This is a genomic window from Streptomyces sp. NPDC005706 (assembly GCF_040631045.1).
Classification (GTDB): domain Bacteria; phylum Actinomycetota; class Actinomycetes; order Streptomycetales; family Streptomycetaceae; genus Streptomyces.
On the sequence record NZ_JBEXYS010000015.1, the window covers coordinates 58652 to 114480 of the forward strand.

Annotated in this window: 53 protein-coding genes, 4 tRNA genes and 1 riboswitch (1 of these 58 cut by a window edge); of the genes, 17 read left to right on the plus strand and 40 right to left on the minus strand. The window is 71.7% G+C overall.

Features of this window, described 5'->3' with window-relative positions:
• Positions 1-178: 178 nt before the first annotated feature.
• From ABZ478_RS23430 to ABZ478_RS23465, 8 genes are all read right to left on the minus strand, one after another.
• Positions 179-272: transfer RNA gene (locus tag ABZ478_RS23430), tRNA-OTHER, on the minus strand.
• A gap of 144 nt (positions 273-416) precedes the next feature.
• Positions 417-1859 (minus strand): DHA2 family efflux MFS transporter permease subunit, encoded by a 1443-nt coding sequence (locus ABZ478_RS23435; RefSeq protein WP_359552420.1) that lies wholly within the window; start codon positions 1857-1859, stop codon positions 417-419.
• Positions 1860-1951: 92 nt separating this feature from the next.
• Positions 1952-2521, minus strand: coding sequence for a helix-turn-helix domain-containing protein (locus ABZ478_RS23440; RefSeq protein ID WP_359552422.1), 570 nt, complete (start codon positions 2519-2521; stop codon positions 1952-1954).
• Positions 2522-2631: 110 nt separating this feature from the next.
• Positions 2632-3060, minus strand: a complete 429-nt coding sequence (locus ABZ478_RS23445; protein ID WP_358928195.1) for a MaoC family dehydratase — start codon at positions 3058-3060, stop codon at positions 2632-2634.
• Between the two features lie 8 nt (positions 3061-3068).
• Positions 3069-3521 carry a MaoC family dehydratase N-terminal domain-containing protein gene (locus tag ABZ478_RS23450; protein ID WP_359552423.1) on the minus strand — a complete coding sequence of 151 codons (453 nt, stop codon included), beginning with the start codon at positions 3519-3521 and terminating at the stop codon, positions 3069-3071.
• A 108-nt stretch (positions 3522-3629) separates the two neighbouring features.
• Positions 3630-3794 (minus strand): 50S ribosomal protein L33, encoded by a 165-nt coding sequence (gene rpmG, locus ABZ478_RS23455; RefSeq protein WP_003948671.1) that lies wholly within the window; start codon positions 3792-3794, stop codon positions 3630-3632.
• A gap of 90 nt (positions 3795-3884) precedes the next feature.
• Positions 3885-3957, minus strand: a tRNA-Met gene (locus tag ABZ478_RS23460).
• 46 nt (positions 3958-4003) lie between these two features.
• Positions 4004-4076: transfer RNA gene (locus tag ABZ478_RS23465), tRNA-Thr, on the minus strand.
• A 337-nt stretch (positions 4077-4413) separates the two neighbouring features.
• On the opposite strand from ABZ478_RS23465, the gene ABZ478_RS23470 reads away from it, so the two are divergent.
• Both ABZ478_RS23470 and ABZ478_RS23475 read left to right on the plus strand, forming a co-directional pair.
• Complete coding sequence (locus tag ABZ478_RS23470; protein ID WP_359552425.1) at positions 4414-5682, plus strand: amidohydrolase family protein; 1269 nt, start codon at positions 4414-4416, stop codon at positions 5680-5682.
• 105 nt (positions 5683-5787) lie between these two features.
• Positions 5788-6444, plus strand: a complete 657-nt coding sequence (locus ABZ478_RS23475) for an NAD(P)H-binding protein (protein ID WP_359552426.1) — start codon at positions 5788-5790, stop codon at positions 6442-6444.
• Between the two features lie 79 nt (positions 6445-6523).
• On the opposite strand, the gene ABZ478_RS23480 is transcribed toward ABZ478_RS23475, so the two are convergent.
• Complete coding sequence (locus ABZ478_RS23480; protein WP_358928202.1) at positions 6524-6736, minus strand: hypothetical protein; 213 nt, start codon at positions 6734-6736, stop codon at positions 6524-6526.
• Between the two features lie 226 nt (positions 6737-6962).
• On the opposite strand from ABZ478_RS23480, the gene ABZ478_RS23485 reads away from it, so the two are divergent.
• Positions 6963-7211, plus strand: coding sequence for a hypothetical protein (locus ABZ478_RS23485; protein WP_359552428.1), 249 nt, complete (start codon positions 6963-6965; stop codon positions 7209-7211).
• 276 nt (positions 7212-7487) lie between these two features.
• On the opposite strand, the gene ABZ478_RS23490 is transcribed toward ABZ478_RS23485, so the two are convergent.
• Positions 7488-7569 (minus strand) — tRNA-Tyr (locus tag ABZ478_RS23490).
• Between the two features lie 212 nt (positions 7570-7781).
• Between ABZ478_RS23490 and ABZ478_RS23495 the strand changes: the two genes are divergently transcribed.
• The gene (locus ABZ478_RS23495; protein ID WP_358928204.1) at positions 7782-8270 is read left to right on the plus strand and encodes a YajQ family cyclic di-GMP-binding protein; all 489 of its coding nucleotides are present in this window, start codon (positions 7782-7784) and stop codon (positions 8268-8270) included.
• Between the two features lie 145 nt (positions 8271-8415).
• On the opposite strand, the gene ABZ478_RS23500 is transcribed toward ABZ478_RS23495, so the two are convergent.
• Positions 8416-8682 (minus strand): GlsB/YeaQ/YmgE family stress response membrane protein, encoded by a 267-nt coding sequence (locus ABZ478_RS23500; protein WP_358928206.1) that lies wholly within the window; start codon positions 8680-8682, stop codon positions 8416-8418.
• 155 nt (positions 8683-8837) lie between these two features.
• On the opposite strand from ABZ478_RS23500, the gene ABZ478_RS23505 reads away from it, so the two are divergent.
• A complete protein-coding gene (locus ABZ478_RS23505) occupies positions 8838-10121 on the plus strand; it encodes an amino acid permease (protein ID WP_359552430.1) in 1284 nt (427 codons plus the stop codon).
• A 64-nt stretch (positions 10122-10185) separates the two neighbouring features.
• Here the strand turns inward: ABZ478_RS23505 and ABZ478_RS23510 are convergent, their stop codons facing one another.
• The 12 genes from ABZ478_RS23510 to ABZ478_RS23565 all read right to left on the minus strand — a co-directional run bounded on the left by ABZ478_RS23510 (position 10186) and on the right by ABZ478_RS23565 (position 21998).
• Positions 10186-10578: a YccF domain-containing protein gene (locus tag ABZ478_RS23510; protein WP_359552432.1), complete on the minus strand. Its 393-nt coding sequence runs from the start codon at positions 10576-10578 to the stop codon at positions 10186-10188.
• Positions 10575-11438 (minus strand): zinc metalloprotease HtpX, encoded by an 864-nt coding sequence (gene htpX / locus ABZ478_RS23515; protein WP_359552433.1) that lies wholly within the window; start codon positions 11436-11438, stop codon positions 10575-10577. Before htpX ends, ABZ478_RS23510 begins: the two co-directional genes overlap by 4 nt.
• Positions 11439-11629: 191 nt before the next feature.
• Positions 11630-13153 (minus strand): NADH-quinone oxidoreductase subunit N, encoded by a 1524-nt coding sequence (locus ABZ478_RS23520; RefSeq protein ID WP_359552434.1) that lies wholly within the window; start codon positions 13151-13153, stop codon positions 11630-11632.
• On the minus strand, positions 13150-14727 hold the full coding sequence (locus ABZ478_RS23525) for an NADH-quinone oxidoreductase subunit M (RefSeq protein ID WP_359552436.1): 1578 nt from the start codon (positions 14725-14727) through the stop codon (positions 13150-13152). Before ABZ478_RS23525 ends, ABZ478_RS23520 begins: the two co-directional genes overlap by 4 nt.
• 6 nt (positions 14728-14733) lie before the next feature.
• Positions 14734-16728: an NADH-quinone oxidoreductase subunit L gene (locus tag ABZ478_RS23530; protein ID WP_359552438.1), complete on the minus strand. Its 1995-nt coding sequence runs from the start codon at positions 16726-16728 to the stop codon at positions 14734-14736.
• Entirely contained in the window at positions 16725-17111 is a 387-nt protein-coding gene (gene nuoK, locus ABZ478_RS23535) for an NADH-quinone oxidoreductase subunit NuoK (RefSeq protein WP_359552440.1), read from the minus strand. Before nuoK (ABZ478_RS23535) ends, ABZ478_RS23530 begins: the two co-directional genes overlap by 4 nt.
• On the minus strand, positions 17111-17713 hold the full coding sequence (locus ABZ478_RS23540; protein WP_359552441.1) for an NADH-quinone oxidoreductase subunit J: 603 nt from the start codon (positions 17711-17713) through the stop codon (positions 17111-17113). Before ABZ478_RS23540 ends, nuoK (ABZ478_RS23535) begins: the two co-directional genes overlap by 1 nt.
• Complete coding sequence (locus tag ABZ478_RS23545) at positions 17710-18264, minus strand: NADH-quinone oxidoreductase subunit I (protein WP_359552443.1); 555 nt, start codon at positions 18262-18264, stop codon at positions 17710-17712. Before ABZ478_RS23545 ends, ABZ478_RS23540 begins: the two co-directional genes overlap by 4 nt.
• 2 nt (positions 18265-18266) lie before the next feature.
• Positions 18267-19235, minus strand: a complete 969-nt coding sequence (locus tag ABZ478_RS23550) for a complex I subunit 1 family protein (protein ID WP_359552445.1) — start codon at positions 19233-19235, stop codon at positions 18267-18269.
• A complete protein-coding gene (locus ABZ478_RS23555) occupies positions 19232-20953 on the minus strand; it encodes an NADH-quinone oxidoreductase subunit C (protein WP_359552446.1) in 1722 nt (573 codons plus the stop codon). The genes ABZ478_RS23550 and ABZ478_RS23555 overlap by 4 nt, the downstream gene beginning before the upstream one ends.
• A complete protein-coding gene (locus tag ABZ478_RS23560; RefSeq protein WP_359552448.1) occupies positions 20953-21591 on the minus strand; it encodes an NADH-quinone oxidoreductase subunit B family protein in 639 nt (212 codons plus the stop codon). The genes ABZ478_RS23555 and ABZ478_RS23560 overlap by 1 nt, the downstream gene beginning before the upstream one ends.
• Positions 21582-21998 carry an NADH-quinone oxidoreductase subunit A gene (locus ABZ478_RS23565; protein WP_359552449.1) on the minus strand — a complete coding sequence of 139 codons (417 nt, stop codon included), beginning with the start codon at positions 21996-21998 and terminating at the stop codon, positions 21582-21584. The genes ABZ478_RS23560 and ABZ478_RS23565 overlap by 10 nt, the downstream gene beginning before the upstream one ends.
• Positions 21999-22233: 235 nt before the next feature.
• Between ABZ478_RS23565 and ABZ478_RS23570 the strand changes: the two genes are divergently transcribed.
• The 5 genes from ABZ478_RS23570 (at position 22234) to ABZ478_RS23590 (ending at position 29172) form a co-directional block, all read left to right on the plus strand.
• Positions 22234-23445, plus strand: coding sequence for a sensor domain-containing protein (locus tag ABZ478_RS23570; protein WP_359552450.1), 1212 nt, complete (start codon positions 22234-22236; stop codon positions 23443-23445).
• Between the two features lie 240 nt (positions 23446-23685).
• The gene (locus tag ABZ478_RS23575; protein ID WP_359552452.1) at positions 23686-25050 is read left to right on the plus strand and encodes a sensor domain-containing protein; all 1365 of its coding nucleotides are present in this window, start codon (positions 23686-23688) and stop codon (positions 25048-25050) included.
• Positions 25051-25234: 184 nt separating this feature from the next.
• Positions 25235-25894, plus strand: coding sequence for a response regulator transcription factor (locus ABZ478_RS23580; RefSeq protein WP_351667852.1), 660 nt, complete (start codon positions 25235-25237; stop codon positions 25892-25894).
• Positions 25895-26189: 295 nt separating this feature from the next.
• The gene (locus ABZ478_RS23585) at positions 26190-28118 is read left to right on the plus strand and encodes a 2-oxoacid:acceptor oxidoreductase subunit alpha (RefSeq protein WP_359552454.1); all 1929 of its coding nucleotides are present in this window, start codon (positions 26190-26192) and stop codon (positions 28116-28118) included.
• The gene (locus ABZ478_RS23590; RefSeq protein WP_359552456.1) at positions 28111-29172 is read left to right on the plus strand and encodes a 2-oxoacid:ferredoxin oxidoreductase subunit beta; all 1062 of its coding nucleotides are present in this window, start codon (positions 28111-28113) and stop codon (positions 29170-29172) included. The genes ABZ478_RS23585 and ABZ478_RS23590 overlap by 8 nt, the downstream gene beginning before the upstream one ends.
• A 35-nt stretch (positions 29173-29207) precedes the next feature.
• On the opposite strand, the gene ABZ478_RS23595 is transcribed toward ABZ478_RS23590, so the two are convergent.
• The gene (locus ABZ478_RS23595; RefSeq protein WP_359552458.1) at positions 29208-29618 is read right to left on the minus strand and encodes a helix-turn-helix domain-containing protein; all 411 of its coding nucleotides are present in this window, start codon (positions 29616-29618) and stop codon (positions 29208-29210) included.
• Between the two features lie 111 nt (positions 29619-29729).
• Here ABZ478_RS23595 and ABZ478_RS23600 point away from each other — a divergent pair, with 111 nt between their 5' ends.
• The 3 genes from ABZ478_RS23600 to ABZ478_RS23610 all read left to right on the plus strand — a co-directional run bounded on the left by ABZ478_RS23600 (position 29730) and on the right by ABZ478_RS23610 (position 32216).
• A complete protein-coding gene (locus tag ABZ478_RS23600; protein ID WP_359552460.1) occupies positions 29730-30584 on the plus strand; it encodes an SDR family oxidoreductase in 855 nt (284 codons plus the stop codon).
• Positions 30585-30720: 136 nt separating this feature from the next.
• Positions 30721-31683 (plus strand): EamA family transporter RarD, encoded by a 963-nt coding sequence (gene rarD, locus ABZ478_RS23605; RefSeq protein WP_359552461.1) that lies wholly within the window; start codon positions 30721-30723, stop codon positions 31681-31683.
• A gap of 47 nt (positions 31684-31730) precedes the next feature.
• Positions 31731-32216 carry a VOC family protein gene (locus tag ABZ478_RS23610; RefSeq protein ID WP_359552463.1) on the plus strand — a complete coding sequence of 162 codons (486 nt, stop codon included), beginning with the start codon at positions 31731-31733 and terminating at the stop codon, positions 32214-32216.
• A 30-nt stretch (positions 32217-32246) separates the two neighbouring features.
• Here ABZ478_RS23610 and ABZ478_RS23615 read toward each other — a convergent pair whose 3' ends face one another.
• Positions 32247-33476: a tetratricopeptide repeat protein gene (locus ABZ478_RS23615; RefSeq protein WP_359552465.1), complete on the minus strand. Its 1230-nt coding sequence runs from the start codon at positions 33474-33476 to the stop codon at positions 32247-32249.
• Between the two features lie 218 nt (positions 33477-33694).
• Between ABZ478_RS23615 and ABZ478_RS23620 the strand changes: the two genes are divergently transcribed.
• Complete coding sequence (locus ABZ478_RS23620) at positions 33695-34282, plus strand: NAD(P)H-dependent oxidoreductase (protein WP_359552467.1); 588 nt, start codon at positions 33695-33697, stop codon at positions 34280-34282.
• A 6-nt stretch (positions 34283-34288) separates the two neighbouring features.
• On the opposite strand, the gene ABZ478_RS23625 is transcribed toward ABZ478_RS23620, so the two are convergent.
• The 4 genes from ABZ478_RS23625 to ABZ478_RS23640 form a co-directional block, all read right to left on the minus strand.
• A complete protein-coding gene (locus ABZ478_RS23625; protein ID WP_359552469.1) occupies positions 34289-35173 on the minus strand; it encodes an ABC transporter permease in 885 nt (294 codons plus the stop codon).
• Complete coding sequence (locus tag ABZ478_RS23630) at positions 35160-36134, minus strand: ABC transporter ATP-binding protein (protein ID WP_359552471.1); 975 nt, start codon at positions 36132-36134, stop codon at positions 35160-35162. The genes ABZ478_RS23625 and ABZ478_RS23630 overlap by 14 nt, the downstream gene beginning before the upstream one ends.
• Positions 36135-36210: 76 nt before the next feature.
• On the minus strand, positions 36211-37419 hold the full coding sequence (locus tag ABZ478_RS23635; RefSeq protein WP_359552473.1) for a DUF2092 domain-containing protein: 1209 nt from the start codon (positions 37417-37419) through the stop codon (positions 36211-36213).
• A gap of 245 nt (positions 37420-37664) precedes the next feature.
• Positions 37665-38675, minus strand: a complete 1011-nt coding sequence (locus ABZ478_RS23640; protein WP_358928259.1) for a polyprenyl synthetase family protein — start codon at positions 38673-38675, stop codon at positions 37665-37667.
• Between the two features lie 532 nt (positions 38676-39207).
• Positions 39208-39394, plus strand: a riboswitch (cyclic di-AMP (ydaO/yuaA leader).
• Positions 39395-39397: 3 nt separating this feature from the next.
• On the opposite strand from ABZ478_RS23640, the gene ABZ478_RS23645 reads away from it, so the two are divergent.
• The gene (locus tag ABZ478_RS23645; protein WP_358928261.1) at positions 39398-39883 is read left to right on the plus strand and encodes a transglycosylase SLT domain-containing protein; all 486 of its coding nucleotides are present in this window, start codon (positions 39398-39400) and stop codon (positions 39881-39883) included.
• A 62-nt stretch (positions 39884-39945) separates the two neighbouring features.
• On the opposite strand, the gene ABZ478_RS23650 is transcribed toward ABZ478_RS23645, so the two are convergent.
• On the minus strand, positions 39946-40758 hold the full coding sequence (locus tag ABZ478_RS23650; protein ID WP_359552475.1) for a Cof-type HAD-IIB family hydrolase: 813 nt from the start codon (positions 40756-40758) through the stop codon (positions 39946-39948).
• A gap of 84 nt (positions 40759-40842) precedes the next feature.
• Entirely contained in the window at positions 40843-42144 is a 1302-nt protein-coding gene (locus tag ABZ478_RS23655) for a hypothetical protein (protein ID WP_359552601.1), read from the minus strand.
• Between the two features lie 258 nt (positions 42145-42402).
• Between ABZ478_RS23655 and fahA the strand changes: the two genes are divergently transcribed.
• Both fahA and ABZ478_RS23665 read left to right on the plus strand, forming a co-directional pair.
• Entirely contained in the window at positions 42403-43620 is a 1218-nt protein-coding gene (fahA, locus tag ABZ478_RS23660) for a fumarylacetoacetase (RefSeq protein WP_359552477.1), read from the plus strand.
• Between the two features lie 207 nt (positions 43621-43827).
• Positions 43828-44766 (plus strand): M56 family metallopeptidase, encoded by a 939-nt coding sequence (locus ABZ478_RS23665; protein ID WP_358928269.1) that lies wholly within the window; start codon positions 43828-43830, stop codon positions 44764-44766.
• 20 nt (positions 44767-44786) lie between these two features.
• Here the strand turns inward: ABZ478_RS23665 and recQ are convergent, their stop codons facing one another.
• From recQ to ABZ478_RS23710, 9 genes are all read right to left on the minus strand, one after another.
• Complete coding sequence (recQ, locus tag ABZ478_RS23670; protein ID WP_359552479.1) at positions 44787-46763, minus strand: DNA helicase RecQ; 1977 nt, start codon at positions 46761-46763, stop codon at positions 44787-44789.
• Positions 46764-46983: 220 nt separating this feature from the next.
• Positions 46984-48633: an NADH-quinone oxidoreductase subunit NuoN gene (gene nuoN / locus ABZ478_RS23675; protein ID WP_359552481.1), complete on the minus strand. Its 1650-nt coding sequence runs from the start codon at positions 48631-48633 to the stop codon at positions 46984-46986.
• Positions 48630-50201 (minus strand): NADH-quinone oxidoreductase subunit M, encoded by a 1572-nt coding sequence (locus tag ABZ478_RS23680; protein ID WP_359552483.1) that lies wholly within the window; start codon positions 50199-50201, stop codon positions 48630-48632. Before ABZ478_RS23680 ends, nuoN begins: the two co-directional genes overlap by 4 nt.
• Before the next feature lie 5 nt (positions 50202-50206).
• Positions 50207-52153, minus strand: coding sequence for an NADH-quinone oxidoreductase subunit L (gene nuoL, locus ABZ478_RS23685; protein WP_358928277.1), 1947 nt, complete (start codon positions 52151-52153; stop codon positions 50207-50209).
• Between the two features lie 15 nt (positions 52154-52168).
• Positions 52169-52468, minus strand: coding sequence for an NADH-quinone oxidoreductase subunit NuoK (gene nuoK / locus ABZ478_RS23690; protein ID WP_020941573.1), 300 nt, complete (start codon positions 52466-52468; stop codon positions 52169-52171).
• Entirely contained in the window at positions 52465-53310 is an 846-nt protein-coding gene (locus ABZ478_RS23695; protein WP_359552485.1) for an NADH-quinone oxidoreductase subunit J, read from the minus strand. Before ABZ478_RS23695 ends, nuoK (ABZ478_RS23690) begins: the two co-directional genes overlap by 4 nt.
• Positions 53307-53957 (minus strand): NADH-quinone oxidoreductase subunit NuoI, encoded by a 651-nt coding sequence (gene nuoI, locus ABZ478_RS23700; RefSeq protein ID WP_359552487.1) that lies wholly within the window; start codon positions 53955-53957, stop codon positions 53307-53309. Before nuoI ends, ABZ478_RS23695 begins: the two co-directional genes overlap by 4 nt.
• Entirely contained in the window at positions 53950-55314 is a 1365-nt protein-coding gene (gene nuoH / locus ABZ478_RS23705; RefSeq protein ID WP_359552488.1) for an NADH-quinone oxidoreductase subunit NuoH, read from the minus strand. The genes nuoI and nuoH overlap by 8 nt, the downstream gene beginning before the upstream one ends.
• On the minus strand, positions 55311-55829 hold the 3' portion of the coding sequence (locus ABZ478_RS23710; RefSeq protein WP_359552489.1) for an NADH-quinone oxidoreductase subunit G. 1986 nt of this gene lie beyond the right edge of the window; 519 of the gene's 2505 nt are visible here — the last part of the coding sequence; its start codon lies beyond the right edge, outside the window; it ends in the stop codon at positions 55311-55313. The genes nuoH and ABZ478_RS23710 overlap by 4 nt, the downstream gene beginning before the upstream one ends.

The window sequence follows — 55829 nt, forward strand, 5'->3', positions numbered from 1 at the left end:
CACCTCTCCACGCTCCCGGCCCGGTCCCCCGCGCCGTTCACAACAACAACGGTGCCAGGCCCCGCTGACAAGACCCTGACACCCCACTGACGAGCCACGACGACACACACCGCACAACACGAACACGCGCGCGGCCTCAAAGGCCCACGCGCGCGTCCGAACATATTGCGTTGTCAGGCGGAGAGGGCAGGATTCGAACCTGCGTGGACCCCGTGGGATCCGACCTCAAGACAAGCCCTCGGTCCCCGATAAACCACTCCGGGCACCTCTCCACGCTCCCGGCCCGGTCCCCCGCGCCGTTCACAACAACAACGGTGCCAGGCCCCGCTGACAAGACCCTGACACCCCACTGACGAGCCGCGACGACGCGCGCGTGGGCCTCGAAAGGTCCACGCGCGCGTGCGGTGCCGTTGGTGTCAGACGGAGAGTGCCTCGGCGGCCGGTGCGGGCTCCTGCCCTGCGGCCGGGTCGGTGCTCGGCGCGTGCCGTCGGCCCGGGACGAGCAGGGCGGCCAGGCCGGCGAGGGCTACCACCGCCGAGCCGGTGACGAGGGCGGGCCGCAGGCCGTCCACGAAGTCCTGGGCGCCGGCGTAGCCACCCTGGGCGGCGAAGATCGACGACATGATGGCGATGCCGAGCGCGCCGCCCACCTCGCGCAGCGCGTTGTTGGCGCCGGAGGCGATGCCCTGCTCCTGTGGGCGGACGCTGGACATCACCAGGTTGGCGGCCGGGGCGAAGTACAGGGCCATGCCGATGCCGCTGATCACCAGCCCGGGGAGCTGAGCCGAGTAGGAGACGTCGGCGGAGACCACGGAGGCCAGGTAGCCGAGGCCCGCCGCCTGGAGGAACAGGCCGGTGGCGACGACCGGGCGGCCGCCGATGCGGTCGGAGAGGATGCCCGCCACGGGCGCCACGAGCATCGGCATACCGGTCCACGGCAGCATCCGCAGCCCCGCCTCGGTGGGCGAGTAGCCGAGCACGCCCTGCATGTACTGGCTGAGCAGGAAGATCGAGCCGAACATGCCGACGAACATCAGCAGGCTGGCCGCGTTGATCCCGGTGAAGGCGCGGGAGCGGAACAGCCGCATCGGCAGCATCGGGTTGGTGGCGCGGGCGCTGTAGAGGACGAAGCCCACCAGCAGCGCGCCCCCGGCGAACAGGGCGGTCAGCACCAGGGAGCCGGTCCAGCCGTCGGCGGGCCCGCGGACCAGGCCGTACACGATTCCGAAGAGTCCGCCGCTGGCGAGCAGGGTGCCGGGCAGGTCGAGCCGGGCACCGGTGCCGTACGACTCGGCGAGGCGCAGTCGGGCGAGCGGCAGCAGGGCCACGCCGAGCGGGACGTTCAGCCAGAAGATCCAGTGCCAGGAGATGTGTTCGGTGAGGCTTCCCCCGATGAGCGGCCCGGACGCGACCGCGAGGCCGTTGACGGCGCCCCAGATGCCGTACGCCATGCCGCGCTTGGCGGCGGGCACGGCGGCGGTGAGCAGGGTGAGGGTGAGCGGCATCAGCACGGCCGCGCCGACGCCCTGGACGGCGCGGGCGGCGATGAGGGAGCCGATGCCGGGAGCCATGGCCGCGGCGGCGGAGGCGCCGGTGAAGACGGTGAGTCCGGCGAGGAAGAGCCGGCGGCGCCCGAAGCGGTCGCCGAGCGCGGCACCGGACATCAGCAGGACGGCGAAGGTGAGCGTGTAGGCGCTGACCGTCCATTCGAGGTCGTCCAGCGCGCCTCCGAGGTCCTCACGGATGGAGGGCAGCGCGGTGGTGACGACGAGGTTGTCGAGTGCCGCCATGAACCCGGCGACGCTGGTGATGACGAGGGCCCAGGCGGCGCCCCCGCGTCGTGCGGTCTGCTGTGACATCTCTCCCCCAGAGGGTGTTCCAGCGGTTGATTAGTAATTGCTGACTAACTTTTGCGCGCATGAAAGAGGCGGGACTCCGCCTCCCGCTGCGCCTAGTGCTGGAGCCGACCGGCGATCTGGGACGACGGGTACATCGCCTGCCAGACCCGGTGCCCGGGCGGGAACCCCATGGCGGCCAGGGTGTTGATGAGCATCCCGTACGCCATGAAGGTCGTGGTCTCGCCGTCGTCCGCGCCGAGCGGCAGATGCACGGTGTCCCAGAGCCGCATCCAGGCGGCCCGTACGGCCTCCCCGAACCCGTGCTCCCCCTCCGCCTCGGCGGCGGCCACCGTGATGTACGTCTGCATCTGCATCTGGAGCTTCTCGGGCTGCTCCGTGATCAGGCGCACATAGGCGTCGGCCATGGCGTGCAGGGCCTCCTCGCCCTCCAGCCCCTCCGCGGCCTCCGCGAAGACCCGGCAGGTGTCCTCCACGCACCGCAGCGAGGCGGCCATGAAGATCGCCTTCTTGCCCTCGAAAAGCCGGAAGAGGTAGGGCTGCGAGACACCGACCCGCTTGGCGATCGCTTCGGTGGAGGTGCCGTAGTACCCCTTCCGCGCGAACTCGGAGATCGCCGCGCGAATGACGCTCTCGCGCCGCTCTTCCGCACTCATCCTGGGCATGAAAGAAAGTTAGTGCTCAATTACTAACTTCGTCAAGGCCTGCAGGCCCCGGATAGGGCGAGGGGCGCCCACCTCGCGGTGGACGCCCCTCGCTCGAACAGCCGAAACCCTCAGGCCAGCCGCACGACCGCGCGGGACATGCCCAGCACCTTCTGGCCGCCGCTCGTCGCCGTCAGGTCCACCCGCACCGTCCGGTCGTCGAGCTTGGCCGCGACCTTGGCGCCGACCTCGATCACCGCGCCCTCGTCGTCGTTCGGCACGACCACCGGCTTGGTGAAGCGGACGCCGTACTCCACGACCGCGGCCGGGTCACCGGTCCAGTCGGTGACCACGCGGATCGCCTCGGCCATGGTGAACATGCCGTGCGCGATGACGTCCGGCAGGCCCACCTCCTTGGCGAACTTCTCGTTCCAGTGGATCGGGTTGAAGTCCCCGGAGGCGCCCGCGTACCGCACCAGCGTGGCACGGGTCACGGGGAAGGTCTGGGCCGGCAGTTCGGTGCCGACCTCGACGTCGTCGTACGCGATCTTCGCCGTCATCGGTTGCCTCACGCCTCCTCGGCTGCACGGGCCACGAGCTTGGTCCAGGCGGTCACCACGTGCTCGCCGGCCTCGTCGTGCACCTCGCCGCGGATGTCCAGGATGTCGTTGCCCGCGAGCGACTTGATGCCCTCGATGGTGGACGTCACCGTGAGCCGGTCACCGGCCCGCACCGGGCGGACGTAGGCGAACTTCTGGTCGCCGTGCACCACGCGGCTGTAGTCGAGCCCGAACTGCGGGTCCTCGATGACCTGTCCGGCGGCCCGGAAGGTGATGGAGAACACGAAGGTCGGCGGGGCGATCACGTCCGGGTGACCGAACGCCTTGGCGGCCTCCGGGTCCGTGTACGCCGGGTTGGTCTCCCCGACCGCCTCGGCGAACTCGCGGATCTTCTCCCGGCCCACCTCGTAGGGCGGGGTGGGCGGGTAGGTCCGCCCAACGAAGGACTGGTCGAGCGCCATTGGCCCGGCACCTCCTGGTCTCAAGCAGCGTGTCTGGTCTCAGCAGCCGGTGAAACGACGTGAGGCCGCCCCCCAGCTTGCGGGGGCGGCCTCACGTACGAGCCTGATTTATCGCGTTTCGCGGTGCGCGGTGTGCGCGTTGCAACGCGGGCAGTGCTTCTTCATCTCAAGGCGATCCGGGTTGTTACGCCGGTTCTTCTTGGTGATGTAGTTCCGCTCCTTGCACTCCACGCAGGCCAGCGTGATCTTCGGGCGGACGTCGGTGGCAGCCACGTGAGTGCTCCTAAGACGAACGGATGGACTATTTCAACGCAAGCAAGAGTAGCCGATCGAAGGACCGACCCCGCAATCGGCTACTGTCAGTAGCGGTGACCGGACTTGAACCGGTGACACAGCGATTATGAGCCGCTTGCTCTACCGACTGAGCTACACCGCTGTGATGCGATCGGGACCCGTCTTTCGACGGGAACCTCTCACACCAGAGCCCCAAAACGGAATCGAACCGTTGACCTTCTCCTTACCATGGAGACGCTCTGCCGACTGAGCTATTGGGGCGAGCGATGAAGACATTACACGGTCCGCCGCCGATCGCCCAAATCCGTATCCGGGGGCCCACCACGCTCCCCTTCCCGGCCGGTTCCGGGCCCTCCCGGCCGCCTCCGCGGCCCCCTGTCGGTGCGGGCACGCGCGCGTCCGGAGACCGCCCGCCCGCGGCGTCGACGGACGTCCCGCCATGGCCGGGCCACGCCGGTACGACTATTGCGCTCCTCCGCGCTCCACAGGGTTCGCCACCCTAGGCTCGACTCACTCTGCGTGATCTTGGGTCCGGCGCGTGTCCCGGGCCCCGCTCACGCGGCCTGCCCCGAGCCCCCGGCCCGAACCCTGGAGTCCGATGCCCGACAGCCAGCCGCAGCCGCCCCCGTGGCCGTCCAACCAGTCGGGCCCCTCCGGGCAGCCCGACCAGGCCGTGGTGCTGCTGTGCGGGGCGCGGCTCACCGACGGCCGGACCGTGGACGTACGGCTGGGCGGCGGGCGCATCGAGGTCGTCGGCACGGCCGGCAGCCTGACGCCGGGTCCGCCCAGGCCAGGCACCTCCCGCGTGGACCTCAGCGGCTACCTGCTCCTGCCGGCCCCGGCCGAGCCGCACGCCCACGGCGACACCGCGCTGTCCGCCGAGTACCCCGGACCCGTCTCGTACGCCCCCGACGACGTCCAGCGCCGGGCCACGGAGGCGGCCCTGCTCCAGCTCGGCCACGGCGCGACGGCGGCGCGCGCGCACGTACGCGTGGGCGACGTCCAGGGCCTCGGCGCGCTCGGTGCCGTGCTGCAGGCCCGGCGTTCACTGCGGGGCCTCGCGGAGCTGACCACGGTGGCGATGCCGCGCCTGCTGACCGGGGCGGCGGGGGCCGAGGGGCTCGCGATGCTCCGGGACGCGGTGAAGATGGGCGCGTCGGTGGTGGGCGGCTGCCCGGACACGGACCCGGACCCCACGGGCTATGTGGAGGCCGTCCTGGAGGTGGCCTCCGAGCACGGCTGCCCGGTGGACCTGCACACGGACGCCACCGACCCGGCCCGGCTCTCCCGGCTCGCGGCCATGGCGGGCGGTCTGCGCCCCGGCGTGACCGTCGGCCCGTGCGCCGGCCTCGCGCGCCTGCCGGCCGAGGCGGCCTCCCGGCTCGCGGAGCAGCTCGCCGCGGCCGGTGTGACGGTGGTCTGCCTCCCCCAGGGCGGCTGCGGCACGGCCGACCGGCGGGGCGCGGCGCCGGTACGGCTGCTGCGCGCGGCCGGGGTCCGGGTGGCGGCCGGCAGCGGCGCCCTCCGGGACGTCGCCAACCCCGTCGGCCGGGGCGACCCCCTGGAGGCCGCCTATCTCCTCGCCTCCGCGCACGGCCTGCGCCCCGAGGACGCCTACGAAGCGGTCAGCACCGCGGCCCGGCAGGCCATGGGCCTGCCGGAGGTGCGCGTCGAGGCCGGCTTCCCCGCCGAACTGCTGGCCGTACGCGGCGATCACCTGTCCGGCGCCCTCTCCCTCGCCTACAGCCGGATCGTGGTGCACCGCGGCCGGGTGGTGGCCCGCACGAGCGCGGTCCGCGAGTACTGCAACTCGGCGGCGGCGGCCGAGCTGGGGCTGCCCCGTCAGGGGCGGGGAGAGCTGTCCTGAGGGAGCCCGCCGTCGTACGGGAGCCCGGAGAGCACCCGAGGTGACGGGGGCCGGCGCCCCCAACCCATGCGGCGCACGGGCTCCTTCGGGCGTACGGTCGGAATCATGCGCATTGTCATCGCTGGTGGTCATGGTCAGATCGCGCTGCGGCTGGAGCGGGTGCTCGCCGCGCGCGGGGACGAGGTAGCGGGGATCATCCGCAAGGCGGAGCAGGGCGACGACCTGCGGGCTGTGGGCGCCGAACCGGTCCTGCTGAACCTGGAGTCCGCCTCGGTGGAGGAGGTCGCGGCACATCTGCAGGGCGCGGACGCGGCGGTCTTCGCGGCGGGCGCGGGCCCGGGCAGCGGCGCGGGCCGCAAGGACACGGTGGACAGAGGCGCGGCGGTGCTGTTCGCGGACGCGGCCGTACGCGCGCGCGTACGCCGTTTCGTGGTGGTCTCCTCGATGGGCGCGGACCCCGCGCACCAGGGCGACGACGTCTTCGACGTGTACCTGCGTGCCAAGGGTGCGGCCGACGCGTACGTCACCGGGCAGGAGGCCCTGGACTGGACGATCCTGCGCCCCGGCGCACTGACCGACGAGCCGGGCACCGGTCTGGTCCGGCTGGAGGCCCACACCGGCCGCGGCCCGGTCCCGAGGGACGACGTGGCGGCCGTACTGGCGGAGCTGGTGGACACTTCGGCGACGGCCGGCCTGACGCTGGAGCTGATCGGCGGCTCGACGCCGGTGTCGGTGGCCGTGAAGTCGGTCGCGGGGAACTGAGGACGCCGGCCGACCGTTCACCGATCGGGGGGCTACGGCCGAGCCGTTCACCGGCCGGGGGGCGACGGCCGTTCACCGGTCAGAAGAGAGGCAGCTGCCCGGGGAAGTCCGGCACGGCGTACCCGTCCAACGCCGGCTGCACCGCCCCGAGTTGTGCCTGGCGCCGGGACCCGGAGCAGGAGAGGAGTTCCCCGTTCTCCCGTGCCCCGGGCGGGTCGTGCCGTGCGAAGCGACCCGCGACGACGGCGATCTCACGGTGGCACACGGGACAGGTTCTGCGACGGGATGCCATGCGGCCAGTGTGCCCGCTGTCCCGCTGGCACCGCAGGACCCGAAGCGGCGCTCCCCCCTGCCCGGCGCCGCCGCACCGGACCGGAAACCGCCCGGCAGGCACAGGGGCACTCGCGGCCCGAAGGCGTGATCATGCCCTGTTCGACATCCGCATCGATCACCAGGGTGGCCCCTGGGCCGACTGCCAGCCCGTCACCGGCACCCACGACCCCCACGCCACAGGCAGCATGGGCCTGTGGAGCCTCCACGACAAAGGCCTCAACGGCAACCGACTCCTGGTCTCCACCCCCGAAGCCGACATCGCCTACGGCGTAGTCACCCTCACCAACGGCCCCCAGGTAAAAGCCACCACAGTCACCCTCCCCGGCACCACCTACCGCGCCTGGACCGCACCCATACCCAACGGCCAGACCATCACAGTCGACCAGTACGACACCCACCACTACCGACTCACCCACGACACCAACTGGCGCTGATCAGCGCGAACAACGGGCCTGGAATCCTGCGCGTCAGCGGGAAGCCCGGTCACCGGACTACCTGTTCCGCACGCGGCGGGCGGGCTCATCCGGATCGCCGGTTACGCCGAGGCGGGGGCCGAAGCTCGCATGCCGTGAGCTCACGCCGGTCAGCGCGCTCTCAGCTCGCGAAGCGCAGCGCCCTGATCACCTCGGCCACGCGGCATGGCGCACTTCGGGAACGACGAAAGGGTCTGTGACCAGCATTGCTGCTGGTCACAGACCCTTTCGGTCGTGTGGCGGCGCCAGGATTCGAACCTGGGAAGGCTGAGCCGGCAGATTTACAGTCTGCTCCCTTTGGCCGCTCGGGCACACCGCCGGGGTTGCTGCCCTTCGGACCGTCTTTCGGCGGTGCTCCGTGGCAACGACGTAAACAATACCCGATGCGTAGGGGTGCTTCGCCACCCGATTGATCTCCACCTCGTGGGCCGTGGGGTGACTAGGCTGGTGCGGATGCGGCCCGGCGCCACGCCGGGTTCGGCGGCCGCCGCCGCGCACCCGATACGCACCCGATACAAGGAGCCACAGGACATGGCCGACTCCAGTTTCGACATCGTCTCGAAGGTCGAGCGGCAGGAGGTCGACAACGCCCTCAACCAGGCCGCCAAGGAGATCTCGCAGCGCTACGACTTCAAGGGCGTGGGTGCCTCGATCTCGTGGTCCGGCGACAAGATCCTCATGGAGGCGAACTCCGAGGACCGGGTGAACGCCGTCCTCGACGTCTTCCAGTCCAAGCTGATCAAGCGCGGCATCTCGCTGAAGGCGCTGGACGCGGGCGAGCCCCAGCTCTCCGGCAAGGAGTACAAGATCTTCGCGACGATCGAGGAGGGCATCTCCCAGGAGAACGCGAAGAAGGTCGCCAAGATCATCCGTGACGAGGGTCCGAAGGGTGTCAAGGCCCAGGTCCAGGGCGAGGAGCTGCGGGTCACCTCCAAGAGCCGCGACGACCTCCAGACCGTGATCGCCCTGCTGAAGGGCAAGGACTTCGACTTCGCGCTGCAGTTCGTCAACTACCGGTAGGTCAACTGTCGGCGGTACCGCGCGGTCCGGCACCGCGGGGACCGCGGCCGGCGCAGGCAGGCCGTTGCCGGGTCATGACCAGGAAGGGTGGGCACCGGACGGTGTCCACCCTTCGGTCGCTCCTGGGCGCCTCGCCGCCCGCGCCTCAGTCGCGCGAGTTGCCGAACAGGAGGCGGTAGACGATCAGCAGGACCAGCGAGCCGCCGATCGCGGCGGCCCAGGTCGCGCCGTCGTAGAAGTGCTTGCTGATCGGGTGGTCCAGCCAGCGGGACGAGATGTAGCCGCCGATGAACGCGCCCGCGATGCCGATGAGGGTCGTGCCTATGAAGCCGCCCGGGTCGCGGCCGGGCAGCAGGATTTTGGCGATGGCTCCGGCCAGAAGCCCCAGGATGATCCAACCGATGATGCTCATGCCGTGAACCTGCCCTCCCGCGCTGTGTCCGCACTGGCCGGCCCTTCAGAATCCGGTGAGGATCGGCTGTCGGTCGCGCGCGTGTTCGTGCTGTGTCGAGGGAGAGGACGTCTCCAGTCCATCCGTCGGTTGCGCCGATCAGTAGGGTGCGGCGCATGACAGCTTCCGGAACCGCGTTGCGGCGCACGCTGGGCGTGCGGGACGCCGTGGTCGTCGGCCTCGGCGCGATGCTCGGGGCGGGGGTGTTCTCCGCACTGGGCCCGGCCGCCCGTGCGGCCGGGCGGGGGCTGCTGCCGGGGCTGGCCGTCGCGGCCGTCGTGGCGTACTGCAACGCCATGTCCTCGGCCCGCCTGGCCGCCCGCTATCCGGCGTCGGGCGGGACGTACGTGTACGGCAGGGAGCGGCTGGGCGCGTTCTGGGGGTATCTGGCCGGCTGGGCGTTCGTGGTCGGCAAGACGGCCTCCTGCGCGGCCATGGCGCTCACCGTGGGGGCGTACGTGTGGCCGGGGCAGGCACACGCGGTGGCGGTGGCGGCCGTGGTGGCCCTGACCGCCGTGAACTACGGCGGCATCCAGAAGTCGGCGTGGCTGACGCGGGTCGTCGTGGCCGTGGTGCTGGCCGTCCTCGCCGCGGTGGTGGTCGCGTGCCTCGCCTCCGGGCGCATGGACGCCGGGCGGCTCGGCCCGGGGTCGGCGACGGGCATCGGCGGGGTGCTCCAGGCGGCTGGGCTGCTGTTCTTCGCGTTCGCCGGGTACGCGCGGATCGCCACGCTCGGCGAGGAGGTGCGGGATCCGGCGCGCACCATTCCGCGCGCCGTTCCGGTGGCTCTCGGTATCACCCTGGTGGTGTACGCGGCGGTCGCGGTGGCCGTTCTCGGCGTGCTCGGCGCCGGCCGTCTGGGGCACGCGGCGGCACCGCTGGCCGACGCGGTGCGCGCGGCCGGGGTGCCGGGGCTCGTGCCGGTGGTGCGGGTGGGGGCCGCGGTGGCCGCGCTGGGGTCGCTGCTCGCGCTGATCCTCGGCGTGTCGCGGACGACGCTCGCCATGGCCCGCGACGGTCATCTCCCCCGTGTGCTGGCCGCCGTGCATCCGCGGTTCCAGGTGCCGCACCGGGCCGAGCTGGCGGTGGGCGCGGTGGTCGCCGTACTGGCCGCCACGGTGGACGTGCGCGGCGCGATCGGCTTCTCCTCGTTCGGCGTCCTGGCCTACTACGCCGTGGCCAACGCCTCGGCCTGGACGCTGAGCCCGGTCCCGCGGGCACGGGTGGTGCCGGTGGTGGGGCTGCTGGGCTGCGCCACGCTGGCGTTCGCCCTCCCCGCGGTCTCGGTCGCCGTGGGGGCGGGCGTGCTCGCCGTGGGCGTGGCGGCCTACGGGGTGCGGCGGTGGTGGGTGGGCCGCGGTCGGCGTGGAGGCCGCCCGGAGCCCCGGCAGGGGGCATGACCCTGCTGCCGAACCCTCATGTGTCGCACGTCGCCTGACGGCGGCTCAGGGTTTCGGGGGTGCCTCAGCGGGCCGCGAACGGCTGGTCCGTGGGCACGATCTCGCGCCCCAGCGGGAACAGGGACACCGGGATCAGCTTGAAGTTGGCGACACCGAACGGGATGCCGATGATCGTCAGGCAAAGGGCGATGCCGGTGGTGATGTGGGCCAGCGTCAGCCACCAGCCGGCCAGCAGCAGCCACAGGACGTTGCCGACGCACGAGGGGGCGCCCGCGTCGTGCCGCTCGACCGTGGTGTACCCGAAGGGCCACAGTGCGTAGACGCCGATGCGGAAGGCGGCGATGCCGAAGGGGATGCCGATGATCGTGACGCAGAGCAGTACGCCCGCGAGCAGGTATCCGAGGAACAGCCAGAAGCCGCTCAGGATGAGCCAGATGACGTTGAGGATGATCTTCACTGTGAACGCCCTGCCATCTTCTCGAGCCGGGAGATGCGGTCCGCCATGGGCGGGTGCGTGGAGAACATCCTGGCCAGTCCCTGGCCCGCCCGGAAGGGGTTCGCGATCATCATGTGGCTCGCGGTCTCGATTCGGGGTTCGGGGGGCAGCGGGAGCTGCTGGGTGCCGAGCTCCAGCTTGCGCAAGGCACTGGCCAGGGCCAGCGGGTCGCCGGTGAGCTGGGCGCCCGAGGCGTCCGCCTCGTACTCCCTGGACCGGCTGATGGCCAACTGGATGAGGGAGGCGGCGAGCGGGCCCAAGATCATGATCAGCAGCATGCCGAGCAGGCCGGGGCCCTCGTCGTCGTCGGAGCGGCCGATGGGGATCAGCCAGGCGAAGTTGACCAGGAACATGATCACCGAGGCGAGGGCGCCGGCGACCGACGAGATGAGGATGTCGCGGTTGTAGACATGGCTCAGCTCGTGGCCGATGACGCCGCGCAGTTCCCGCTCGTCGAGCAGGCGCAGGATGCCCTCCGTGCAGCACACCGCCGCGTTGCGCGGGTTGCGGCCGGTCGCGAAGGCGTTGGGCGCCTCCGTCGGTGAGATGTACAGGCGGGGCATGGGCTGCCGGGCCTGCGTGGACAGGTCGCGGACCATCCGGTACAGCGCGGGGGCCTCGAACTCGCTGACCGGGCGGGCCCGCATCGCGCGGAGCGCCAGCTTGTCGCTGTTCCAGTACGCGTACGCGTTCGTGCCCAGCGCGATCAGGACGGCCACGATCAGCCCCGTACGGCCGAAGAAGCTGCCGATGACGATGATGAGCGCGGACAGTCCCCCGAGGAGTACTGCGGTCCTTAGCCCGTTGTGCCGGCGGTGCACGGTACGCCCTCCAAGTCGTGCTGCAGGGGAACGCTTTGGTCCAGTGGACCCTCCCGCTCTGGTCAACGCCAGGCGGCCGCCGCGAGTTCCCTGGTGCGGGCGGCGGCACGCGTCGGCCGTACGGGTGACGTGCGCTTACGGCCCTCCGCGCGCGTGGGGCCACGGGTGCCCCACGCGCGCGTGGCGAGTCCTCAGAACAGTCCGGTGGCGGCGAAGCGCAGGACCAGTTGGGGTGCGCCGGAGAGCGCCACGCCGAGGACGCCGGTGAGGGCGAGGGCGGCGGTGAGGGGGGCCGGGAGCCGGTGCCGGGCGGGTGTGCCCTCGGGGGTCCGGAACAGCAGGGCCGTCCACTGGAGGTAGTAGAAGAGGGCGATCACCACGTTGACGGCCATGACGACGGCGAGCCAGCCCAGGCCGGCGTCGACGGCCGCGGAGAACACGGTGACCTTGGCGAACAGGCCGATGACGCCCGGCGGCAGCCCGGCGAGGCACAGCAGGAAGAAGGCCAGCAGCAGGGCGGTGACCGGGTTGGCGGCGTACAGGCCCCGGTAGTCGCTGAGCCGGTTGAGGGACTTCGTGCGTCCCACCACGGCGGCCACCGCGAACGCGCCGAGGTTCACGGCGGCGTACATGAGGGCGTAGGCGACGGTGGAGCCGATCGCCTTCTGCGGGTCCTTGGAGTATCCGGCGGCGGCGATCGGTACGAGGAGGTAGCCGGCCTGGCCGACGGAGGACCACGCGAGCAGCCGTACGGCGCTGTACGCGCGCGTGGCCTGCTGGCGCAGGGCGCCGACGTTGCCGACGGTCATGGTGAGGGCGGCCAGGGCGGCGAGCGCGGGCCCCCAGGCGTCGGCGTACGACGGGAAGGCGACGACGGTGACGAGGATCAGCCCGGAGAAGCCGACGGCCTTGCCGACGACCGACAGGTAGGCGGCGATGGGCAGCGGCGCGCCCACGTAGGTGTCGGGCACCCAGAAGTGGAAGGGGACGGCGGCGGTCTTGAAGGCGAAGCCGACCAGGGTGAGGACGACGCCGGTCTGGGCGAGGGTGTGCAGCTGCCCGTCGACGTGCTGGATGCGCTGGGCGACCTGGGTGAGGTAGAGGGTGCCGGTGGAGGCGTAGACGAAGCTGATGCCCAGCAGGCTGACCGCGGTGGCGGTGACCGAGGACAGGAAGAACTTCAGGGCCGCCTCGGAGGACCGTTTGTCGCCGTGCCGGATGCCGACGAGTGCGAAGGCCGGCAGGGAGGCGACCTCCAGGGCGACGACGAGGGTGGCCAGGTCGCGGGAGGCGGGCAGCAGGGCGGCGCCGGCCGCCGAGGACAGCAGCAGGAACCAGAACTCCCCGGCCGGGATGCGCCGCCGCTCGTCGCCGAGATTCGTCACCGACAGCAGGGCCGCCAGCAGGGCACCGCCGAGGACGAGGAACTGGATGACGAGGGTGAAGTGGTCGGCGGTGTAGCTGCACGCGCGCGCGGGGGCGGGCAGGCAGAAGGTGCTGCGGTCGCCGTCCAGGAGCGGCAGCAGCATCAGTGTGGCGACGGCCAGACCGGCCACGGAGATCCAGCCGAGGAGCGGCTTGCGCGCCTCGGGGAGGAAGAGGTCGGCGACGAGGACCGCGAGCGCCACGACCGCGGCGATGGTGGGCGGCGCGATCGCGAGCCAGTCGACGGACTGGACCAGCGACTGGGCCAGGGGCTGGGCCAGGGCGCTCATCGGGTGCCTCCTGCGAGGAGCTGCTGCACGGCCGGGTCGGTCAGGCCGAGCAGGGCCCGGGGCCACAGTCCGGCGAGGACGGTGAGGGTGACGAGCGGGGTCCAGGCCGCGAACTCGTAGCCGTGCACGTCGGCGAGGGTGGTCGGGGCCTGCTGCGGTACGGCGCCCATGCAGACCCGGCGGACCACGATCAGCATGTAGGCGGCCGTCAGCAGGGTGCCGAACGCGCCGATCGCCATAAAGGTGAGGAACGCGGGCCGACTGAGGCCGGCGGCGGGGCTGAACGAGCCGAACAGCGCCAGCATCTCGCCCCAGAATCCGGCGAGGCCCGGCAGGCCGAGTGAGGCGACGGCGCCGAAGGCGAGCAGGCCGCCGAGGCGGGGGGCCTTGGCGTAGAGGGCCGCGCCCGTCCCTTCGGCGAGGGTGTCGAGGTCGGTGGTGCCGGTGCGGTCCTTCAGCGCGCCGACCAGGAAGAAGAGCAGGCCGGTGATGAGGCCGTGGGCGATGTTGGCGAACAGGGCGCCGTTGACGCCGGTCGGGGTCATGGTGGCGATGCCGAGCAGGACGAAGCCCATGTGGCCGACGGAGGAGTAGGCGATGAGCCGCTTCAGGTCGCCCTTCGCGCCCTGCTTGGCCAGGGCCAGGCAGGCCAGGGACCCGTAGATGATTCCGACCACGGCGAAGGCGGCGAGGTACGGCGCGAAGGTGCGGAAGCCGTCCGGCGCCACGGGCAGCAGGATGCGGACGAACCCGTAGGTGCCCATCTTCAGCAGGACGCCGGCCAGCAGCACCGAGCCGACGGTCGGGGCGGCTGTGTGGGCGTCGGGCAGCCAGCTGTGCAGCGGCCACATCGGCGTCTTGACCGCGAGCCCGATCCCGATCGCCAGTACGGCGATGACCTGCACGGATGTGGTCAGTGACCGGCCGTTGTCAGTGGCGAGTGCCACCATGTCGAATGTGCCCGCCTTGATTCCGATCAGGAGCAGGCCGAGCAGCATGACCACGGAGCCGAGCAGCGTGAAGAGGATGAACTTCCACGCGGCCCGGGTCCGGCCCTCGCCGCCCCAGCGGGCGATGAGGAAGTACATCGGGATGAGCACCGTCTCGAACGCGAGGAAGAACAGCAGCAGGTCGAGGACGGCGAAGGTCGCGAGGGTGCCGGTCTCGAGCAGGAGCAGCAGGGCGACGAACGCCTTCGGGGACGGGCCCGACGGCGGCTTGAAGTAGGAGTAGAGCGCGCAGAGGAAGGACAGCAGCGCGGTCAGGACCAGAAGGGGGAGGGAGATGCCGTCGATGCCGAGGTGGATCCGCACGTCGAGTGCGGGGATCCAGCTGATGTCGGTCGTGGCCTGCATCTTCGACGGATGGTCGTGGTCGAAGCCGAGCGCCAGGACGACGGCGGCGATGAGGATCACGGCCGTCACGGTGACGCCGTGCCGCAGCACGGCCTGCTCGGGTGACTTCCCCTTCAGCCCGGGCGGGGCCGGGAGGAGGGCGGTGGCGGCGCCGAGGAGCGGACCGACGACGACGAACGCCAGAAGGAACCGCATCACGGACTCGTTGATATCGATCACGCCTGCTCACGCTCCCGTGGCGACGAGGAGGACGGCGACCGCCAGGACGACGGTGCCGGCGAGCAGCGCGCTCACATAGGTCTGCACATTGCCGGTCTGCGCCCGCCGTACGGCGGCCCCGAGCAGCCGGGGCAGGGCGGCCGCGCCGTGTACGTAGGTCTCGACGACCTCGCGGTCGAGGAACCGGACGAGACTCGCGCCGGCCTGGACCGGGCGGACGAACAGCGCCGAGTACACGGCGTCCAGGTGGAAGCCCGCGGCCGCGTGCCGGTGCAGCGGGCCGAGCAGCAGCCGTCCCGGGTCGGCCGGGTCGGGTGCCTCGGCGATGTCGCCGTAGGCGGGCCGGTGGCTGGCGATGGCCTCGGCCTCGACCAGTCCGGCGTCGCCCTCGGGGTGGGCGGCGACGGCGCCCAGCGGGACCCGGGCGGCGAGCGCGGTGGTGTGCTGCCAGGCGCCGTAGGTGAGGAGTCCGCCGACCACGGCGAGGCCGGTGCCGAGGATGGAGGTGAGGAGGGTCGGGGTCAGGTCGCGACCGTCGAGCCAGCCGGGCAGCGAGCGATAGGCGAGCCCGCCGAAGGCCAGTGACGGCACGGCGAGGACCCACAGCACCACGCTCATCGTCAGCGGCTGGCGGCCGTGGTCGGGAGCCTCGGCGCCGCGGCCGCGGAAGGCCAGCAGCCACAGCCGGGTGGCGTAGGCGGCGGTGAGCAGGGCGGTGACCAGTCCGGCGACGAGTACGAGCCAGCCGGCGGCGCCGGGGGCCTGGGCGGTGTGGCCGGTGGCCACGTGCTCGGCGGCGCCGAGGACGGACTCCTTGGAGAAGAAGCCGCTGAAGGGCGGGATCGCGGCGAGCGCGAGCAGGGCCACGGTCATCGTCCAGTAGGCGTCCGGGATGCGTTCGCGCAGGTGGCCCATGCGCGACATGGCGGCCAGCGAGTTGGTGCCGGCGGCGTGGATGATCACGCCGGCGGCGAGGAACAGCAGCGCCTTGAAGGCGCCGTGCGACAGGAGGTGGAAGACGGCGGCGCCGCGGTCGCCGACGGCGAGGGCGCCGGTCATGTAGCCGAGCTGGCCGATCGTCGAGTAGGCGAGGACGCGCTTGATGTCGTCCTGGGCGAGGGCGGCGAGACCGGAGCCGGTCATGGTGACGGCGGCCATGACGGCGAGGACCACCATCGCGGCCCGTGAGGCCTCGAAGAGCGGGAGGAGACGGGCGACGAAGTAGACACCGGCGGCGACCATCGTCGCGGCGTGGATCAGCGCGGAGACGGGGGTGGGGCCCGCCATCGCGTCGGGGAGCCAGGTGTGCAGCGGGAACTGCGCCGACTTGCCGGCCACGCCCGCGAGCAGCAGCAGGGCGACGACCGTCGGGTGGTCGATGCCGCCGTTCGCGACGGCGCCGAGGACGCGGGGGATGTTGAACGATCCGGCGTCGGTACCCAGGGCGAACAGGCCGATGAGGAACGGCACGTCGCCGAGCTTGGTCACCAGGAAGGCCTTCAGGGAGGCGGCGCGGGCCTCGGGGGTCTCCCAGTAGTGGCCGACCAGGAAGTAGGAGCAGATGCCCATGACTTCCCAGCCGACCAGCAGCACGATCAGGTCGCCGGAGTAGACGACCAGGAACATCGCGGAGGTGAACAGGGAGACAAGGGCGGCGTAGGAGGGGTAGCGCGGGTCGTCGCGCAGGTAGCCGGTCGAGTAGATCTGCACGCAGGCCGCGACGAAGGCGACCAGGACGGCGACGAGCGCGGCGAAGCCGTCGATGTCCAGGGCGAGGTCGATGGGGACCGAGCCGGTGGGCGTCAGCTCGGTGTGGGCCTCGATGGCCCGGCCGCCGCCCTGCCGCACGGCGACCAGCGCGGCCAGTACGAGCGCGGCCAGGGTGGGCAGTACGGCGAGCGGGCGGACGAGACCGGGGGTGGTGCGGCCGAGCAGCAGTCCGGCGGCGGCGCCCAGGAACGGCAGGAGGGGGACTAGGACGGCGAGGGTGGTCGTGGTCACGCGGTGGCCTCAGCCTTCTCGGCCGCGGGGGCGTCGGTGCCGGGGCCGTCGGTGTCGTCGCCGTGGCCCTCGGCGGTGTCGCGGAGCCTGTCGATGTCGGAGGTGCCGCGGTTGCGGTACACGGCGAGCACGATCGCCAGTCCGATGCCGATCTCGGCGGCGGCGATGGCGATGGTGAACAGGGTCAGCGCCTGCCCGGAGTGCAGCGTCTCCGCGGCGGCCCGGCTGAGCCAGACGTCGAAGGCGACCAGGTTGAGGTTGACGGCGTTGAGCATCAGCTCGACGGACATCAGGACGAGGATCGCGTTGCGGCGGGCGAGGACGCCGTACAGGCCGGTGCAGAACAGGAGGGCGGAGAGTACGGCGGGATAGGCGAGGTGCATCAGCGGACGCCTTCCTTCTCGCCGGGGGTGCCGGCCGCGGGGGCGGCGCCGGGGGGCGGATCCGCCGCTGCCGCCTTGCGGGACAGGACGATCGCGCCGACCAGGGCCGCGAGGAGCAGGACGGACAGCGCCTCGAAGGGCAGGACCCAGTTCTGGAACAGGCTCTGGCCGGTGACGCGGGTGGTGCCGGCCGCCGGGCCGTCCAGGTCGATCCAGGTGGTGCGGAACGCGTCGACGACCACCCACACCAGGGCCGCCGCCGCGGCGACAGCGACGGCCAGGGCGGCCCAGCGGTTGCCGGAGTCGGCGTCAGGTGAGCGGCCGATGGGCGCCCTGGTGAGCATCAGACCGAACAGGAGGAGGACGACGACGGAGCCGACGTAGATGAGGACCTGCACCCAGGCGATGAACTCGGCGGTGAGCAGGAGGTACTCGACGGCCAGGCCGCCGAGCGCGACCACCAGCCACAGCGCGGCGTGCACAAGCTGCCGGGTGGTGACGGTGACGAGCGCGGCGCCGAGGGTGACGAGGCCGACGAGAAGGAAGGCGATCTCCACCCCGGTCGGGGACAGGAAGCCGTGCTGGGCCGCGGCGAGGCTCATGACCGTTCCTCCCCCTGCTCGGCGGCTTGCTGGGCGGCGAGCTTCTCGGCGGTCTTGCGGGCCGCGGCGATCTCCTTCGGCTCCTCCGCGCCCGGGTCGAGGGCGGGCGGGGCCGGGACGGTCCACATCCACTCGCGGAGCTTGTCGCGCTCGTGGGTGAGCTCGCGGATGTCGGTCTCGGCGTACTCGAACTCCGGGGACCAGAACAGGGCGTCGAAGGGGCAGACCTCGATGCAGATACCGCAGTACATGCACAGGGAGAAGTCGATGGCGAACCGGTCGAGGACGTTGCGGCTGCGCTCTCGCCCGCCGGGGGCGGCCGGCGGGACCGTCTCCTTGTGCGAGTCGATGTAGATGCACCAGTCCGGGCACTCGCGGGCGCACAGCATGCACACCGTGCAGTTCTCCTCGAACAGCGCGATGACACCGCGCGTGCGGGGCGGCAGTTCGGGCAGGGCGTCGGGGTACTGCTCGGTGACGGTCTTCCTCGTCATCGTGCGCAGGGTGACGGCCAGGCCCTTGGCCAGGCCGCTGCCGGGAATCGGAGCCATGGCTACTGGATCACCACCTTGACGATGCCGGTGAGGGCGATCTGGGCGAGGGAGAGGGGGACGAGGAGGGTCCAGGAGAGTTTCTGGAGCTGGTCCTCACGCAGGCGGGGGTAGGTCACGCGGAGCCAGATGACGACGAAGGCGAGGATCGCGGTCTTCAGCAGGGTCCACAGCCAGCCCAGGCCGTCGGCGCCCCACGGGCCGTGCCAGCCGCCCAGGAAGAGGACGGTGGTCAGACCGCACAGGACGACGATGCCGGCGTACTCGGCGAGCAGGAACAGCGCGAACCGCAGACCGGTGTACTCGGTGTACGCGCCGAAGATGATCTCCGAGTCGGCGACGGGCATGTCGAAGGGCGGGCGCTGCAGCTCGGCGAGGCCGGCCACGAAGAACACGATCGCGCCGACGATCTGCCACGGCAGCCACCACCAGTGGAAGGCGTGCACGATGCCCGGGAGGGAGACCGTGCCGGCCGCCATGGTGACGGAGGCCGCGGCGAGCAGCATGGGCAGCTCGTAGGCGAGGAGCTGGGCCGCCGTGCGCAGGCCGCCGAGCAGGGAGAACTTGTTGGCGCTGGCCCAGCCGGCCATCAGCGAGCCGAGCACGCCGACGCCCATCACCGCGAGGACGAAGAAGACCCCCGCGTCCAGCGCCTGTCCGACGGCCCCCTCGCCCGGCCCGATCGGGATGGCGAGCAGGACGAGCAGGTAGGGCAGCAGGGCCACGGCCGGGGCGAGCTGGAAGACGCGGCGGTCGGCGCCGGCCGGGACCACGTCCTCCTTCTGCGCGAACTTCACACCGTCGGCGATGAGCTGGGCCCAGCCGTGGAAGCCGCCCGCGTACATCGGGCCGAGACGGCCCTGCATGTGGGCCATCACCTTGTGCTCGGTCTGGCCCACGATCAGGGGGAAGGTGAGGAAGACGACGAACACGACCAGGAGTCGCAGGACGACGTCCAGCGCGTCGTTCACCGCGGGCCTCCTGTCGGGTGGTCGGGGGTGGGGGGTTCTTCGGGGCTGGCGTTGTCGGGGGCTGGGGGTACTGCGGGGCTCTGGGGCTCGTGCGCGTCCTGGGGGCGCTGAGTCGGCTGGGCTTCGGGAGCGTCCTGGGGTTCCTGGGGTCGCTCGGGCTCCGTGGCCGGCTCGGCTTCCAGGGCTCGCTCGGTCTCCGTGCCTCGCTCGGGCTCCGTGCCTCGCTCAGCCTTTGTGGCTCGCTCGGCTTCCCGGGCGGGCTCGGCCGTCTGAGCCTGGTCGGCATCGTGGGCTCGCTCGGCCTTCGGGGACTGCTCAGCCTTCGGGGACTGCTCAGCCTTTGTGGCTCGCTCGGCTTCCCGGCCTGGCTCAGCCTCCGGAGCCTGCGCCTCCTGGGTTCGCTCGGCTTCCCGGGCCGGCTCGGCCTTCGAGACCTGCGCCTTCTCGGCTCGCTCAGCCTTCAGGGCCTGCTCAGCCTCCGGAGCCTGCGCCTCCTGGGTTCGCTCAGCCTCCGGGCTCACCTCGGCCTCCGCTGCTTCCTGAGCCCGCTCCGGTTCCCGGGCGGCCTCGGGTCGCTCGTCGAAGGCCGGGCGCGCGTGGTGCCACGGGGCGTCCGAGCTGCGCGGGGCCGCACCTCGGCGGGCGGAGCCGCCCGGCTCCACCGGTTCGGTCGGCTCGGTCGGCTCGGTCGGCTCCGCCGGTGCCGGGGTCCGCTGCGAGGCCGAGCCTCCCGAGGCGCTGCGCGCACGGCGCGGCCGGGCCGGTGCCGGCCCGGGCTCGTGCGCCACCGAAGCCTCCGCGGCCGGCCCCTCCGGCGCCGTCTGCCCGGCGTCTCCCTCGGACGCGGCCTGCTTGCGCACCGCCGCGTCCTCGGCAGGCGCCGCCGACTGGCTCACCGAGCCTTCGCTCGCGCTCCTCGCCCGACGCGGCCGCGCCCCGGCACCGGCGGTGTCTGCGGCACCGCCGACTCCAGCGGCTCCGGCAACTCCCCCGGCTCCAGCAGCTCCAGCAGCAGCCTCCCCGGCCTGGCTGGCGGAGCCCTCCGACGCCGTGCGGGTCCGCCGTACCGGGCGCTCGCCAGCCGCGCGTGCCGGGCGCTCGCCCGCCGCGCGCCCCGCGCCCCGGGCCGGGCGCGCCGGGGCGGGAGGGAGCTGGCCCTTCAGCGGGCCCCACTCGTTCGGGTCGGGGACCCCCGGAGGCAGCATCTGGCGGCGCTTGGGGCCACCGTGGTCGGACTCCCCGGGCTCCTTGGCGCCCGGCCAGGCCTTGGCCACCCGGGCGGCGAGGACGAAGTCCTTGCGCAGGGGGTGCCCCTCGAAGGTCTCCGGGAGGAGCAGGTGCTCCAGGCCCGGGTGGCCCTCGAAGACGACCCCGAACATCTCGTGCGTCTCGCGCTCGTGCCAGGCCGCGCCCGCGTACACGCCGACGGCGGACGGCAGTGCCGGCGCCTCGTGCGGCACGGTCGTGCGGACCAGGAGACGGCGGACCGGGTGGAGGGCCACGACATGGGCCGAGACGCGGAAGCCCGTCCCCGGTTCGTCGACCGCGCTCAGCCAGTCGAAGTAGGTGCACCGCAGGGTGGTGCGGGCCGTCTCCAGGGCGGTGAGCCAGGAGGACGGCGGTACGTCCACCGTCAGGACCTCGTACGACTCCTCTGCCGTGGCGTCGGGGCCGAAGAGTTCCCCGGCGGGTGCGGGCAGCCAGCCGGCCGTGGTCATCACGCGTCCCCTTCCCGGGCGGGCGCCGGGGGCTTCACCAGGTCGCTGCTCAGCGCGGCCGCGGACGGGCGGGCGGTCCCGTACCGGTCCCCGAGCGACTCGGCGGCGATCTTCTCCTGGAGCTTGAGGATGCCCTGGAGCAGCGCCTCTGGGCGCGGCGGGCAGCCCGGTACGTACACGTCGACCGGGATGATCTGGTCGACGCCCTTGGTGACGGAGTACGAGTCCCAGTAGGGGCCGCCGCAGTTGGAGCAGGCACCGAAGGAGATGACGTACTTCGGCTCCGGCATCTGCTCGTACAGGCGCTTCACGGCCGGCGCCATCTTGTCCGTCACCGTTCCCGAGACGACCATCAGGTCGGCCTGGCGGGGGCCCGGCGCGAAGGGGATGACGCCGAGGCGGATGAAGTCGTGGCGGGCCATCGAGGCGGCGATGAACTCGATCGCGCAGCAGGCGAGGCCGAAGTTGAACACCCACAGCGAATAGCGGCGGCCCCAGTTCAGGACCACCTTCATCGGCTCGGGGGCGAGCCGGGCGAGGGCACCCAGCCGCTTGGGCTCCGGAAGCAGGACGGGCTCCGCGGCGGACGGGTTCTCCGTGGCGGACGGGTTCTCCGTGGCGGACGGGTTCACGTCCATGCCAGCACCCCCTTCTTGTAGGCGTACAGCAGGCCCACGGCGAGGAAGCCGAGGAAGATGAACATCTCCACGAGGGTGGCCGCGCCGTAGCCGGGGGCGGCGAAGACCGTCGCCCACGGGAACAGGAAGATCGAGTCGACAGCGAAGATCACGTAGAGGAAGGCGTAGACGTAGTAGCGGACCTGGGTGTGGGCCCAGCCCTCGCCGACGGGGTCGACGCCGCACTCGTAGGTGAGCAGTTTCTCCGGGGTGGGCACCACCGGGCGCAGCAGCCGGCCGGCGCCGAAGGCGACCGCGACGAAGAGCACGCCGACGAGCGCGAGCAGTCCCACGACCGAGTAGGACCGGAAGTAGCCGGCCGCGACGTCCGCCGCGGCGACCGTCGAGTCCCCCAACGTCTCCCGCACCGTCCGCCTCGCTCCCTGACCTAGTGCCCTTGGTGAACCCGGTGCAGTGGACCCCTGTGCTGCGACCTGATTCGAGGATCTGTACGCACGGGAGTCTAGGCCCTGATAAAGACACGGTAAGCGGCCCGTCACGGCGTGAGACGCGGGGACCGGGCGAGGGGTGGGGTTTTCCCCAGGGAACGGGGGCGGTGGACCGCATGGCACAAGGGGCGCCGGGCACGGCAGGCTGGCCCGCATGACCGCTTCCGCCTCCGCCGCCGGCCGGACCGAAGGCTCCGGCCGCCTTCCTTCCGACCGTCTTCCTTCCGACCGCCTGCCGCCCGTCCGTATGGCCCTCGACGCGCACACCTGGAAGGAGATCGCGCATCTCCTGCTGAACCTGCCGGTGGCGCTGTTCGGCTTCACGTACGTGTTCACGGTGGTGCTCGTCAGCGGGGTCCTCACCCTCACGGTGATCGGGCTGCCGCTGCTCGCCGTCTGTCTGCTGGGCGCCCGGCAGCTCGGCAAGCTGGAGCGGAGCCGGTCCCGGGCGCTGCTCGGGGTGCGGGTGGACGAGCCGTCACCGCTGCCGCTCGGCCGGGGCAGGGGGATGTTCCAGCGGCTGTGGCTGGCGCTGAAGGACCCGGTGGGCTGGCGGACGCTGCTGTACGACCTCATCCGGCTGCCCTGGGGCATCCTCACCTTCTGCACCGTGCTGACCTCGCTGTTCGTGCTGTGGCCGGTGCTGCCGTTCATCGCGCGTGGGCTGTCCAACGTGGACCGGGCGATGGTGCGGGGACTGCTGTCGCCCTCCGACGAGCTGGAGCGGCGGATCGCCGAGCTGGAGTCGGACCGGGGGGTCGTGGTCGACACGGCCGCCGCCGACCTGCGCCGCATCGAACGGGACCTGCACGACGGGGCGCAGGCCCGGCTGGTCAACCTCGCCATGGGTTTGGGGCTGGCGAAGGAGAAGCTGCTGGAGGATCCCGACTCGGCCGCCGCGATGGTGGACGAGGCGCACGGCGAGGTGAAGCTCGCGCTGCAGGAGCTGCGCGACCTGGCGCGGGGCATCCACCCCGCGGTGCTGACCGACCGCGGCCTGGACGCGGCCCTGTCCGCCGTCGCCTCCCGCTGCACGGTGCCGGTGAAGGTGACGGCGGACCTGCCGGCCCGGCCCGCCGCGGCCATCGAGGGCATCGCCTACTTCACCGTCTCCGAACTGCTGCAGAACATCAGCAAGCACAGCCGGGCACGCTCCGCCTCGGTCGACGTCTGGCGGACCGAGGACCGGCTGCTGATCCAGGTACGGGACGACGGGGCCGGCGGTGCCCGGCTGGAGAGCGGCAGCGGCATGCGGGGGCTGGCCGAGCGGCTGGGCGCGGTGGACGGCCTGTTCGTGGTCGACTCCCCCCTCGGCGGCCCGACGGTGGTCACGGCGGAGCTGCCCTGGCGGGACCGCAGGGAATAGCCGCCCCGCCCGCGCCATCCCCCCACCCCAGCGGCGCCACCCCACCCGCGGCAACCCGCCACACTCTGGTCGCGCCACCCCGCCCCGCGCCACCTCGCCGGGTCCCGCCCGGCCGCGCGGGGTGGGGAAAACCCCCGGGCCGGGACGCCGACGGCCTCCATGGTTCCCGGGGCCGCGGCCCGCCACGCTGGACACACGGTCGCAGCAGCGCCGCCAGGACGAGGAGAACGGACGACACCGATGGCCACGGAGTACGGACAGGGGTACGGGCGGGGACAAGAGCACCCCGCCGGATCCGGCTTCCCCGCCCACGACGGGGAGCGGCGCCACCGGCTGCCCGCCGCCCTGCGGGCGCCCGTCGAGGCGCGGAGCCTGCGCGAGTTCGGTTATGTGCTGCTGAGCCTGCCGATCGCGATCGTGCTGTTCTGCTGGGCGGTCACGATGGTGTCGCTCGGCGCGGGACTGCTCATCACCTTCCTCGGGGTCCCGGTGCTGGCGGCGGCGCTCGCCGGCTGCCGGGGCTTCGGCGTACTGGAGCGCACGCGCGCGCGTGCGCTGCTGCGCCTGGAGGTGGCCGACCCGGAGCCGCTGCGGGCGGCCAAGCCGGGGGTGTTCGCGTGGATGGGCGCGGTGCTGAAGAGCGGCGCGTCGTGGCGTCATCTGCTCTACGCGCTGCTGCAGTTCCCCTGGGCGGTGTTCTCGTTCGTCGTGGCGCTGAACTTCTGGACGATCGGCTGGGCGCTGCTGACGTATCCGCTGTGGTTCTGGGTGTTCCCGATGTACGCGGGTCAGGGCGGTCTGCAGTTGTACGGCGACGCGCACCACAGCGTCTACCTCGACAACGCGTTCGAGATCACCGTGACGGCGCTGGTGGGTCTGGTGTTCACGCTGGCCACGCCGTGGATCGTGCGGGGTCTGGTGACGGTGGACGGGCTGTTGGTGCGCGGGCTGCTGGGGCCGTCGCGGCTGTCGGCGCGGGTGGTGGAGCTGGAGTCGGACCGGGGGGTCGTGGTGGACACGGCCGCCGCCGACCTGCGCCGCATCGAGCGGGACCTGCACGACGGGGCGCAGGCCCGGCTGGTCGGCCTCGCCATGGATCTGGGGCTGGCGAAGGAGAAGTTGCGGGAGGACCCGCGGGAGGCGGCCCGGATGGTGGAGGACGCGCACGGCGAGGTGAAGACGGCCCTGCAGGAGCTGCGCGACCTGGCGCGGGGCATCCACCCCGCGGTGCTGACCGACCGCGGCCTGGACGCGGCCCTGTCCGCCGTCGCCTCCCGCTGCGCGGTCCCGGTGCGGGTGGAGGTCGATCTGCCGTCCCGGCCCGCCCCCGCGATCGAGGGCATCGCCTACTTCACCGTCTCCGAGCTGCTGCAGAACATCAGCAAGCACAGCCGGGCACGCTCCGCCTCGGTCGACGTCTGGCGGGCCGAGGACCGGCTGCTCGTGCAGGTGATGGACGACGGGGTCGGCGGCGCCGACGCCACCCGGGGCTCGGGACTGGCCGGACTGGCCGGCCGGCTGGACGCGGTGGACGGCGTCCTGGTCGTGGACTCGCCGGCGGGCGGCCCCACCCGGGTGATCGCCGAGCTGCCCTGGCGCGGCTGAGCGGACGCTGACGGGCGCCGGGCCGCGCCGGCAAGGGCGCGTCCGGGCCGGGCGGGAACGCCCGCCGCACGGTTGTTTCCCCCGGTCCTGGGCGCGCCGCCCCGAATGCTGGAATGCTTGACCTCCGTACGAGACGCCGTCGGAAGGTCGGGCTGTGGGGGGCCGGGAGATCGTGGAGAACAGGGTGCGGGTGGTCATCGCCGAGGACTCGGTGCTGCTCAGGGAGGGCCTGACCCGGTTGCTGACCGACCGCGGGCACGACGTCGTGGCCGGTGTCGGGGACGCGGAGGCGCTGCTCAAGACCATCGCCGACCTGGACGCGCAGGGTGAGCTGCCCGATGTGGTGGTGGCGGACGTGCGGATGCCGCCGACCCACACCGACGAGGGGGTGCGGGCGGCCGTGCGGCTGCGCAGGACGCACCCGGGGCTCGGGGTGCTGGTGCTGTCGCAGTACGTCGAGGAGCGGTACGCCACCGAACTGCTGGCCGGTTCCAGCCGGGGCGTGGGTTATCTGCTGAAGGACCGGGTCGCCGAGGTGCGGGAGTTCGTCGACGCGGTGGTGCGGGTCGCCGGGGGCGGTACGGCGCTGGACCCGGAGGTGGTCGCGCAGTTGCTCGGACGCAGCCGCAAGCAGGACGTGCTGGCGGGGCTCACTCCGCGGGAGCGCGAGGTGCTGGGGCTGATGGCGGAGGGCCGGACGAACTCGGCGGTCGCCCGGCAGCTCGTGGTCAGCGACGGGGCCGTGGAGAAGCACGTCAGCAACATCTTCCTGAAGCTCGGCCTGTCCCCGAGCGACGGCGACCACCGGCGTGTTCTGGCCGTTCTGACCTATCTCAACTCGTGACGGACCGACACTCGTCAGCAGGGTGTCAGGGCGTCCGGCTTCTGTGGACACGGGTACCCGGGTGGCGGAAGGCCGGAGGAAGGAATCGTGGAAGAGGCACAGGCGCGGCGAGCCGGTCGAAAGGGGCTACGGCGGCGCGAGGAACCATGAGAATCCAGCGCGACGGGGCGTCTCGAAACGCCGTCCATCATGCGGATGGCCGCCGGAGGGCGACCCTGAGCGACGTAGGGTTGATTCTGGGATGGTCCGTGGGACGACCATTCCCGGACAGCCGCCTCGAAGGAGGTCCAGTTCAGTGACCAGCCAGGTCAGCAGCCCAGCGGAGCAGGCCGACGCGACCGTCGTGGGAGAGCAGCGCAAACCGGGCGGAGCGAAGGACGTGCGGCGCCTGGACCGGGTGATCATCCGGTTCGCGGGGGACTCGGGTGACGGCATGCAGCTCACCGGTGACCGCTTCACCTCGGAGACCGCGTCCTTCGGCAACGACCTCTCCACCCTCCCCAACTTCCCCGCCGAGATCCGCGCCCCCGCGGGCACCCTGCCCGGCGTCTCCTCCTTCCAGCTCCACTTCGCCGACCACGACATCCTCACTCCGGGCGACGCGCCGAACGTGCTGGTCGCGATGAATCCGGCCGCCCTCAAGGCCAACATCGGCGACCTGCCGCGCGGCGCCGAGATCATCGTCAACACGGACGAGTTCACCAAGCGCGCCCTGCAGAAGGTCGGCTACGCCGCCTCCCCGCTGGAGGACGGCTCGCTCGACGGCTACCACCTGCACCCGGTGCCGCTGACGACGCTCACGGTCGAGGCGCTCAAGGAGTTCGACCTCTCCCGCAAGGAGGCCGAGCGCAGCAAGAACATGTTCGCCCTGGGTCTGCTGTCCTGGATGTACCACCGGCCGACCGAGGGCACCGAGAAGTTCCTGAACAGCAAGTTCGCGAAGAAGCCGGAGATCGCGGCCGCGAACATCGCCGCCTTCCGGGCGGGCTGGAACTTCGGTGAGACCACCGAGGACTTCGCGGTCTCCTACGAGGTCGCCCCGGCCGCCAAGGCCTTCCCCGTCGGCACCTACCGCAACATCTCCGGGAACCTCGCCCTGGCCTACGGCCTGGTCGCCGCCTCCCAGCAGGCGGACCTGCCGCTGTTCCTGGGCTCGTACCCGATCACCCCCGCCTCGGACATCCTGCACGAGCTGAGCAGGCACAAGAACTTCGGTGTGCGGACGTTCCAGGCCGAGGACGAGATCGCGGGCATCGGCGCGGCGCTGGGCGCGGCCTTCGGCGGCTCGCTGGCGGTGACGACCACATCCGGTCCCGGGGTCGCCCTCAAGAGCGAGACCATCGGCCTCGCGGTGTCGCTGGAACTGCCGCTACTGGTGGTCGACATCCAGCGCGGCGGCCCGTCGACCGGCCTGCCGACCAAGACCGAGCAGGCGGACCTGCTGCAGGCGATGTACGGCCGCAACGGCGAGGCACCGGTTCCGGTGGTCGCGCCGAAGACCCCCGCGGACTGCTTCGACGCGGCCCTGGAGGCGGCCCGGATCGCGCTCACCTACCGCACTCCGGTGATCCTGCTCTCCGACGGCTACCTCGCCAACGGCTCCGAGCCCTGGCGCATCCCGGACCTGGACGAACTGCCCGACCTCCGGGTCCGGTTCGCCACCGGCCCGAACCACACCCTGGACGACGGCACCGAGGTGTTCTGGCCGTACAAGCGCGACCCGCGGACCCTCGCCCGGCCGTGGGCGGTGCCGGGCACACCGGGCCTGGAGCACCGCATCGGCGGCATCGAGAAGCAGGACGGCACGGGCAACATCTCCTACGACCCGGCCAACCACGACTTCATGGTGCGCACCCGCCAGGCCAAGATCGACGGCATCGACGTCCCGGACGTCGAGGTCGACGACCCGGACGGCGCGCGCACCCTGGTCCTCGGCTGGGGTTCCACCTACGGGCCCATCACGGCGGCGGTACGCAGACTGCGCGCCGCCGGCGAGGCCGTCGCCCAGGCCCACCTGCGCCATCTGAACCCCTTCCCGCGCAACCTGGGCGAGGTGCTCGAGCGGTACGGCAAGGTGGTGATCCCCGAGATGAACCTCGGGCAGCTCGCCACACTGATCCGGGCGAAGTACCTGGTCGACGCCCGCTCGTACAACCAGGTCAACGGCATGCCGTTCAAGGCGGAACAGCTCGCCACCGCGCTGAAGGAGGCCATCGATGACTGACGCCACCAACGGGCTGCTGCAGTTGGTCCCCAAGGCCGAGGCGAAGCAGTCGATGAAGGACTTCAAGTCCGACCAGGAGGTGCGCTGGTGCCCGGGCTGCGGTGACTACGCGATCCTGGCGGCGGTCCAGGGGTTCATGCCCGAGCTGGGGCTGGCCAGGGAGAACATCGTCTTCGTCTCCGGCATCGGCTGCTCCTCCCGCTTCCCGTACTACATGAACACCTACGGGATGCACTCCATCCACGGCCGCGCGCCCGCGATCGCCACCGGCCTCGCCGCCTCCCGCCGCGACCTGAGCGTGTGGGTGGTCACCGGTGACGGCGACGCCCTCTCCATCGGCGGCAACCACCTCATCCACGCCCTGCGCCGCAACGTCAACCTGAAGATCCTGCTGTTCAACAACCGGATCTACGGTCTGACCAAGGGCCAGTACAGCCCGACCTCCGAGATCGGCAAGATCACCAAGTCGACGCCGATGGGCTCCCTGGACGCGCCCTTCAACCCGGTCTCCCTGGCGATCGGCGCGGAGGCGTCCTTCGTCGCCCGGACCATCGACTCCGACCGCAAGCACCTCACCGAGGTGCTGCGCGCGGCCGCCGACCACCCGGGCACGGCGCTGATCGAGATCTACCAGAACTGCAACATCTTCAACGACGGCGCCTTCGACGCCCTGAAGGACCGGCAGCGGGCCGAGGAGGCGCTGATCCGCCTGGAGCACGGGCGGCAGATCCGCTTCGGGGCCGACGGTTCGCGCGGTGTCGTACGCGACCGGCGGACCGGCGATCTGAAGGTGGTGACGGTGACCGCGGAGAACGAGGCGGACGTCCTGGTGCACGACGCGCACTCGGCGTCCCCCACGACCGCCTTCGCCCTGTCCCGGCTCGCCGACCCGGACACCCTGCACCACACCCCGATCGGCGTGTTCCGCTCGGTCGAGCGGCCGGTCTACGACACCGAGATGGCCGACCAGCTCGACTCGGCGATCGAGCAGCACGGCAAGGGCGACCTGGGCGCGCTGCTGGCCGGCGGGGACACCTGGACGGTCGTCGGCTGACGAGCGGCCCGCTCACCGACCAGGGCGGACTCGGCCTAGGAGGCCCGGGACTTCAGTTCCCGGGCCTCGTCGTATGCCAGCCTGGCCTGCTCCACCTCGTCCATGCGCTCGTGCGTCCACCCGGCGAGGGACCGTACCTGCAGCGCCGCCTCCTCGCCGAGACCGGTGAGCGAGTAGTCGACCCGGGGCGGGATCACCGGCTTGGCGTCCCGGTGGACCAGTCCGTCGCGCTCCAGCGTCTGCAGGGTCTGGGTCAGCATCTTCTCGCTGACCCCCCGGCCGCCGTACCGCCCGATGGCCCGGCGCAGCTCGCTGAAGCGGTACGGCCGCTCCAGCAGCTCGATCAGCACGAGGACGCCCCAGCGGCTGGTGAGGTGCTCCAGGACGAGGCGGTACGGGCACTGGGCCTCGGCTTCCGCGGTGGTCATCCGCTCACTTACTGCCATGCCAGTACCTTACTTCAAAGTGGGTACTTTCGCTTGGTTAGCGCCTCTCCTAGGGTTAGTGACACACATACGGAGTCACCGACGGACGCACCCACAAGGAGACCGCGCATCATGAGCATCGTCGTCACCGGAGCCACCGGACACCTCGGCCGCCACGTCGTGGAGCAGTTGCTGGAGAAGGTCCCGGCCGGAGAGATCACCGCCGTCGTGCGCGACGAGGCGAAGGCCGCCGGCCTCGCCGCCCGCGGCGTCCGGCTCGCCGTGGCCGACTACAACGCACCCGAGACCTTCGACGGCCTGTTCCAGGCCGGCGACAGGGTCCTGCTGATCTCCGGCAACGAGTTCGACAAGGGCCGGGTCCAGCAGCACCAGGTCGTCATCGACGCCGCCAAGGCCGCCGGTGTCGCGCTGCTGGCGTACACCAGCGCCCCGGGCACCCTCACGGCCACGCTCGCCGACGACCACCGCGCCACCGAGGCGGCACTGCTCGCCTCCGGCCTGCCCTACAGCCTGCTGCGCAACGGCTGGTACCACGAGAACTACACCGAGAACCTCGCCCCGGTGCTGGAGCACGGCGCGGTCGTCCAGGCCGCCGGCGACGGCCGGGTCTCCTCGGCCTCCCGCGCCGACTACGCGGCCGCCGCGGTCGCGGTGCTGACCGGCGAGGGCCACGAGAACTCGACTTACGAGCTGGGCGGCGACGAGGCGTGGAGCTTCGCCGAGTACGCGGCCGAGCTGAGCCGGCGGACCGGCCGGGAGATCGCCTACACCCCGGTACCGGTCGAGACGCTCGAGTCCATCCTGGCGGGCGCCGGGCTGCCCGGGCCGCTGGCCGCGGTGCTGGCCGGCGTGGACGCCTCGATCGAGAAGGGCGAACTGGTCGTCTCCACCGGCGACCTCTCCCGCCTGACGGGCCGTCCGACCACCCCGCTCGCCGAGGCCGTCGCCGCCGCCCTCAAGGGCTGAACCCGCCGCCCGGAACCCCAGGGCCACCCGCGGCCCCCGTCTGTCATGACCGTATGGCGATACGGGCATGACAGACGGGGCCGCCCGGCGCTACCTTCTTCCTCGCACACATGGCTGAGGCGAGAAGGAGGGGCCCATGGCCGGGACGTCCACAGGAGAGCACCGGACAGGCCTGGTGAACGGTTTCGCCGCGTACGGGATGTGGGGCCTGGTCCCGCTGTTCTGGCCGCTGCTGAAGCCCGCCGGAGCCATGGAGATCCTGGCCCATCGCATGGCGTGGTCCCTCGTCTTCGTCGCCGTCGCCCTTCTCTTCGTACGCCGCTGGGCCTGGGCCGGGGAGCTGCTGCGGCAGCCGCGGCGGCTGGCGCTCGTCGTGGTGGCCGCCGCCGTCATCACCGTGAACTGGGGCGTCTACATATGGGCCGTGAACTCCGGCCATGTGGTCGAGGCGTCCCTCGGGTACTTCATCAACCCGCTGGTGACCATCGCGATGGGCGTGCTGCTGCTCAAGGAGCGGCTGCGGCGCGCGCAGTGGGCCGCGGTCGGGGTCGGCTTCGCCGCCGTCGCCGTCCTGACCGTCGGCTACGGCCGCCCGCCGTGGATCTCGCTCTGCCTGGCGTTCTCGTTCGCCACCTACGGGCTGGTGAAGAAGAAGGTCGCCCTCGGCGGCGTCGAGTCGCTGGCCGCCGAGACAACGGTCCAGTTCGTGCCCGCGCTCGGCTACCTGATCTGGCTCGGCGTGCACGGCGGATCCACCTTCACCACCGGCGGCACCGGCCACTCCCTGCTGCTCGCCTCCACCGGAGTCGTCACGGCGCTGCCGCTGGTCTGCTTCGGCGCGGCGGCGATCCGGGTGCCGCTGTCCACCTTGGGACTGCTGCAGTACCTGGCCCCGGTCTTCCAGTTCCTGCTCGGCATCCTCTACTTCCACGAGGCGATGCCGCCGGAGCGCTGGGCCGGATTCGCCCTGGTGTGGCTGGCGCTGACCCTGCTCACCTGGGACGCCGTGCGGGCCACCCGGAAGCCCCGGGTGGTCGCCGTGTCGCCGCTCGTCGAGGCCGCCGACCCCGCTCAGGTGGACGTCCGCCGGGTCGGTTGACGCCGATAGCCGGTGCGGGCCCGCGCGGGGCGCTATAAGTGGTGAGCATGTCCACAGACACGCCCGCATCCGCGTCCGCTCCGGCCCCGCTGCGCTGGAAACTCGTCATCGACGCCGCAGACCCGCACACCCAGGCGGACTTCTGGGCCGCCGCGCTGCACTACGAGGCCGAGGACAACAGCGCGCTCATCGAACGGCTGCTGTCCCTCGGCCAACTGCCCGGCCAGGCCACCGTCGAGTACCACGGCCGCCCCGCCTTCCGGGACCTGGTCGCCGTACGGCACCCCGAGGACCCCTACGACCCGGACACCGGCATCGGGATGGGCAGGCGGCTGCTCTTCCAGCGCGTCCCGGAGGCGAAGACGGTCAAGAACCGGCTGCACATCGATGTGCAGGCCGGTGCCGGGCGCCGCGCGGACGTGGTGGCCCGGCTGGAGTCCCTGGGCGCGCGGGTGCTGCGCGAGGTCAAGGAGCACGCCGGCGAGTGGGTGCTGATGGCCGACCCGGAGGACAACGAGTTCTGCGTCGCGTAGGCCGTCGGCGGTGCCGGCGGCGCCGGCCTGCTACGCCCGCGCCGCCCCGGCCGCGCGGTCGGTCAGGCGGACCATGCGCGAGCGTGCCGACTCCAGGGGCTCCGGGTCGCCGGCCGCGGGGCCGGGCTCCGTGGTGAGGTCCGTCCACAGGCCGAGGAGGTCGTGGCCCAGCCGCAGCCCCTCCTCCGTGTCGCGCACCGCGCGCCAGGCGGTGGCAGCGCTGCGCACGTTGCCGTAGGCCGCCTCCGCGTCGCACGCCTGCCGGCGCAGCCGGGCGAGGTCCAGGGAGAGGTGGAAGGAACGCACCGGGTCGCCCGCGAGGTAGGCGATGTAGGCGGTCAGTTCGCCCAGGTGTAGCACCTCCGGGTGGCGGGGGCCCAGTACCGCGGAGGCCTCGGCGACCGTGCGGTCGGCGAGTTCAGCCGCCGCCTCGATACGGCCGTCCCGGACGGCCTCGTTGATCCGCGCCATCGGCTCGGTGAGCAGTTCGGCGCCTTCCGCGGTCTCGGTCACGGGCGTGTCCCCCAGGACTTCCTCGGCCACGGCGTCGAAGCCGCGGGCGGGGGTGGGAGTCGGGGACGAGGCCGGGGCGGGCTCGGGGTCGTGCAGGGGTGCGTCCGGGAGGGACGCGGGTGCCGCGGGGGTCACGCGGACGGGCCGTGAGATGACCGGCTCGGGGTGCGGTGCGGGTGCGACGGGGGATTGCCCGGCACGCGGCGCGGGCATCGGAGCGACCTGCTCGGGGTGCTCCGTGGGCGCTGGGCTCATGATCTGGGGCCCGTACGCGGGGACGGGAGCCGGCATCCGGGTTCCGGCGGCGGTCCGGGCGCCGGGTACGGCGCCCATGACCGGCGGCGGCCCGAACCGCCCCTGCGGCGCCCGCGCCGGGCCGGGGCCCACCGCGACCGGCCCGGACGCCGTCGCACCGGGCGTCACCGCACCCGGCCCGCCCGTCCCCGCCTCCGGGGCGACCCGCACCGGGTCCCCGGCCACCCGGCTGGAGCCGTCCGCCGAGACCTCCAGGGGGACCACGCAGCCCGCGCGGTCGTCGTGGATCGTGGCGCGTATCGGGGTCCCCAGGCTGATGGCGAGGCGCTGGAGGTGGTTCAGCACGGCCTGCTGGATCCCCTCGCCCGGCGCCGCGACGACCGCCGTCCCGCCCACCGAGGCACTGCCCGTGCCGGACACCCGGACGGCCACCGCCGCGGGGTGTGCCACGGGCTGGTGTGCCCGCTTCTTCTCGAAGCTGAGTCGAGACATCGGTTCCCTCACTCCCCCGGCGCCACGATCCGGTCCGTACGCGTCCTGCCGACCAGTGTGTCCGTTCCAGCCCGGTTCCCGCGTCACCGCGACGTCACAGCCTCGCACCAGCCGCCGCCCGAAGCCCCCGGAGCCGGCCCTTGAAACAGAGTGCTTGCGTGTGCATAAAATGCACACGCCCTTATTCGCGGTGCGACATCAACCATTACGGGGGACCCATGAGCCGCCGCTTTCTCTTCGTCCTGGGCAGTGCCCGGCCCGACGGCAACACCGAACAGCTGGCCCGCGCGGCCGCCGAACAGCTCCCCGCTGACGTCGAGCAGCGCTGGATCCGTCTCATCGACCACCCGCTGCCCGACTTCACGGACCTGCGGCACGACACCGACCACGTCCGGCCGGCCGCGGACACCCCGGCCGGCCTGCTGCTGGACGCCACCCTCGCGGCCACGGACCTGGTGATCGCCTCCCCGCTGTACTGGTACTCGGTCTCCGGCCACACCAAGCGGTACCTGGACTACTGGTCGGCCTGGCTGCGCACTCCGGGCCTCGACTTCAAGGCGACGATGGCGGGGCGCACCCTGTGGGGTGTCTCGGCCCGGGCGGACCGGGAGCCGTCGGTCGCCGACCCGCTCGCCGGCACGCTCAACAACTCGGCCGCCTATCTGGGGATGCGCTTCGGCGGTGTGCTGCTCGGCAACGGCAGCGCGCCCGGTGACGTGGCCAGGGACACCGACGCGCTCACGCGCGCGAAGACGTTCTTCGCAGGGGAGGCACCTCTCGCTCGCTTCCCGTACCAGGAGGGCTGAGCGGGTCTAGGCGCTGATGTCCTTCGTCGTGAACCGCGCCCAGGCCGCCGAGCCGAACACGGCCGCGTACAGCGCCTGGAGGCCGAGGTTCTTCACCAGGTCGTCCCAGTAGACGGGGTCGCGCATCAGGTCGGCGAAGGACAGCCAGTAGTGCGAGAAGAAGTACGGCCGCGGCGCGTGCAACTGGGGTATCTGGTCGAGGATCTGAACGGTGATGAGCAGGCCCACGGTGGTCGCCATCGCCGCGATACCGCTGTTGGTCAGGGTGGACACGAACAGGCCGAGCGCCGCGACACCGACCAGTGAGGCGGCGACGGCCAGCGCGATCAGCAGCGCCCGGCCGAGGCCCTCGGCGAAGGTGATGCTGGTGCCGGAGATGGTGGTGAGGTCGCCGAGCGGGAACAGCAGCGCGCCGGTGGCCAGCGCGGACACGGCCACGACCAGGGTGGCCAGCAGACAGAAGGCCATGACCGTCGCGTACTTGGTGAGCAGCAGCCGGGTGCGGCCGGCCGGGGCGACCAGCAGATAGCGCAGGGTCCCGGCACCGGCCTCGCCGGCGATCGAGTCGCCCGCGACGACGCCGACCGCCATCGGCAGGAAGAACGGCAGGGTCGCGGCCAGCGCCGTGAACACCAGGAACAAGCCGTTGTTGGTGATCTGGGCCATGAACGCCGGCCCCTCGCCACCGCCGCCGTCCGCCCCCGGGCCGCCCCGCGTCTCGATCCGCACCGCGATCCCGACCAGCACCGGTACCGCCGCCAGCACCGCGAGCAGCGCGAGCGTGCGCCAGCGGCGCAGCGTGGTGACCAGCTCGCTGCGCAGCAGCCCGAAGGTCCACAGCGGACTCGGCCCACGCCCGGCCGGCGCCCCGAGTGGCTCAGCCCGCGACATCGAAGCCCTCCCCGGTCAGCGCCACGAACGCGTCCTCGAGCGAGGCCCGTTCGAGGGTGAAGCCCCGTACCCGGACGCCCGCCGCGACCAGGGCCGCGTTCACCTCCGCGAGGTCCCGCTCGGGCGGCTCGCCGGTCACCCGGTCGCCGTCGGCGACGACGTCCGCGACGCCCTGCTCCTTGAGCACCCGGGCCGCCTCGGCGGGATCCGGCGTGCTCACCGCCAGCCGGCCGCGGGCCCCGGCGGCCAGGTCGGCGACCGCGCCCTGGGTGATCAGGCGGCCCTGCGCCATCACCGCCGCGTGCGTGCACACCTGCTCGATCTCGTCCAGGAGGTGGGAGGACAGGAACACGGTCGTACCGTCCAACGCCAGTTCCTTCACCAGGGCGCGGATCTCCCGCATGCCCTGCGGGTCGAGTCCGTTGGTGGGCTCGTCCAGCACGAGCAGTGCGCGCGGCTGGAGCAGGGCGGCGGCCAGGCCGAGGCGCTGCTTCATGCCGAGCGAGTACGCCCTCGCCTTCTTGCCCGCCGCGGCCGTCAGGCCCACCCGGTCGAGGGCGGCCGCGACGCGGGCGCGCCGGGTGCGCGGGTCGGCCGTCGGGTCGGCGGCGTCGTAGCGCAGCAGGTTGTCCCGGCCGGACAGGAAGCCGTACAGGGCCGGCCCCTCGATCAGCGCGCCGACCCGCGGCAGGACGGCGCGGGCGGACCGGGGCATGGGCCGGCCCAGGACGCGGGCCGTGCCCGAGGTCGGCTCGATCAGGCCCATCAGCATGCGGATGGTGGTGGTCTTGCCGGAGCCGTTCGGGCCGAGGAAGCCGAAGACGCTGCCCGCCGGGACGGTCAGGTCGAGACCGTCGACGGCGAGCTGTCCGCCGCGGTAGCGCTTGGTGAGGCCGCGCGTGGCGATGACGTGCTCCGGCGCGTCCCCCGGTTCACGCTCCGCGGCGGACGGTTCGTCCATCGGCTCCCCCTCGGTTCCCCGTGCCCGCTCCTGCCCGTCCACTGCCCGGGGAGGATCACTTCCTGCCCGGGGAGGATCACTTCCCCGCGTCCGCCGCCTTCACGAGCGCGTCCTTGGTCACCGCGCCGGCGTACACCTTGCCGTCGTCGGTGATCAGGGCGTTGACCAGGCGGGTGGAGAACACCGTGCCCTCGCCGAACTTGCCGGAGACCTGGTCGCCGAGCGAGCCGAGGAAGCCGCCGAGCGCACCGCCCTGGTCGCCGGACGGCACACCGCCCTGGCTGCCGGTGTCGAAGGTGGCGACCGACGTCCAGCCCTTGCCGAGCACGGTGGCGCCGTCGAGGCCATCGGCGAGGCCCTCACCGCCCTTGGGGGCGTGCTCCGGCGCCCTGCCCTTGCCGCCGTCCTTCTCCTCGGTGATCTTCGCGCCCTTGGGCGGGGTGAAGTCGAAGGTGGAGGCGGCCGGCCTGGCGAAGGAGACCTGGGTGAAGCCCGCGTCGAGCACGGCGGCGCCGCCGCTCCTCGGGGTGAGGGTGAACTTCAGCGGCAGGCCCGTCTTCGCGTCCACGGCGATGCTGATGGCGCCGACCGTGGTGCCGGACTGCCTGGGCTTGATCAGCAGCTTGTAGGCGTCCCGCCCGGCGACCTGCGCGGTGCCGTCGACGGTCACGGACGTGGTGTCGTCGACCGCCTTCAGGGCCTCGTCGGCGAAGCCCTTCGGCGTGGCCGGCGGCTGCTCCGCCCGGTGCTGCCCGCCGGAGCCGGCGGTGGCGGAGTGGTGGACCTCGTTGCTCTTGCTGTCGTAGCCCCAGACGTCCTTGCCGTCGTGGATGAGGCTGTACTCGGAGCCGCTCTCCAGCAGCGACAGCTTCTGCCGGTCCGGGCCGTCGGTGGCCACGCGCAGCGTGTGCGTGCCGGAGACCAGCTCGGTGAGCTTGGATCGCGGGTCCGCGGCGGAGCCGTCACCGTCACCGCGGGCCGCGCCGGACATCAGTCCGCTCTCCAGGCCGCCGAGGTCCGGCAGGCCGAGGTCGGTGCTGACCTTCACCGTGCCGGACAGCTGCTGCACGTCCGACTTGGCGATCTTGTCGATGAGCTGCTGTGCGGTGATCTTCGGCAGATCGGGGTCACCGGAGTCGGCGAGCGCCGGGACCAGCCCGATCGTGGCCGCCGCCACCCCCACCACCGCGACCGGGACCACGTACCGGGCGGCCTTGCGGCGTCCGGTGGGCAGGTCCTCGTCACGCGCGGCGCCCGTTGCGTCGTCGGATTCGTACGGTGCCATCTGTGCCTTACCTCCGTCGTCGGCGGCGGCTGTCCCCACACTGGTCCACCTGAGCCGCCATTCTCACCCGAATCGGTGAGGAGTGGTGATTTCCGTGGTTTCCATATGACCAAATCGGCCGTGAGGAAGCGTCAGACCACGGCACCAACTCCGTGTACGCCTGCGGTATGACACCCGAGGGCGGTGTCTCCCCCGACCCGTAGGGGTCGCGCGGGGGACACCGCCCTCGGTCGCCGGCAGGGGGCTCAGCCGGCCCGGTGCACCACCGCGTCGCACAGTTCGAGCAGCGCCGCCTTGGAGTCGCACTCCGGCAGCGGGGCCAGCGCGGCGCGCGCCTCCTCGGCGTAGCGGACGGTGTCGCGGCGGGCCTGCTCCAGCGCGGGGTGCGCGCGGAGCGCGGTCAGCGCCTCGTCGAGCCGGGCGTCGTCGCCGAGGTCGGAGTCGAGCAGCTCGCACAGCGCGATGTCCTCGGGCAGCCCCAGCCGGGCCGCGCGCTCGCGCAGCCGGAGCACGGGCAGCGTCGGGATGCCCTCGCGCAGGTCGGTCCCCGGGGTCTTGCCGGACTCGTGCGAGTCGGAGGCGATGTCCAGGACGTCGTCGGCGAGCTGGAAGGCGACTCCGAGCCGTTCGCCGTACTGGGTGAGCACGTCGACGACCGTCTCGTCGGCGCCGGACATCATCGCGCCGAACCGGCAGGAGACCGCCACCAGGGAGCCGGTCTTGCCGCCCAGCACGTCCAGGTAGTGCTCGACCGGGTCGCGGCCGTCCGAGGGGCCCGCGGTCTCCAGGATCTGGCCGGTGACCAGCCGCTCGAACGCGAGGGCCTGGACCCGGACCGCCTCGGGGCCGAGGTCGGCGAGGATCTGGGAGGCGCGGGCGAAGAGGAAGTCGCCGGTGAGGACCGCGACGGAGTTGCCCCAGCGTGTGTTGGCGCTGTCCACCCCGCGCCGCACGGACGCCTCGTCCATGACGTCGTCGTGGTACAGCGTGGCCAGGTGGGTCAGCTCCACCACCACGGCCGACGGCACGATGCCGGGCGCGTACGGGTCCCCGAACTGCGCCGCGAGCATCACGAGGAGCGGCCGGAACCGCTTCCCGCCGGCCCGTACGAGGTGCTGCGCGGCCTCCGTGATGAACGGGACCTCGCTCTTGGTGGCCTCGAGCAAGCCTTCCTCGACAGCCGTCAATCCGGCCTGGACATCGGCTTCCAGAGCCTGGTCCCGCACGCTCAGCCCGAACGGCCCGACGACGGTCACGAGGGGTCTCCTGTCTGCTGGTGTCTGCTGGCGATTACACGGTTTGTCGATAGGTCGCTGCCCTCACTCAAGTCAGCGTATCCGGTCCTGTTTCGATCACCGAGGGCGCCCACCGGTCCGGCACGGACGGCATCGGACCACGATCGACGCACTGCCGACCACCCGATAATACGGACATTAAGCGCCTTAATGCACCTTTTACGACGCGCAGCAAATCGGCCACGGGGTATCCGACCGGGCGCCCCCCTCCGGTTCACCCTCCCTGCCAAATCCCTCATGTCTGATTTGGAATACTTTGCTATTTCGTGAATTGGGTCACGCGCCCCCGTCCGGCCGCCCGACCCGGCCACCACCCGTTCTCCCTTGCGGCATCGGCCAGTTGGACATTGGCAGTCGCAAAGGATCAAGTGCCCAAATCGGAACAGAACAAGGTCAACTTGGCTTTTACGTGAATCCGACACTTGTTCCGGACATGTGCTCTCGCATACGTTCCGGCCAGTCGAGCGGAACGCCGAATCCTGCCGCCGCCCGACACCACCCATCGACGAACTCATTCGTACGGCAGGAGCGGGGGACCCAGGTAAGTTCGCCGGACCGGACGACGCGTGTCGTCACCGGAACGGCAAGGGGTTAAGTCGTGCCGCCTCGGGGGCGGCACGGCCGGGCACCTCCCCGCCCGAACCCGACAGCTCACCTCGCAGGCGACGGAGAGGAACTTCGCCATGCCTGCTGCCGCCCAGCCCCGCCGCGTCCGCACCAGCCGCCTCGTCCGCAGGCTCGCCGTCCTCGGCACCGGCGCCGCCGTGCTCGCCCTTCCGGTCGCCGGTGCGACCAGCGCCTCCGCGGCCGACTCCGCCGGCTCGACCGGGACCACCCTCGCCGGGTACCCGAACAACCTCGACGGCTGGATCCGCGAGTCCCTCGCGATCATGGCGGAGAAGCACATCCCGGGCACCTACAACGGCATCCACCGCAACATCATCCGCGAGTCCTCGGGCAACCCGCGCGCCATCAACCTGTGGGACTCCAACGCCGCCAAGGGCATCCCGTCCAAGGGCCTGCTCCAGGTGATCGACCCGACGTTCAACACCTACCACGTGGCCGGAACGGCGTTCGACCCCTACGACCCGGTCGCGAACATCACGGCCGCCTGCAACTACGCGGCCGCCCGCTACGGGTCGATCGACAACGTCAACGGCGCCTACTGACCGGCACCCGCGGCGGGCGCCACCTGACCGGCGCCCGCCGTGGGCCGCTGTTCGCGTCCCGGTCAGCCGGCCGGGAACAGTTCTTCGAGGACGACGGCGACGCCGTCGTCCTCGTTCGACGTCGTGACCTCGTCCGCGACCGCCTTGAGTTCGGGGTGGGCGTTGGCCATGGCGACCCCGCGGCCCGCCCAGTCGAACATGGGGACGTCATTGGGCATGTCGCCGAAGGCCAGGGCCTGTTCGGCGGTGATCCCCAGATGACCGGCGGCGAGCGCGAGCCCGGTCGCCTTGGTGACCCCGCACGGCTGGAGTTCCACCGTGCCCGGCCCCGACATGGTGACCGTGGCCAGCGAGCCCACCGCCGCGCGCGCGGTCGCCGCCAACTCGTCGTCCGACAGCGCGTGATGGCGCAGCAGCACCTTGCTGATGGGCTCGCGCCACAGATCGTCGCGCCTGCCGACCCGCACGGCGGGCAGCGTCGGGTGGGGCATCAGATACCCGGGTTCGATCAGCGTGAGCCCGTCCACGCCGTCCTGGTCGACGGCCGCGAAGACCTGCCCCACCTCGGCCTCGATCTTGCCGAGCGCCGTCTCCGCCAGTTCCCGGTCCAGCCGCACCGACCCCAGCAGGCGGCCGGTACCGGCGTCGTAGACCTGCGCCCCCTGCCCGCACACCGCGAGTCCCGTGCAGCCGAGGGCGGCCAGGAGCGGCCGTACGCGGGGGGCCGGCCGGCCCGTCACCACCAGGTGCCGGGCACCGGCCCGCCTCACCCTCTCCAGCGCGGCGAGTGACCGGTCGGAGACGGTGTCGTCGCCGCGCAGCAGCGTCCCGTCCAGGTCGGTGGCGATCAGTGCGTACGGGGGAGGTGCGGCCATGATCAGAGAATACGGACCGCACGCCCCGCCGACTCACCCGGTTCTCGCCGGACTTGAGGTCCGGCCGCGAGCCTCTTCCCGGTCTCAGCCGTGGGCCGCGGCCAGGTGCTTCACCAGACGCGGTGAGGCGAACTCGGTGCCGCACACGAAGCGCATCACCGGGCCGTAGGAGGACGCCGCGGGAAGTCCGGTGAAGTACAGGCCGGGGACGGAGGAGACGTAGCCGGCGCCGAGCCTCGGGGCGCCCCGGCTCACCGCCAGGCGGGTGCGCAGTCCGTGCCCGAGGAAGTCCATCGCGGCGATGTCCACGCGGTAGCCGGTGGCCGCCACGACGTGGTCGGCGGCCAGCCGCTCGACGCGGCCGCCGTGGGTGCGGACGGTGAGCACCGGGCTGCCGTCCGGGGCCTCGGCGCCCAGCACCCGGTCGACCTCATGGACCTGGACCTGGCCCTCGAAGCGCTCGCGCAGCCACCAGGCGCCGAGCGGGCCGAGGACCCTGCGGACCAGGTGGTGCCGGGTCCGGGCGGGCAGGAAGCGGTACGGCTGGGCGTAGTGGCTGAGCGCCCACAGCGACCAGGCGCGGCCGAACGGCGACTCGGGGCGCAGCTTGGGCTGGCGCCAGGGCGGGGCACCGAACGCGACCCGGCCCCGGCCGCGCGAGACGACGCGCACCCGTGCGCCGGCCTCGGCCGCGAGGGCCGCGGTCTCCAGGGCGGACTGGCCGGCACCGATGACGATCAGCTCCCGGCCGGCGAAACGGCCGAGGTCGTGGTGCTGGGAGCTGTGGGAGACCGGGGAGGCGGGCGCGGGCCCGTCGCCGGCCGCTCCGGCCAGCTCCGGCGGGAGGTGGGCCAGGCCGGACAGGCCGGTGGCCACCACGTTCTTGGCCACCACCGGGAAGCGGGCCGTGTCGGCGAAGGCGACGATCTCGTCGTACGACCGGGGGAACGCGGCCGGCGGGCTCGGGACGCCGTGTTCCGCGCACAGTTCGTGCAGTCCCTGCTTGCTGGCGAGCCGGCGGGGCAGGGCGGGGTCGAGGCGGGGGAAAAGGAAGGGGCCGGCCAGTTCGTCCTGGTGCTCGGCGATCAGGACGGCGGCCTCCTCGTCCGTCGGGATCAGGACGGCCGGGCGGCCGATCCGGCGGCCGATGCGCAGCAGGCCCTCGACCAGGCGGGCCGGTTCCTCGGCGCCGGTCGTCGGCCAGACGAAAGCGCGGGTGAGATAGCGGGACGAGGCCGCCGGCGTGTAGGCGTCCTCGGTGACGGCGTACATGGGGACGCCCAGGCGGCCCAGGCTGCGGATCGCGCCGACACCGCCGTGGTGCAGCGGGTAGTCGCCGAACTTGACGATCAGGCCCGGCACATCGCGGTCCGCCTCGACAGGCACGCCGACGGCGTCGTCGGCCACGGGTCCCCCCACGTGTCCCCCCTACGGACCGGACCCACCCCGCCCGTGTCTCCCAAAGGACGCTAAGCCGGAATTGCGACCTCCGACAAGGGTCATTCGGACATTGCGAACTCTTTAGACATCTGGCGGACAACCCTTGCGGCACTGCCCAAGACACCTGTCCCGGCCGTAACGTGTGGCGCGATCACATGGAACGCATCGCCATGCATGGCCCGGATGAGAGTGAGGCAGCACCCCATGCCCCCCTTCGACGTCCCCGAGGGCGACCCCTTCGGCCCGCACAACCTTCCCTACGGTGTGTTCTCACCCTCCGGCAGCACGGAGCGCAGGGTCGGTGTCCGGCTCGGTGACCACGTCCTCGACGCGGGCGCCGCGGCCGCCGCCCTCGGTTCGCCGTACGTCTCCCTGCTCGCGCAGGCCACCCTCAACCCGCTGCTGGCCGCGGGCCGGACGGCGTGGTCGGACGTGAGGCGCGCGCTGACGGCGTGGGTGACGGTTCCCTCGCACCGGTCGACGATCGAGCCGCTGTTCCACCCGCTGTCGTCGGTGACCCTCCACCTGCCCTTCGAGGTCGCGGACTACGTCGACTTCTACGCCTCCGAGAACCACGCCCGGAACGTCGGCCACATCTTCCGCCCCGACGCCGAGGACTCACTGACCCCCAACTGGAAGCACTTGCCGATCGGTTACCACGGCCGCTCCGGCACGGTGGTCGTCTCCGGCACGGACGTCGTCCGGCCGTCGGGGCAGCGCAAGGGCCCCGGCGACCCGGCACCGGTCTTCGGGCCCTCGGTACGGCTGGACATCGAGGCCGAGGTCGGCTTCGTGGTGGGCGTGCCCTCCGAACCGGGCAGGCCCGTCGCGCTCGGCGACTTCCAGGAGCACGTCTTCGGTCTGTGCCTGCTCAACGACTGGTCGGCGCGTGACATCCAGGCCTGGGAGTACGTCCCGCTGGGCCCCTTCCTCGGCAAGTCCTTCGCCACCTCGGTGTCGGCGTGGATCACCCCGCTGGAGGCACTGAGGCACGCCCGCGTGACGCCCCCCGAGCGCACGCACCCCCTGCTGCCCTACCTGGACGACGCCGCTCCCGGCATCGAACCCGGCGGCTACGACCTGCGGATCTCCGTCGCGATCAACGGTCACACGGTGTCCGAGCCGCCGTTCTCCACGATGTACTGGACCGCCGCCCAGCAACTCGCCCACATGACGGTGAACGGCGCGTCGCTGCGCACCGGCGACCTGTACGGCTCGGGCACGGTGAGCGGCCCGGCCGAGGACCAGCGCGGCTCGCTGCTCGAGCTGACCTGGAACGGCCGCGACCCGCTCGAACTCCCCGACGGCAAGCGCGCCTTCCTGGAGGACGGGGACGTGGTGACCCTGTCGGCCTGGGCGCCGGGACCGGACGGCGGCCGGGTCGGACTGGGGGAGGTCAGCGGGCGGATCGTGTCGGGCTGAGACGCCGCCGGCAGGTGACGGCGGGGCCGGGTGTCCGGAAAGGCGGGGCGAACTCACCTTGACGGGGGCGATCCCCGCCGGACACCTGACTCGCGCCCCGTGTCCCCGTCATACTGGCGGGGACACGGCATCACCCGACGCGCCTCCGGCACGTCCCCGGCACCACCCGACACCCGCACCTCTCCGACCACGAACCGGAGCCCCGGCATGACGGTCTGCCTGCTCCTGCTGAGCGTCGTCGCCCTGACGGCCGCCGTACCGGCACCGCGCGCGCTGACCCGGGCCGACTGGACCGAACGGGAGCCCGTGGTGGCCCTGTGGGTGTGGCAGTGCCTGGTCGCCACGGTCCTGCTCTGCTGCCTGACAGCGCTGGTGCTGGGCACGGCGGCCGTCTTCCACACCGTCCGCGACCATGTGTTCGCCCCGGCGCCGCCCGCCGTCACCGCCGCGTACGACCTGTCCACCGCACCGGTCTGGGCCGTGGCCCTCACCCTGCTGCTGGCCTGCGGGGCCGCCTGGACGACGGCGATGCTCGCCCGGGAACTCGCCGAGGTCCGCAGGCGCCGCGGCCAGGCCCGGGCGCACCTGCGGGAACGCGCGCCCGATCTGCCCGCGGGTCTGCCGGCGGCGCGCGGCCCGATGCTGGTGTTGGAGGACGAGTACCCGGACGCCTGGTGGATGCCCGGGCACCCGCCCCAGCTCGTCGTCACCACCGGGGCGCTGCGCCGCCTCACCGGCCGCCAGCTGGACGCCGTCCTGACCCACGAGCGCGGCCACGCCCGCGCCCACCACGACTGGCTGCTCCATCTGTCCACCGCGCTCGCCACGGGCTTCCCGGGCGTCCCGCTCTTCGCCCACTTCTGCGACCAGACGCACCGTCTGGTCGAACTGGCCGCCGACGACACCGCCTCCCGCCGCTGCGGCCACCTCACCACCGCCCTCGCCCTGATCGAGCTGAACCAGCACCGCGGCGTCCTGTCCTGCGCCTCCAGCCACCGGCTCCTCGGCGAACGCGTGGACCGCCTTCTGGAGCCCCCGCCGCGGCTGCTGCGCCGGCACCGGGCGCTGACCACCACGGTGGCCGCGCTGGTGCCGTTGCTGCCACTGCTCATCACCTTCGCCCCGGGGCTGACGGCGCTGTCCTGACGGCCCCGCCGGCCCCGCCCCTACATCCAGTCGTCGGGTTCCGGCTCCTGCGCGTGCTCGGCCCAGTCGTCCTCCGGGGCCGCACCGGCAGCGGGTGGGACTCCGTCCGTCGCCGGGGCACCGGCCGGTCCGGGCCCGGCCAGGGAGTTCAGCACCTCCAGCACGCCTTCCCCGTAGGTCGCCAGCTTCTTCTCGCCGACGCCGCCCACCGCCCCCAGTTCCCGCACCGAGCCGGGCCGGCTGGTGACGATCTCCCGCAGTGTGGCGTCGTGGAAGATGACGTACGCCGGGACGCCCTGCTCGCGGGCCTGTTCGGCGCGCCAGGCGCGCAGGGCCTCGAAGGCGGGGAGAAGCTCGGCCGGCAGCTCGGCGGCGGCGGCCTTGGCCTTGCGCTCGCCTCGGCCCGAGGAGGAACCCGCGCGCGAGGCGGCCGGCTTCTTCGGCTCCTTGCGCAGCGGCACCTCCCGCTCGCGGCGCAGCACGGCTCCGCTCGTGTCGGTGAGCACGAGCGTGCCGTACTCCCCCTCGACCGCGAGCAGTCCCTGGGCCAGCAACTGCCGGATGACACCCCGCCATTCGCCGTCGGTGAGGTCCTCGCCGATGCCGAAGACGGACAGCTGGTCGTGGTCGAACTGGATGACCTTGCCGGTTCTCTTGCCGAGCAGGATGTCCACGATCTGCACGGCGCCGAACTTCTGCCCGCGCTCGCGCTGCAGCCGCACCACCGTGGAGAGCACCTTCTGGGCGGCGACCGTGCCGTCCCAGGTCTCCGGCGGGGTGAGGCAGGTGTCGCAGTTGCCGCATCCCGCGGCGGAGGGGTCCTGGCCGAAGTAGGCCAGGAGCTGGCCGCGCCGGCAGCGGGCGGTCTCGCACAGGGCGAGCATCGCGTCGAGGTGGGCGGCGGCCCGGCGGCGGAACGCCTCGTCGCCCTCGCCGGACTGGATCAGCTTGCGCTGCTGTATGACGTCGTTGAGGCCGTAGGCCATCCAGGCGGTGGAGGGCAGTCCGTCCCGGCCCGCGCGGCCCGTCTCCTGGTAGTAGCCCTCCACGGACTTGGGCAGGTCGAGGTGGGCGACGAAGCGCACGTCCGGCTTGTCGATGCCCATGCCGAAGGCGATGGTCGCGACCACGACCAGGCCCTCCTCGCGCAGGAACCGGGACTGGTGGGCCGCGCGCGTGCCGGCGTCCAGGCCCGCGTGGTACGGGACCGCCTCGATGCCGTTGGCGCTCAGGAACTCGGCGGTGCGCTCCACCGAATTGCGGGAGAGGCAGTAGACGATGCCGGCGTCGCCCGGGTGCTCCTCCCGCAGGAAGGCGAGCAGCTGCTTCTTGGGATCGGCCTTGGGCACGATCCGGTACTGGATGTTGGGCCGGTCGAAGCTCGCCACGAAGTGCCGGGCCGTCGGCATGCCCAGCCGCTGGGTGATCTCCTGGTGGGTGGCGTGCGTGGCCGTGGCGGTGAGGGCGATCCGCGGGACGTCCGGCCAGCGCTCACCGAGCAGGGACAGCGCCAGGTAGTCGGGGCGGAAGTCGTGGCCCCACTGGGAGACACAGTGCGCCTCGTCGATCGCGAAGACGGAGATCTTGCCGCGGGAGAGCAGATCGAGCGTGGCCTCCACGCGCAGCCGCTCCGGGGCCAGGTACAGCAGGTCCAGCTCACCCGTGAGGAACTCGGCCTCGACCACGCGCCGCTCGTCGAAGTCCTGGGTGGAGTTGATGAAGCCCGCTCGCACGCCGAGCGCGCGCAGGGCGTCCACCTGGTCCTGCATCAGCGCGATCAGCGGCGAGACCACCACGCCCGTACCCGGTCTGACCAGGGACGGGATCTGGTAGCACAGGGACTTGCCGCCGCCGGTCGGCATGAGCACGACGGCGTCGCCGCCCGCGACCACATGCTCGATGACCGCTTCCTGCTCACCCCGGAAGGCCTCGTACCCGAAGACCCGGTGCAGTGTGGCCAGCGCCTCGCTGTCGGCCGTGCCCGGCCCCTCGGTCATGTGTGGCATCTCCCTGGTCCCGCCCGTCGCGCCCATCGTCTGGTCCCCGTGTCCTGTCCCCCGTGCGTCGTCCTTCGACCACTGCGTCCACGATAGGCGCCCGCACCGACAGCCCCGGGGTTTTCCACAGGCGGGCTCCTGGTCCGCCGGTGCCGCCGCACGCGCCGGGGCCCGGTCCTCGGCGGGAGGACCGGGCCCCGGACGACGGCCGTGGGTCACGTCAGCGCACGAACACGCTCGCCTGGTTCGCCAGGTCCAGGAAGTACTGGGGCGCCACACCGAGCACCAGCGTGACCGCCACACCCACCCCGATCGCCGCCATGGTCAGCGGCGAGGGCACGGCCACCGTCGGCCCCTCGGGCCTGGGCTCGCTGAAGAACATCAGCACGATGACCCGGATGTAGAAGAACGCGGCGATCGCCGAGGAGATCACACCGATCACGACCAGCGGGGCCGCGCCGCCGTCCGCCGCCGCCTTGAAGACGGCGAACTTCCCGGCGAAACCGGAGGTCAGCGGGATGCCCGCGAAGGCCAGCAGGAACACCGCGAACACGGCCGCCACCAGCGGGGAGCGGCGGCCGAGCCCGGCCCACTTGGACAGGTGGGTGGCCTCGCCGCCGGCGTCGCGCACCAGGGTCACCACCGCGAAGGCGCCGATCGTCACGAACGAGTACCCGGCCAGGTAGAACAGCACGGACGACACGCCGTCCTTCGAGGTCGCGATGACACCGGCGAGGATGAACCCGGCGTGTGCGATGGACGAGTACGCCAGCAGCCGCTTGATGTCGGTCTGCGTGATCGCGACGATCGCGCCGCCCAGCATGGTGATGACGGCCACCGCCCACATGACCGGCCGCCAGTCCCAGCGCAGCCCCGGCAGGACGACGTACAGCAGGCGCAGCAGCGCGCCGAACGCCGCGACCTTCGTCGCCGCCGCCATGAATCCGGTCACCGGAGTGGGTGCTCCCTGGTAGACGTCGGGCGTCCACATGTGGAACGGGACGGCGCCCACCTTGAACAGCAGACCCATGACGATCATGGCGCTGCCGATCAGCAGCAGCGCGTCGTTGCCCATGGTGCCGGCCAGCGCCGGGTCCACGTCGGTGACCGTTCCGTCGACGACCTGCGCGATGCGGCCGTAGGACACCGAGCCCGCGTAGCCGTAGAGCAGGGCGATGCCGAACAGGGTGAACGCGGAGGCGAACGCGCCGAGCAGGAAGTACTTGACCGCGGCCTCCTGCGACATCAGCCGCTTGCGGCGGGCCAGCGCGCACAGCAGGTACAGCGGCAGGGAGAAGACCTCCAGGGCCACGAACAGCGTCAGCAGGTCGTTGGCCGAGGGGAACACCAGCATGCCCGCGATCGCGAAGAGCAGCAGCGGGAAGACCTCGGTGGTGGTGAACCCGGCCCGCACCGCGGCCTTCTCGCTGTCGCTGCCGGGCACGGACGCGGCCTGCGCGGCGAAGGAGTCGACCCGGTTGCCGTGCGCCTCCGGGTCCAGGCGCCGCTCGGCGAAGGTGAACAGGCCGACCAGGCCGGCCAGCAGGATCGTGCCCTGGAGGAACAGGGACGGTCCGTCGACCGCGATCGCCCCCATCGCCGCGATGTGCGCCTTCGTGGTGCCGTATCCGTTCGCCGCGAGCGCGACGACCGCGGCGAACGCGGCGCACAGTGCCACGACGGACACGAACACCTGCGCGTAGTAACGGGACCTGCGCGGGACGAACGCCTCGACGAGCACCCCGACCAGTGCCGCACCGAGCACGATCAGGGTCGGCGACAGCTGTCCGTATTCGATCTTCGGCGCGTCGATCTTCGAGATCGGGTCGGCCGCGGTTGTCCACAGGCTGTGGACGGCTGTAGCGCTCACTTGGCCGCCTCCACCTCGGGCTTGGGGTCGGTCTTGTGTACGTCGGACATGGTCTGTTTGACCGCCGGATTGACGATGTCCGTGACGGGCTTCGGGTAGACGCCGAGGAAGATCAGCAGCACGATCAGCGGGGCGACGACCACCAGTTCACGTACGCGGAGGTCGGGCATCGCCGACACCTCCGGCTTCACCGGGCCGGTCATCGTCCGCTGGTACAGGACGAGGGTGTACAGCGCGGCGAGGACGATGCCGAAGGTGGCGATGACGCCGATCACCGGATAGCGCGTGAACGTGCCGACCAGGACCAGGAACTCGCTCACGAACGGAGCGAGTCCGGGCAGCGACAGCGTGGCGAGACCGCCGATCAGGAAGGTGCCGGCGAGCACCGGGGCGACCTTCTGCACACCCCCGTAGTCGGCGATGAGCCGGGAGCCGCGCCGGGAGATCAGGAACCCGGCGACCAGCATCAGCGCGGCCGTGGAGATGCCGTGGTTGACCATGTAGAGCGTGGCCCCGGACTGGCCCTGGCTGGTCATCGCGAAGATGCCCATGACGATGAAGCCGAAGTGCGAGATCGACGCGTAGGCCACCAGGCGCTTGATGTCCCGCTGGCCGACGGCGAGCAGCGCGCCGTAGACGATGCTGATGAGCGCCAGTACGAGGATGACGGGCGTCGCCCACTTGCTGGCCTCCGGGAAGAGCTGGAGGCAGAAGCGGAGCATCGCGAAGGTGCCCACCTTGTCGACGACCGCCGTGATGAGCACGGCGACCGGGGCGGTGGACTCCTGCATGGCGTTGGGCAGCCAGGTGTGCAGCGGCCACAACGGCGCCTTCACCGCGAAGGCGAAGAAGAAGCCGAGGAACAGCCAGCGTTCGGTGCTGGTCGCCATGTGCAGCGAGCCGTTCGCCCGCGCCTGCGCGATCTCCTGGAGGCTGAAGTTCCCGGCGACCACGTAGAGACCGATCACCGCGGCCAGCATGATCAGGCCGCCGACGAGGTTGTAGAGCAGGAACTTCACGGCCGCGTACGACCGCTGGGTGGAGGCCGCCTCCTCACCGTGCTCGTGGGCACGGTCCCCGAAGCCGCCGATGAGGAAGTACATCGGGATGAGCATGGCTTCGAAGAAGATGTAGAAGAGGAAGACGTCGGTGGCCTCGAAGGAGATGACCACCATCGCCTCGACGGCGAGGATCAGCGCGAAGAAGCCCTGGGTGGGCCGCCAGCGCCGGCTGCCGGTCTCCAGCGGATCGGCGTCGTTCCAGCCGGCCAGGATGATGAACGGCATCAGCAGGGCGGTCAGGGCGAGCAGCGCCACCGCGATGCCGTCCACACCCAGCTCGTACCTGACCCCGAAGTCCGCGATCCAGGCGTGGGATTCGGTGAGCTGGTAGCGGTCGCCGCCCGGGTCGAAGCGGACCAGGACGGTGATCGCCAGGGCGAGTGTGGCGAGCGAGACGACCAGAGCCAGCCATTTCGCGGCGGTGCGCTTCGCGGCCGGTACGGCGGCCGTGGCGACCGCCCCGAGGGCCGGGAGCACCGCCGTCGCTGTCAGCAGAGGAAAGCTCATCGGTATCAGACCGCCCTCATCAGCAGGGTCGCGGCGACCAGGAGTGCCGCGCCGCCGAACATCGAGACCGCGTAGGAGCGGGCGAAGCCGTTCTGGACCCGGCGCAGCCGTCCGGACAGACCGCCGAAGCCGGCCGCCGTCCCGTTGACGACGCCGTCGACCAGGGTGTGGTCGACGTACACCAGGGAGCGCGTGAGGTGTTCGCCTCCGCGCACCAGGACGACGTGGTTGAAGTCGTCCTGCAGCAGGTCGCGCCGGGCGGCCCGGGTGAGCAGCGAACCGCGCGGGGCGACCGCCGGGACGGGCTTGCGGCCGTACTGCGCCCAGGCGATGCCGACGCCGACGACCAGGCAGACCAGGGTCGCGCCGGTGACCGTCATGGCGCTGAGCGGCGAGTCGCCCTCGCTGTGGCCGGTGACCGGCTCCAGCCAGTTGAGGAAGCGGTCGCCGAGGTGGAAGAAGAAGCCGCCGAAGACCGAGCCGACGGCCAGCACGATCATGGGGATCGTCATGATCTTCGGGGACTCGTGCGGGTGCGGCTCCGCGTGTGCGCCGTGGTGCTCGGCGGCGGGCTCCGCGCTGGGTGCCTCGGGAGACCGGGTGGGCTGATTCCTCCAGCGCTCCTCCCCGAAGAACGTCATCAGCATCACGCGCGTCATGTAGAAGGCGGTGATGGCCGCGCCGAGCAGGGCCACGCCCCCGAGGATCCAGCCCTGGGTGCCGCCCTTGGCGAAGGCCGCCTCGATGATCGCGTCCTTGGAGTAGAAGCCGGACAGGAACGGGAAGCCGATGATCGCGAGGTAGCCGAGGCCGAAGGTGGCGAACGTGACCGGCATGTACTTGCGCAGGCCGCCGTACTTGCGCATGTCGACCTCGTCGTTCATGCCGTGCATGACCGAACCGGCACCCAGGAACAGCCCGGCCTTGAAGAAGCCGTGGGTGACCAGGTGCATGATCGCGAAGACGTAGCCGATGGGGCCGAGGCCCGCCGCCAGCACCATGTAGCCGATCTGCGACATGGTCGAGCCGGCCAGTGCCTTCTTGATGTCGTCCTTGGCGCAACCGACGATCGCACCGAAGAGGAGCGTGACGGCGCCGACCACGGTGACGGCGAGCTGGGCGTCGGGCGCCGCGTTGAAGATGGCGCCGGAGCGGACGATCAGGTAGACGCCCGCCGTCACCATCGTCGCGGCGTGAATCAGGGCCGAGACCGGGGTCGGGCCCTCCATCGCGTCCCCGAGCCAGGACTGGAGCGGGACCTGGGCCGACTTGCCGCACGCGGCGAGCAGCAGCATCAGGCCGATCGCGGTGAGCCTGCCCTCGGAGGTGTCACCGGTGTGGCTGAGGACCGGGCCGAAGGCGAAGCTGCCGAAGGTGGTGAACATCAGCATGATCGCGATCGACAGGCCCATGTCGCCGACCCGGTTGACCAGGAAGGCCTTCTTCGCGGCCGTCGCGGCGCTGGGCTTGTGCTGCCAGAAGCCGATGAGCAGGTACGAGGCAAGGCCGACGCCCTCCCAGCCGACGTACAGCAGCAGGTAGTTGTCGGCGAGGACCAGCAGCAGCATCGCCGCGAGGAACAGGTTCAGGTAGCCGAAGAAGCGGCGGCGCCGCTCGTCGTGCTCCATGTACCCGACCGAGTAGAGGTGGATCAGTGAGCCGACGCCCGTGATCAGCAGCACGAACGTCATCGACAGCTGGTCCAGGCGGAAGGTGACGTCCGCCTGGAAGTCGCCGACCGAGATCCACGTCCACAGGTGCTGGGTCAGGGTGCGGTTCTCGGCGTCCTTGCCGAGCAGGCCGGCGAAGAGGACCAGGCCGAGCACGAAGGAGGTGGCCGACAGGAGCGTGCCGATCCAGTGGCCCACGGCGTCCAGCCGCCGGCCGCCGACCAGGAGGACGGCCGCTCCGAGCAGGGGCGCCGCGATGAGCAGCGCGATCAGGTTGTCCACGATTCTTCCGACCCCTTACAGCTTCATCAGGCTGGCGTCGTCGACCGAGGCCGAGTGGCGGGTACGGAACAGCGACACGATGATCGCGAGGCCCACCACGACCTCCGCGGCGGCGACGACCATCGTGAAGAAGGCGATGATCTGGCCGTCGAGGTTGCCGTGCATCCGGGAGAAGACGACGAACGCGAGGTTGCAGGCGTTGAGCATCAGCTCGACGCACATGAACACGACGATCGCGTTGCGCCGGATCAGCACCCCGGTCGCGCCGACGGTGAACAGCAGGGCCGCGAGATAGAGGTAGTTGACGGGGTTCACTTCGACGCCTCCTCGGGCCGCTTGAACGTCGCCGGCTCGATCCCGGTCCGCTCCAGACGCTCCGCGGCGCGCTGCTCCAGGGCCCGAAGGTCGTTGAGCGCCTCCGCCGACACGTCCCGGATCTGACCGCGTTCGCGCAGCGTCTTGCTGACGGTCAGCTCGGAGGGGGTGCCGTCGGGCAGCAGACCCGCGATGTCCACGGCGTTGTGCCGTGCGTAGACACCCGGGGCCGGCAGCGGCGGGATGTGCCGGCCTTCCCGGATGCGCTGCTCGGCCAGCTCGCGCTGGGTCTTCGCCCGCTCGGTGCGCTCCCGGTGGGTGAGCACCATCGCGCCGACGGCGGCCGTGATCAGCAGTGCGCCGGTGATCTCGAAGGCGAAGACGTACTTGGTGAAGATGAGGGACGCGAGGCCCTCCACGTTGCCGTTCGCGTTCGCCCGGCCGGTGCCGTTGAACTCCGTCAGGGAGGCGTTGCCGATGCCGGCGAACAGCAGGACGCCGAAGCCGACCCCGCAGAGCAGGGCCAGCCAGCGCTGGCCCTTGATGGTCTCCTTCAGCGAGTCCGCGGCCGTGACGCCGACGAGCATCACCACGAACAGGAACAGCATCATGATCGCGCCGGTGTAGACGACGATCTGCACGATGCCCAGGAAGTAGGCGCCGTTGGCGAGGTAGAACACCGCCAGGATGATCATGGTCCCGGCGAGGCAGAGGGCGCTGTGCACGGCCTTCTTCATCAGAACGGTGCACAGGGCGCCGATCACCGCGAACGTGCCGAGGACCCAGAACTGGAAGGCCTCACCGGTGGAGGTGCTGTAGGCGGCAAGCTGAGTCGCGCTCATCGGCCGATCACCTTCTCCGACGCCGGTTCGGTCTCGCCGAAGGTGCTGTCGCCCTCCTGCACCACCTCGCCCCTGGAGACGGCGGCCTGCCGCACCGTGCCCGGCGCGGCCTCCGTCACCAGGCCCCGGTAGTAGTCCTGTTCGTCCGTCCCCGGGAAGATCGCGTGCGGTGTGTCGACCATGCCCTCCTCGAGACCGGCGAGCAGCTGCTCCTTGGTGTAGATGAGGTTGGCGCGGCTGGAGTCGGCCAGTTCGAACTCGTTGGTCATCGTCAGCGCGCGCGTGGGGCACGCCTCGATGCACAGGCCGCACAGGATGCAGCGGGCGTAGTTGATCTGATAGACGCGGCCGTACCGCTCACCCGGCGAGTAACGCTCCTCGTCGGTGTTGTCGGCGCCCTCGACGTAGATGGCGTCGGCGGGGCAGGCCCAGGCGCACAGCTCGCAGCCGACGCACTTCTCCAGGCCGTCCGGATGGCGGTTGAGCTGGTGCCGTCCGTGGAACCGCGGAGCCGTGGTCTTCTGCTGCTCGGGGTACTGCTCGGTGAGCCGCTTCTTGAACATGGCCTTGAAGGTCACGCCGAAGCCGGCCACGGGGTTCTGGAAGCCGGGCTTGATCTGCCCGGACTCCGTTGGCTCCTCAGCCATCGGACGCCTCCTTTCCATCCGTAGATCCGTCACTGACAGTGTCCGGTCCACCACTGACAATCAGCTCCCGCTCCCGGCGCGGGCGGCGCCTGGGCGCCGGCGGCAGCTCCTGTCCGGGCAGCGGCGGCACGGGGAATCCGCCCGCCATCGGGTCGAATCCGGGCTGCGGGCCGGCGCTCTGCTCGTCCGTCCTCGCCTTCCCGCGGAACATGTCGGCGACGAAGGAGAGCAGCAGCAGGGCGAGGACTCCGCCGCCGACGTAGAGGGCGATGTCGGCGAAGTCGTAGTTCTCGTTGCGCAGCGCCCGCACGGTCGCGACGAGCATCAGCCAGGTCACCGAGACCGGGATGAGGACCTTCCAGCCGAGCTTCATCAGCTGGTCGTACCGGACCCGGGGGAGCGTGCCGCGCAGCCAGATGAAGAAGAACAGCAGCAACTGGACCTTGATCACGAACCAGAGCAGCGGCCACCAGCCGTGGTTCGCGCCCTCCCAGAAGCCGCTGATCGGCCAGGGAGCGCGCCAGCCGCCGAGGAACAGGGTGGTCGAGACGGCCGACACCGTCACCATGTTCACGTACTCGGCGAGCATGAACATCGCGAACTTGATGGACGAGTACTCGGTGTTGAAGCCGCCGACCAGGTCGCCCTCGGACTCCGGCATGTCGAAGGGGGCGCGGTTGGTCTCGCCGACCATCGTGACGATGTAGAGGATGAAGGAGACCGGCAGCAGCAGGATGTACCAGCGGTCGTGCTGCTGCTCGACGATGGTCGACGTCGACATCGACCCCGAGTAGAGGAACACGGAGGCGAACGCGGCGCCCATGGCGATCTCGTAGGAGATCATCTGGGCACAGGAGCGGAGGCCGCCGAGCAGCGGGTAGGTGGATCCGGAGCTCCAGCCCGCCAGCACGATGCCGTAGATGCCGACCGAGGCGACCGCGAGGATGAAGAGCATCGCGATCGGCAGGTCGGTGAGCTGCATCGCGGTCCGCGTGCCGAAGATCGAGATCTCGTTGTCGGCGGGGCCGAAGGGGATCACCGCGATCGCCATGAAGGCCGGGATGGCCGCGACGATCGGCGCGAGGACGTAGACCACCTTGTCCGCGCGCTTGACGATGACGTCTTCCTTGAGCATCAGCTTGATGCCGTCGGCGAGCGACTGGAGCATGCCCCAGGGGCCGTGCCGGTTCGGGCCGATGCGAAGCTGCATCCAGGCGACGACCTTGCGCTCCCAGACGATGGAGAACAGCACGGTCACCATCAGGAACGCGAAGCAGAAGACCGCCTTGACGACGACCAGCCACCAGGGGTCCCGGCCGAACATCGAGAGGTCTTCAGCCGCGAGGTACGGGCTCATGCCTCCACCTCCTTGGGGGCCTGTTCGGCGCGTGCCGCCGGGCCGATACGGACGAGGGAGCCGGGCTGCGCACCGGTGTCGGAGGCGACGCCCGCGCCGGCGGAGTTCAGCGGCAGCCACACCACCCGGTCGGGCATCTCGGTGACCTGGAGCGGGAGTTCCACGGTGCCGCAGGAGCCGGTGACGGCCAGGACGCCGCCGTCCTCGACACCGGCCTCGGCGGCCGTCGCCGCCGACACGCGCGCGCGTGCGGCGTGCCGAGTCCCGGCGAGCGCCTCGTCGCCCTCCTGCAGGACACCCTGGTCGAGCAGCAGCCGGTGCCCGGCGAGTACGGCCTCGCCGACGGCCGGCCGGGGCAGGACGCCCCCCGTCTCCAGGGGGTCGGTGGACCGCGGGCCGTCCCAGGGGCCGAGCCGGTCGATCTCCGCGCGTGCGGTACGCAGGTCCGGCAGGCCGAGGTGGACGTCCATGGCGTCGGCCAGCATCTGCAGTACCCGCCCGTCGGTGGGGGCGAG

Excerpts from the sequence above, each read along its gene's own strand:
- ABZ478_RS23435 (WP_359552420.1), bottom strand. The coding sequence starts at position 1,859 with ATGTCACAGCAGACCGCACGACGCGGGGGCGCCGCCTGGGCCCTCGTC.
- ABZ478_RS23440 (WP_359552422.1), bottom strand. The coding sequence starts at position 2,521 with ATGCCCAGGATGAGTGCGGAAGAGCGGCGCGAGAGCGTCATTCGCGCG.
- ABZ478_RS23445 (WP_358928195.1), bottom strand. The coding sequence starts at position 3,060 with ATGACGGCGAAGATCGCGTACGACGACGTCGAGGTCGGCACCGAACTG.
- ABZ478_RS23450 (WP_359552423.1), bottom strand. The coding sequence starts at position 3,521 with ATGGCGCTCGACCAGTCCTTCGTTGGGCGGACCTACCCGCCCACCCCG.
- ABZ478_RS23470 (WP_359552425.1), top strand. The coding sequence starts at position 4,414 with ATGCCCGACAGCCAGCCGCAGCCGCCCCCGTGGCCGTCCAACCAGTCG.
- ABZ478_RS23475 (WP_359552426.1), top strand. The coding sequence starts at position 5,788 with ATGCGCATTGTCATCGCTGGTGGTCATGGTCAGATCGCGCTGCGGCTG.
- ABZ478_RS23480 (WP_358928202.1), bottom strand. The coding sequence starts at position 6,736 with ATGGCATCCCGTCGCAGAACCTGTCCCGTGTGCCACCGTGAGATCGCC.
- ABZ478_RS23485 (WP_359552428.1), top strand. The coding sequence starts at position 6,963 with ATGGGCCTGTGGAGCCTCCACGACAAAGGCCTCAACGGCAACCGACTC.
- ABZ478_RS23495 (WP_358928204.1), top strand. The coding sequence starts at position 7,782 with ATGGCCGACTCCAGTTTCGACATCGTCTCGAAGGTCGAGCGGCAGGAG.
- ABZ478_RS23500 (WP_358928206.1), bottom strand. The coding sequence starts at position 8,682 with ATGAGCATCATCGGTTGGATCATCCTGGGGCTTCTGGCCGGAGCCATC.
- ABZ478_RS23505 (WP_359552430.1), top strand. The coding sequence starts at position 8,838 with ATGACAGCTTCCGGAACCGCGTTGCGGCGCACGCTGGGCGTGCGGGAC.
- ABZ478_RS23520 (WP_359552434.1), bottom strand. The coding sequence starts at position 13,153 with ATGAGCGCCCTGGCCCAGCCCCTGGCCCAGTCGCTGGTCCAGTCCGTC.
- nuoK (WP_359552440.1), bottom strand. The coding sequence starts at position 17,111 with ATGCACCTCGCCTATCCCGCCGTACTCTCCGCCCTCCTGTTCTGCACC.
- ABZ478_RS23540 (WP_359552441.1), bottom strand. The coding sequence starts at position 17,713 with ATGAGCCTCGCCGCGGCCCAGCACGGCTTCCTGTCCCCGACCGGGGTG.
- ABZ478_RS23545 (WP_359552443.1), bottom strand. The coding sequence starts at position 18,264 with ATGGCTCCGATTCCCGGCAGCGGCCTGGCCAAGGGCCTGGCCGTCACC.
- ABZ478_RS23555 (WP_359552446.1), bottom strand. The coding sequence starts at position 20,953 with ATGACCACGGCCGGCTGGCTGCCCGCACCCGCCGGGGAACTCTTCGGC.
- ABZ478_RS23560 (WP_359552448.1), bottom strand. The coding sequence starts at position 21,591 with ATGGACGTGAACCCGTCCGCCACGGAGAACCCGTCCGCCACGGAGAAC.
- ABZ478_RS23570 (WP_359552450.1), top strand. The coding sequence starts at position 22,234 with ATGACCGCTTCCGCCTCCGCCGCCGGCCGGACCGAAGGCTCCGGCCGC.
- ABZ478_RS23575 (WP_359552452.1), top strand. The coding sequence starts at position 23,686 with ATGGCCACGGAGTACGGACAGGGGTACGGGCGGGGACAAGAGCACCCC.
- ABZ478_RS23590 (WP_359552456.1), top strand. The coding sequence starts at position 28,111 with ATGACTGACGCCACCAACGGGCTGCTGCAGTTGGTCCCCAAGGCCGAG.
- ABZ478_RS23595 (WP_359552458.1), bottom strand. The coding sequence starts at position 29,618 with ATGGCAGTAAGTGAGCGGATGACCACCGCGGAAGCCGAGGCCCAGTGC.
- ABZ478_RS23600 (WP_359552460.1), top strand. The coding sequence starts at position 29,730 with ATGAGCATCGTCGTCACCGGAGCCACCGGACACCTCGGCCGCCACGTC.
- rarD (WP_359552461.1), top strand. The coding sequence starts at position 30,721 with ATGGCCGGGACGTCCACAGGAGAGCACCGGACAGGCCTGGTGAACGGT.
- ABZ478_RS23610 (WP_359552463.1), top strand. The coding sequence starts at position 31,731 with ATGTCCACAGACACGCCCGCATCCGCGTCCGCTCCGGCCCCGCTGCGC.
- ABZ478_RS23615 (WP_359552465.1), bottom strand. The coding sequence starts at position 33,476 with ATGTCTCGACTCAGCTTCGAGAAGAAGCGGGCACACCAGCCCGTGGCA.
- ABZ478_RS23620 (WP_359552467.1), top strand. The coding sequence starts at position 33,695 with ATGAGCCGCCGCTTTCTCTTCGTCCTGGGCAGTGCCCGGCCCGACGGC.
- ABZ478_RS23625 (WP_359552469.1), bottom strand. The coding sequence starts at position 35,173 with ATGTCGCGGGCTGAGCCACTCGGGGCGCCGGCCGGGCGTGGGCCGAGT.
- ABZ478_RS23630 (WP_359552471.1), bottom strand. The coding sequence starts at position 36,134 with ATGGACGAACCGTCCGCCGCGGAGCGTGAACCGGGGGACGCGCCGGAG.
- ABZ478_RS23635 (WP_359552473.1), bottom strand. The coding sequence starts at position 37,419 with ATGGCACCGTACGAATCCGACGACGCAACGGGCGCCGCGCGTGACGAG.
- ABZ478_RS23645 (WP_358928261.1), top strand. The coding sequence starts at position 39,398 with ATGCCTGCTGCCGCCCAGCCCCGCCGCGTCCGCACCAGCCGCCTCGTC.
- ABZ478_RS23650 (WP_359552475.1), bottom strand. The coding sequence starts at position 40,758 with ATGGCCGCACCTCCCCCGTACGCACTGATCGCCACCGACCTGGACGGG.
- fahA (WP_359552477.1), top strand. The coding sequence starts at position 42,403 with ATGCCCCCCTTCGACGTCCCCGAGGGCGACCCCTTCGGCCCGCACAAC.
- ABZ478_RS23665 (WP_358928269.1), top strand. The coding sequence starts at position 43,828 with ATGACGGTCTGCCTGCTCCTGCTGAGCGTCGTCGCCCTGACGGCCGCC.
- recQ (WP_359552479.1), bottom strand. The coding sequence starts at position 46,763 with ATGACCGAGGGGCCGGGCACGGCCGACAGCGAGGCGCTGGCCACACTG.
- ABZ478_RS23680 (WP_359552483.1), bottom strand. The coding sequence starts at position 50,201 with ATGAGCTTTCCTCTGCTGACAGCGACGGCGGTGCTCCCGGCCCTCGGG.
- ABZ478_RS23695 (WP_359552485.1), bottom strand. The coding sequence starts at position 53,310 with ATGAGCGCGACTCAGCTTGCCGCCTACAGCACCTCCACCGGTGAGGCC.
- nuoI (WP_359552487.1), bottom strand. The coding sequence starts at position 53,957 with ATGGCTGAGGAGCCAACGGAGTCCGGGCAGATCAAGCCCGGCTTCCAG.
- nuoH (WP_359552488.1), bottom strand. The coding sequence starts at position 55,314 with ATGAGCCCGTACCTCGCGGCTGAAGACCTCTCGATGTTCGGCCGGGAC.